This window comes from Campylobacter australis, from assembly GCF_050586305.1.
Lineage (GTDB): Bacteria > Campylobacterota > Campylobacteria > Campylobacterales > Campylobacteraceae > Campylobacter_A.
Genome location: NZ_JAXUAA010000009.1, coordinates 1 through 41,288 on the forward strand (window position 1 = coordinate 1; position 41,288 = coordinate 41,288).

38 protein-coding genes, 1 tRNA gene and 1 pseudogene are annotated in these 41,288 nt (G+C 37.7%); 28 read left to right on the forward strand and 12 right to left on the reverse strand.

What is annotated here, in order from left to right; translation table 11 throughout:
- A partial coding sequence (locus U5B17_RS08655) for a PDC sensor domain-containing protein (RefSeq protein ID WP_430804951.1) occupies window positions 1–1,230 on the reverse strand: 1,230 nt, incomplete at its 3' end.
- Window positions 1,231–1,415: 185 nt separating this feature from the next.
- Here U5B17_RS08655 and U5B17_RS08660 point away from each other — a divergent pair.
- From U5B17_RS08660 to U5B17_RS08735, 16 genes are all read left to right on the forward strand, one after another.
- Window positions 1,416–2,108, forward strand: a complete 693-nt coding sequence (locus U5B17_RS08660; protein ID WP_430804952.1) for a response regulator transcription factor — start codon at window positions 1,416–1,418, stop codon at window positions 2,106–2,108.
- Window positions 2,098–3,522, forward strand: a complete 1,425-nt coding sequence (locus tag U5B17_RS08665) for a c-type heme family protein (RefSeq protein ID WP_430804953.1) — start codon at window positions 2,098–2,100, stop codon at window positions 3,520–3,522. The genes U5B17_RS08660 and U5B17_RS08665 overlap by 11 nt, the downstream gene beginning before the upstream one ends.
- A gap of 98 nt (window positions 3,523–3,620) precedes the next feature.
- Window positions 3,621–5,699, forward strand: a complete 2,079-nt coding sequence (locus U5B17_RS08670) for a cytochrome C (protein WP_430804954.1) — start codon at window positions 3,621–3,623, stop codon at window positions 5,697–5,699.
- 53 nt (window positions 5,700–5,752) lie between these two features.
- Window positions 5,753–6,517 carry an FKBP-type peptidyl-prolyl cis-trans isomerase gene (locus U5B17_RS08675; protein WP_230057462.1) on the forward strand — a complete coding sequence of 255 codons (765 nt, stop codon included), beginning with the start codon at window positions 5,753–5,755 and terminating at the stop codon, window positions 6,515–6,517.
- Between the two features lie 32 nt (window positions 6,518–6,549).
- Window positions 6,550–7,245, forward strand: a complete 696-nt coding sequence (locus tag U5B17_RS08680) for a 4Fe-4S dicluster domain-containing protein (protein ID WP_430804955.1) — start codon at window positions 6,550–6,552, stop codon at window positions 7,243–7,245.
- A 1-nt stretch (window position 7,246) separates the two neighbouring features.
- Window positions 7,247–8,203 (forward strand): NrfD/PsrC family molybdoenzyme membrane anchor subunit, encoded by a 957-nt coding sequence (gene nrfD / locus U5B17_RS08685; protein WP_430804956.1) that lies wholly within the window; start codon window positions 7,247–7,249, stop codon window positions 8,201–8,203.
- 17 nt (window positions 8,204–8,220) lie between these two features.
- The gene (ccsA, locus tag U5B17_RS08690) at window positions 8,221–10,890 is read left to right on the forward strand and encodes a cytochrome c biogenesis protein CcsA (RefSeq protein WP_430804957.1); all 2,670 of its coding nucleotides are present in this window, start codon (window positions 8,221–8,223) and stop codon (window positions 10,888–10,890) included.
- 89 nt (window positions 10,891–10,979) lie between these two features.
- Window positions 10,980–11,777, forward strand: coding sequence for a tetratricopeptide repeat protein (locus tag U5B17_RS08695; protein ID WP_430804985.1), 798 nt, complete (start codon window positions 10,980–10,982; stop codon window positions 11,775–11,777).
- A gap of 15 nt (window positions 11,778–11,792) precedes the next feature.
- Window positions 11,793–12,434, forward strand: coding sequence for a nitrous oxide reductase accessory protein NosL (locus U5B17_RS08700; RefSeq protein WP_430804958.1), 642 nt, complete (start codon window positions 11,793–11,795; stop codon window positions 12,432–12,434).
- Window positions 12,431–12,619, forward strand: coding sequence for a hypothetical protein (locus U5B17_RS08705; protein ID WP_430804959.1), 189 nt, complete (start codon window positions 12,431–12,433; stop codon window positions 12,617–12,619). Before U5B17_RS08700 ends, U5B17_RS08705 begins: the two co-directional genes overlap by 4 nt.
- Window positions 12,609–13,718 carry an ABC transporter permease gene (locus U5B17_RS08710; RefSeq protein ID WP_430804960.1) on the forward strand — a complete coding sequence of 370 codons (1,110 nt, stop codon included), beginning with the start codon at window positions 12,609–12,611 and terminating at the stop codon, window positions 13,716–13,718. Before U5B17_RS08705 ends, U5B17_RS08710 begins: the two co-directional genes overlap by 11 nt.
- Window positions 13,715–14,383: an ABC transporter ATP-binding protein gene (locus U5B17_RS08715; RefSeq protein ID WP_430804961.1), complete on the forward strand. Its 669-nt coding sequence runs from the start codon at window positions 13,715–13,717 to the stop codon at window positions 14,381–14,383. The genes U5B17_RS08710 and U5B17_RS08715 overlap by 4 nt, the downstream gene beginning before the upstream one ends.
- Window positions 14,380–15,333: a hypothetical protein gene (locus tag U5B17_RS08720; protein ID WP_430804962.1), complete on the forward strand. Its 954-nt coding sequence runs from the start codon at window positions 14,380–14,382 to the stop codon at window positions 15,331–15,333. The genes U5B17_RS08715 and U5B17_RS08720 overlap by 4 nt, the downstream gene beginning before the upstream one ends.
- Window positions 15,330–15,839 carry a hypothetical protein gene (locus U5B17_RS08725; RefSeq protein ID WP_430804963.1) on the forward strand — a complete coding sequence of 170 codons (510 nt, stop codon included), beginning with the start codon at window positions 15,330–15,332 and terminating at the stop codon, window positions 15,837–15,839. Before U5B17_RS08720 ends, U5B17_RS08725 begins: the two co-directional genes overlap by 4 nt.
- Window positions 15,840–15,897: 58 nt before the next feature.
- Window positions 15,898–17,088 (forward strand): replication-associated recombination protein A, encoded by a 1,191-nt coding sequence (locus U5B17_RS08730; protein WP_430804964.1) that lies wholly within the window; start codon window positions 15,898–15,900, stop codon window positions 17,086–17,088.
- A 45-nt stretch (window positions 17,089–17,133) separates the two neighbouring features.
- Complete coding sequence (locus U5B17_RS08735; RefSeq protein WP_430804965.1) at window positions 17,134–17,871, forward strand: sulfite exporter TauE/SafE family protein; 738 nt, start codon at window positions 17,134–17,136, stop codon at window positions 17,869–17,871.
- A gap of 5 nt (window positions 17,872–17,876) precedes the next feature.
- On the opposite strand, the gene U5B17_RS08740 is transcribed toward U5B17_RS08735, so the two are convergent.
- The 7 genes from U5B17_RS08740 to U5B17_RS08770 form a co-directional block, all read right to left on the reverse strand.
- Window positions 17,877–19,292, reverse strand: a complete 1,416-nt coding sequence (locus U5B17_RS08740; protein WP_430804966.1) for an alanine/glycine:cation symporter family protein — start codon at window positions 19,290–19,292, stop codon at window positions 17,877–17,879.
- A gap of 261 nt (window positions 19,293–19,553) precedes the next feature.
- Window positions 19,554–20,171 carry an FAD-dependent thymidylate synthase gene (gene thyX / locus U5B17_RS08745; protein WP_430804967.1) on the reverse strand — a complete coding sequence of 206 codons (618 nt, stop codon included), beginning with the start codon at window positions 20,169–20,171 and terminating at the stop codon, window positions 19,554–19,556.
- Between the two features lie 68 nt (window positions 20,172–20,239).
- A complete protein-coding gene (locus U5B17_RS08750) occupies window positions 20,240–20,566 on the reverse strand; it encodes a hypothetical protein (protein WP_430804968.1) in 327 nt (108 codons plus the stop codon).
- Window positions 20,566–21,231: a response regulator transcription factor gene (locus U5B17_RS08755; protein ID WP_430804969.1), complete on the reverse strand. Its 666-nt coding sequence runs from the start codon at window positions 21,229–21,231 to the stop codon at window positions 20,566–20,568. The genes U5B17_RS08750 and U5B17_RS08755 overlap by 1 nt, the downstream gene beginning before the upstream one ends.
- A gap of 1 nt (window position 21,232) precedes the next feature.
- Window positions 21,233–21,913: a cytochrome c3 family protein gene (locus U5B17_RS08760; protein WP_430804970.1), complete on the reverse strand. Its 681-nt coding sequence runs from the start codon at window positions 21,911–21,913 to the stop codon at window positions 21,233–21,235.
- The gene (locus tag U5B17_RS08765; protein ID WP_430804971.1) at window positions 21,910–22,341 is read right to left on the reverse strand and encodes a cytochrome c3 family protein; all 432 of its coding nucleotides are present in this window, start codon (window positions 22,339–22,341) and stop codon (window positions 21,910–21,912) included. The genes U5B17_RS08760 and U5B17_RS08765 overlap by 4 nt, the downstream gene beginning before the upstream one ends.
- A 65-nt stretch (window positions 22,342–22,406) precedes the next feature.
- Complete coding sequence (locus U5B17_RS08770; RefSeq protein ID WP_430804972.1) at window positions 22,407–23,951, reverse strand: flavocytochrome c; 1,545 nt, start codon at window positions 23,949–23,951, stop codon at window positions 22,407–22,409.
- A 305-nt stretch (window positions 23,952–24,256) separates the two neighbouring features.
- Between U5B17_RS08770 and U5B17_RS08775 the strand changes: the two genes are divergently transcribed.
- Window positions 24,257–24,332, forward strand: a tRNA-Val gene (locus U5B17_RS08775).
- A 694-nt stretch (window positions 24,333–25,026) separates the two neighbouring features.
- Here the strand turns inward: U5B17_RS08775 and U5B17_RS08780 are convergent.
- A complete protein-coding gene (locus U5B17_RS08780) occupies window positions 25,027–26,373 on the reverse strand; it encodes an ATP-binding protein (RefSeq protein WP_430804973.1) in 1,347 nt (448 codons plus the stop codon).
- A 360-nt stretch (window positions 26,374–26,733) separates the two neighbouring features.
- Here U5B17_RS08780 and U5B17_RS08785 point away from each other — a divergent pair, with 360 nt between their 5' ends.
- The gene (locus tag U5B17_RS08785; RefSeq protein ID WP_430804974.1) at window positions 26,734–27,456 is read left to right on the forward strand and encodes a 4Fe-4S dicluster domain-containing protein; all 723 of its coding nucleotides are present in this window, start codon (window positions 26,734–26,736) and stop codon (window positions 27,454–27,456) included.
- A gap of 9 nt (window positions 27,457–27,465) precedes the next feature.
- Window positions 27,466–30,447 carry a molybdopterin-dependent oxidoreductase gene (locus U5B17_RS08790; protein WP_430804975.1) on the forward strand — a complete coding sequence of 994 codons (2,982 nt, stop codon included), beginning with the start codon at window positions 27,466–27,468 and terminating at the stop codon, window positions 30,445–30,447.
- A gap of 29 nt (window positions 30,448–30,476) precedes the next feature.
- Here the strand turns inward: U5B17_RS08790 and U5B17_RS08795 are convergent, their stop codons facing one another.
- Window positions 30,477–30,998: a type II secretion system protein gene (locus U5B17_RS08795; protein ID WP_430804976.1), complete on the reverse strand. Its 522-nt coding sequence runs from the start codon at window positions 30,996–30,998 to the stop codon at window positions 30,477–30,479.
- A 304-nt stretch (window positions 30,999–31,302) separates the two neighbouring features.
- Here U5B17_RS08795 and U5B17_RS08800 point away from each other — a divergent pair, with 304 nt between their 5' ends.
- The 9 genes and pseudogenes from U5B17_RS08800 (at window position 31,303) to U5B17_RS08840 (ending at window position 40,237) form a co-directional block, all read left to right on the forward strand.
- Window positions 31,303–32,016: a TorD/DmsD family molecular chaperone gene (locus U5B17_RS08800; protein ID WP_430804977.1), complete on the forward strand. Its 714-nt coding sequence runs from the start codon at window positions 31,303–31,305 to the stop codon at window positions 32,014–32,016.
- Window positions 32,017–32,276: 260 nt separating this feature from the next.
- Complete coding sequence (locus tag U5B17_RS08805) at window positions 32,277–32,483, forward strand: Tat pathway signal protein (protein ID WP_230057440.1); 207 nt, start codon at window positions 32,277–32,279, stop codon at window positions 32,481–32,483.
- Window positions 32,484–32,586: 103 nt separating this feature from the next.
- Window positions 32,587–32,733: pseudogene (locus tag U5B17_RS08810) on the forward strand (hypothetical protein); the annotation flags it as partial.
- A 108-nt stretch (window positions 32,734–32,841) separates the two neighbouring features.
- Window positions 32,842–35,481 carry a formate dehydrogenase subunit alpha gene (locus U5B17_RS08815; RefSeq protein WP_430804986.1) on the forward strand — a complete coding sequence of 880 codons (2,640 nt, stop codon included), beginning with the start codon at window positions 32,842–32,844 and terminating at the stop codon, window positions 35,479–35,481.
- On the forward strand, window positions 35,481–36,041 hold the full coding sequence (gene fdh3B, locus U5B17_RS08820; protein ID WP_430804978.1) for a formate dehydrogenase FDH3 subunit beta: 561 nt from the start codon (window positions 35,481–35,483) through the stop codon (window positions 36,039–36,041). Before U5B17_RS08815 ends, fdh3B begins: the two co-directional genes overlap by 1 nt.
- A gap of 176 nt (window positions 36,042–36,217) precedes the next feature.
- Window positions 36,218–38,020, forward strand: coding sequence for a translational GTPase TypA (gene typA, locus U5B17_RS08825; RefSeq protein ID WP_430804979.1), 1,803 nt, complete (start codon window positions 36,218–36,220; stop codon window positions 38,018–38,020).
- Between the two features lie 39 nt (window positions 38,021–38,059).
- On the forward strand, window positions 38,060–38,749 hold the full coding sequence (locus U5B17_RS08830) for an MOSC domain-containing protein (protein ID WP_430804980.1): 690 nt from the start codon (window positions 38,060–38,062) through the stop codon (window positions 38,747–38,749).
- Between the two features lie 55 nt (window positions 38,750–38,804).
- Window positions 38,805–39,071: a heavy-metal-associated domain-containing protein gene (locus U5B17_RS08835; protein WP_430804981.1), complete on the forward strand. Its 267-nt coding sequence runs from the start codon at window positions 38,805–38,807 to the stop codon at window positions 39,069–39,071.
- 536 nt (window positions 39,072–39,607) lie between these two features.
- On the forward strand, window positions 39,608–40,237 hold the full coding sequence (locus U5B17_RS08840) for an NAD(P)H-dependent oxidoreductase (protein WP_430804982.1): 630 nt from the start codon (window positions 39,608–39,610) through the stop codon (window positions 40,235–40,237).
- Between the two features lie 111 nt (window positions 40,238–40,348).
- Here U5B17_RS08840 and U5B17_RS08845 read toward each other — a convergent pair whose 3' ends face one another.
- Entirely contained in the window at window positions 40,349–40,627 is a 279-nt protein-coding gene (locus U5B17_RS08845; protein ID WP_430804983.1) for an alpha/beta fold hydrolase, read from the reverse strand.
- A gap of 27 nt (window positions 40,628–40,654) precedes the next feature.
- A complete protein-coding gene (locus U5B17_RS08850) occupies window positions 40,655–41,050 on the reverse strand; it encodes an alpha/beta fold hydrolase (protein ID WP_430804984.1) in 396 nt (131 codons plus the stop codon).
- Between the last annotated feature and the right edge of the window lie 238 nt (window positions 41,051–41,288).

Here is a 41,288-nt window from a genome sequence, read left to right on the forward strand (position 1 = left end):
ACCGCTAGCTTGAGCGATGAACTCATTTTGCTCGACTAAATTTTGCTGAGTGGTTTTGATGTTATCATTTATGAGCATACCCATTTTACCGATCTCATCGTTAGCTTTGATCGTTATTAGTTCAGCTTTATCGGTTTTGAAATTTAAAAATTCAAAGAAGTGCTCAAGGTTGCTAGCTACTCTTTCTATACGCTTACCAAATGTCCTAGAGTAAGCCCACATCGCTAGGAATAGTACTATGACTGAGATCAGTGAAAAGATGATCATGAAATTTTTTAACTCATTGACATCCGTTAAAGTCTCGTCTATATCAGCTACCAAAACTATACCCCAGTTTTTATCAAACTCGGGCACACTAACACCAGCATATACCATCTTTGATGCACGATTTGTAAGAACTGAAAGGGTCTCTATCTCGAGGGGCTCGTTTGTTGATAGCCTATCTATAAAAACTTTAAGACCTGGGTTAATATCTGTAGCTTTTTTGCCTATGAGTTCGGCTTTATTATGGGCTACAAATTTACCTGTATGTGAGAACAAAAAGCTATAATCTGTATCATAAAGCTTTATAGCGCCCACCGTTTCTTGCAGCTTTGCTACATTCATATCAATACCAACAACACCTACAACTTTATCATTTACGATAACTGGCGAAGTAAATGATGTCATTAAAACATTTTTACCCTCTAAAACATCAACATACGGATCTAGAATTTCAGCTTTTTTGCTATTTTTTGAAGCATTATAAAACTCTTTTTCAAGATGATCGCCCTCGCTTTGATCTTGAACTGGAGTACCAGTGGTGTTTGAAACTATCGGTATGATAAAGTCATTTGTTTTAGAGACAAACTTGCCATATACACCGTCTATCTCTTTACTATAATACTTCTTGTCATCAGGCATAAACCAAACACTTGCAAAATTTGGATTATTTTTTGCAACACCTAAAAATATATCAAGTAAAGACTCAGGCGAGAGTTTGTGTCCAGACTCAAGCGTTCCAGAGATCATCTCTGAAAGCACTCTTGAAGCTTGCAAACCATCAGATAAAAATATTGCTATGCTTTTGGCGTTTTTCTCGACCTCACTTTTTATATAGGCACTTGTATTTTCATTTGCCATTTTTAGCGACTTAAACGCAACTATACCCACGACCAGTAACAAAATCAAAACTGCCAAGCCACAGCTTGTCAGAGTGAGTTTGGTTGAAATTTTCAAGTTTTTAAACATGAAACTCCTTTGCGTGAAATTTTGTGCTCTTTATTATCTCAATTTTAATATAAAAATACAATAAAAAATAAACAAAAAGTGGAAAAAGTACTAAAATACTTAAAATTTATTTATAATTTATAAATTTTATCATCATTTTTAAGCTTTGGTATGTTATATTAAGTTGCTTACGAAAAGGAAAATTTATGTTAGATGATAGCATCTTGGATATTTTGTCAAATAAAAAGGCGCTTTGTCTGGAAGATGAGTTTGGAATTTTAAAAAATATGACTGAGGTTTTGGGTCTATTTTTTAATGAAGTAAAAGGCGTTAAAGACGGACTTGAGGCTCTTGATGAGGCGATGACAAATTTATATGATGTTTTTATATTTGACATCACTGTACCACATATAGATGGGCTTGAAGTGATAAAAAGAGTACGAGCTAAAAATCATAAAATTCCCATAATTATAGTCTCTTCGCATACCGAACAAGAATACTTGTGGCGTGCGGTTGAGCTAAAAATAACACGCTTTTTGCTAAAGCCATTTGATAAAAATACGCTGATCGGAGCTCTTAAGGATGTGGCTTTAGAGCTTGTGGATCATCAGCCGATAGTAAAGATAAAAGATGGCATGGAGTATGACTTTGCTAAAAAGATTATACATTATCAAGATGAACAAATTCAGCACCTTTCAAAGAGCGAAAGCAAGCTTTTTGAATACTTTTTAAACCATAAAAATCAAAATGTAACCTATGAAGAGCTTTTTGATTATATGTGGGAGTTTGAGCAGCCAACAAAAGAGGCTATAAAAACGATAGTAAAAGAGCTTAGAAAAAAGGTCGGCAAGGATGTTATTAAAAATTTATATGGCATAGGATATATGTTTGAAGTATAGGTTTGCGCTTATTATATCGATATTTGCACTGCTTTATATAGTCATACTTTCTATGTTTTTTGCGTTTTATAGAGAGCTTGCTTTAAAGGATGCAAAACAAGAGGCCTTGCATGTTTTAAATACTATGAATGCCGTCAGAGACTATGTCTCAAATGTTCAGCGCCCCTTGATAGACCAGCTAAAACAAAGTGGCGATCTATCGCCAGAGTTTTTTGATCCAAGACTTCTTTCATCATCTTATATAACAAGAGAAATTTATGAAATTCAGCTTCAAAAACAAAACATAAATTATAGCTACAAATTAATAGCCACTGATCCGCTAAATCCAGCCCATCAAGGCACGCCATTTGAGTATGAAATTTTAGAAAATTTCAAAGAGAAAAAATACGAAGAGTATTCGCAGATCATTTATGATTCAAACGCATCTTACATATATGTAGGGCTTCCTATTAAAAATTCACAAGCCTCATGCGTGGTTTGTCATAACATAAATAGTGCGCCCAAAAAAATGATCGAGCAGTATAAAAATATAGAAAATTTTCAAGGTCAAGTAGGCGATACTATAGCTATGATCTCGTTTAAAATACCTGTAAAACATATCTTAAGCTATCATAAAAATGAATTTATAGCCAGTGCGATTGCTTTGCTTATCATTGTTGTGGTGTTGTTGTTGTTTGTATTTAAAATTCATCAAAAAGTAGCCAAAATCAAAGAGCAAAACGAGCAGTTGATGATAAATCAAAGTCGTTTAGCTAGCATGGGTGAGATGATAGGAAATATCTCTCATCAATGGAAGCAGCCATTAGCCCAAATAAGCTCGATACTTATAAATTTAGAGCTTTTTAATGAGCGTGGAAAGTTAACAAAAGAGACATTAAATGAAAAGATAAAAGAGACAGATGAGCAGGTTAAATTTATGTCTGAGACTATTGATGATTTTAAAAACTTTTTTAACCCAAATGCTCCAAAGTCCGAATTTTCAAGCTATACAGCTATAAGTCAAGCCATAAAACTACTTCGCGCCCCACTTAAAAAACACTGCGTAAATGTACTTTTTGAGCCAGAGCAAAATTTTACTCTTTTTGGAAATGTAAATGAAATAATACAAATTTTAATAAACATTATAAACAATGCAAAAGAGGCTTTTGATGGTCAAGAAATTTCAGAAAAACAGGTAAAAATTTCATCACTCATAAACGAAAATTCCAAGATAATAACGATAGAAAATAATGCTGGAAACATCGATGATAGCGTTATAAATAAAATTTTTGAACCAAATTTTACTACTAAAAAGTCTGGTAGTGGACTTGGTCTTTATATGAGCCAAATGATCATTAAAAAATACAACGGAGAGATCTCTGTGCGCAATGTAAATAATGGTGTAATATTTACAATTAATATTTTTAATTCATAATTTATTTATTTTCCCCCTATTTCCCCCTTTTTTATTGGTAATATTCTCAATAAGAAGTCATTTTGATTTTCTATTCAAATTTTCGCGAAGGAGGACACATGAAAAATTTGGATAAAGTGTTACTCGGCTTAGCGGCAGGTCTTAGCATTTTTGCTTCTAGCGCCTGTGCTGCAGAAGCTGGCGGACACGCTCATATGCAGATGACAGAAGCTGCAAGGGGCGTTATAGCAAACCCTAAGGGTACGCTAAAAGACAGAGGTGTTGTAACATTGCAAGACTACATTGTAGAAGAGCAAGAGATGTACAACTGGCTATTTAAAAACCACCCGATTTTCACAAAATATGGTGGCAAAGTAGATGGTAAGATCAAAGTCGTAGACCGCGGTCATGAGTGGCTAGAAGAGGGTCATGGTAAAGATCTTTCTAAAGTTAGTAAGCGTGAAGCAGGCACTGGCTATAGCTCTATGATGTATAGAATTCCAGCTGGTTCATCACTAATGTTTCCTAACAAATTTGTTGGTTCTGAAAAATGCGGCGAGTGCCACCCTGCACAGTATGAAGCTTGGAGCAGATCAAGACACTCAACAACTATTCGTTTCCCTGGCGAACACCCAGAGTTAAACAATAACCTAACTGATCCAGTATTTACAGAAGATACAGCTTCAATCCTACCAAAAGGTATCACACCTGATGTAATTTATGCAACTGTTGGACACCTTAGAACAAAATTTGGATTTGTTGATGCGTGGATGCTTCGTGGTACATACCATGTTGAGGGCGGTATGCTAAAAGATGGAACAGGTACTATCACTCCAGGTTCAAACCAATGGCAAAGAACTTGGGCGCTTAACCTAACTCCTGAAACTGTTAAAAAGATCAAAAAATGGGTGCCAGAATTCCCAGAAACACTTGAAGAATACGGCAAAAACTCAGGCTATGTAAGAGGTCTTGCATCTTATGCTGCAACTTACAAAGATACTATGAACTTCCAAGCTAACGCTTCTTACTGTGAAGTTTGCCACCCGTTCAAATTTGACTTTAAAACAAAAGAAGAGTTTTATGCTGCACTTGGTAATCCAAACGAGCTTAGAAAACACACTATCTCAAAAGGTGTAAGCTGCGAGGAATGCCACGGCGCTGGCGGTCACCTTGATGGTGCCACAAACTTTAGAATTTCAAACTGCGAACGCTGTCACCAAAGATTTAACTGGAGTCCAGACCTTTATAAGGCTCATCCACTTGGCAAGATCGCTCCAGATCTAGCGCTAAGCTCTAAATTTAAATCAATGGGACCAGGATGTGGTTCTGAGGGCTCACAGTCATATTTCACTGCTCACTATGAAAAAGGCATGAGATGTGTTACTTGCCACGATCCACACGATAACACAGGTTTAGTAACTGGCGATAAAAATGTTAAAGGTCTAAACTACAACTCAGAGCAAGCTTATCTAAGTTCATTCTATACTAAGCCAAAAATTAGAAAAACTTGTGCTGATTGTCACCAAGAACAAGCTTATATAGCTCAAAGAGCAGACACACATAAAGATAACTCATGTGCATCTTGCCACATGCCATTTATGATGAGCTGCGAGAATTTCTATGCTATTCAGTTCCAAGATCAAGCAGGATTTGATACACAACGCCGCTCACACATCTGGAAAATCGATGTAAGTGCTGATAGAAAATCTATGAAAGCTGGCGATGCTTCAAAATCTCCAAGAGATGGTAAAGATTGGTACTTCCAAAGAAATGAAGATGGTAGAAACTTCGTAGATCTTATGTGGGCTTGCGCAAGAACATCTTGGGCGGATCTTGATATGGTTGAGAACAAAGGCTGCCACAGCCCAGTACTATCTGAGCTAAAAGAGACACTTCACTTTAAGTCTCAAAAACAAGCTTATGAAGAGGTTATGGGATGGCAAACTCCAATCAAAAATGGCTATACTCAAGTTAAGATCGGTATTGAGGGAATGTATAAGATCCTTGAAACAACTAAACTTGATGCAACTAAAAAGTCAAGAGTTTATGAGTTGATTGAAAAAGCTCAAGACACTGTTGATCTACTTGAAAAAGATGGCTCATGGGGTATGCACGGCTTTAAATATACTAAACAAAGACTTGATGCTGCTAAAGGTTATGTAGAAGAAGCTCAAAGAATTTTGAATAGTAAAATTTAATGACATGGGGGCTTTAATTAGCCCCCAAAATTTAACTTTAAGGTATGGACAAGATGAGAATTTTAAATAGTTTTATCGCAATATCATTTTTAGCAAGCTGTGTTTTTGGTGCTGAGCTAAGCACAAAAGAACAAAAAGAGGCTTATAGTTTAGGCGCTTCAACTGGCGGTTATCTTTTAAAGCAGATAAATAACCATAAAGCTCTTGGCGTTCAAACTGATACAGAAATCGTAGTACAAGGCTTCTTAGACGCTATAAAAAACCAGACAAAGCTTACGAATGACCAAGTTATAACGCTACTAAATGACAGAGCAGAGGCGTTAAATAAGGCAGCGCAAGATTTGCAAAAGGCAGAGCTAGCTAAAAACAAAAAAGAGTCAAAAGAATTTTTAGAAAAAAATGCAAAAAATTCAAAAGTAAAAACTACAAAAAGTGGCTTGCAGTATGAAATTTTAAAAGATGCTAAAGGCGATAAGCCAAAGCCTGAGAGTATAGTTTTAGTAAATTATAAGGCATATTTGCCAAATGGAGAGGTCTTTGAAGATACTTATAAGGCTGGTAAGGCATCGCATTTATCACTTATAAATATCATTGAGGGTCTAAGCGAAGGTTTAAGACTTATGAGCGTTGGCTCAAAGTATAAATTTGTAATACCTAGCGAACTAGCCTATGGAGATAACGGTGTTGAAGTTATACCTGGTGGTTCGGCTGTTGTATTTGAAACAGAACTTCTTAAAATTTTCAAGCCTGGTGAATTAGTTGAAGAAGCTAAAAAAATGAGTGCTGAAGAAGTTAAGAGTTTTCACGGTGTAAAATAAATCTTTCTACATGAAAGTGGAGGAGAGGTCATATGGACAATAAAAATCAACGAAGAGCGTTTATAAGATATATCGCTCTTGGCTCCGTTGGTGTTGGGGCGGCTGCAATGGCGGCGGCAACACCAAGTGAGCCAAAAAAAGGCACACAAGAGCCTAAGGTAGAGAAAAAACCGCATTTTGGTATGATATTTGATCAAAACAAATGCGTAGGTTGCACCGACTGCGAAGTTGCGTGCGTGAAAACAAACATCGTTCCAAAAGGTCAAATGAGACTTTTTGTGCAGGATAAAACAGATCCGCAAAACCGCATGGATAAGAGATTTGTTAGAATTTCTTGCCAGCAGTGCCAAGACGCACCTTGCGTAAATGTTTGTCCAACAAATGCCTGTCGCAGAGATGAAAAAACTGGTATCGTTACAATGAAAACTGATGATTGTATCGCCTGTAAATACTGCATCGTGGCTTGTCCTTACGATGTAAGGTTCATAAATCACGAAACAAAAGCCGCAGAAAGCTGTAACTTTTGTCTAGATACTAAGATAGAAAAGGGCGAGCAGCCAGCGTGCGTTGAGTCTTGTAGATACGATGCTTTAGTGTTTGGTGATGTTAATGATGAAGAGTCTCACATTAGCAAGCTGCTTCGCATAAAAGATAGTCTAAGAATGCGTCCAGAGTGTGGTACAAAGCCAAGCCTGCGCTATATACCTGCTGTAAAGATGGGGGTGTGATATGAATGGTGCTATAAATTTCACTGAAACTTTTTCACACGGAGCTGTCGTATGGCACTGGCCTATCGCCGTGTATTTACTTTTGGCTGGTATGAGTGGTGGAGCACTTATAGTTGCTATCTTGACAAGGTACTATAAAAAACAATGCGAGATGACACCGTTATTTAAAGGTGCTAGCTTGCTTTCGCTAGTTACTATTTTGCTTGGTATGGTTTGCCTTGTTGCAGATCTTGACAGACCTTTGCTGTTTTGGAAAATTTTGATAAATTATAACTTTAACTCAGTTATGTCTATCGGTGTCGCAGCACTTTGTATCTACATACCGCTAAGCTTTGTGATGTGTCTTTATGCTTTTGAAAAAGAGCTTTTGGGATTTGGAATTTTTTCTAGACTTATTAAATTTATCATGGCTATAGTAAATGCCATCCGTCCGCTAGTCTTCGTGCTTACACTTATTTTTGCGGTTGCGATTTGTGCTTATACTGGCTTTTTGATCTCTGTTTTAGTAAGATTTCCTATATTAAATACAGCTGTGCTTCCAGCACTTTTTGTTGCATCTGGTCTAAGTGCAGGAATCGCTGGCTCTAGTATAATGGCTGCGCTGTTTTTTGGCGAGGATACACACTCATCAGATATGAAAACACTTCATGCTATCGAGTGGCCAGTACTTGTAGCTGAAATTTTGCTTATAAGTATGCTATTTGTGTCACTTATTATCGGTAGCGATGTGCAAAAAGCAGCAAGTGTTGCATTTTTTGATGGATTTTATGCTAAAATGTTTTGGATAGGAGTTATGGGTGTTGGTTTTGGCTTGCCTTTAGTCTTAAATTTCTGTCTAGGCAAGACTTTTGCTCATACACGCCTTGCATTTTATGTGAGTGCATTAGCCAGTATTGTGGGCGTGCTTATGCTTCGTATGTTTATCTTATACGCAGGACAGACATATAGTATATTGTAAAAATTTTTGAGGGGAGCATGGTAAAGTTATTTTTTTCTTATAAATTTGTTCTCCTTTTACTTCTAGCTCTTGCGGTGGCGGCTGGTGTCGCTACCTTTTTAGAGAGCATCTACGACACAGCTACAGCACAAATTTTTGTCTATGAAGCGCTTTGGTATGAAACCGTAATGCTTTTGCTTGTTGTTAGTCTTTTTGGGATTATATTTCGCACAAAGATGTGGCGTCGCTTTGGTGCATTTGTAGTTCATTTTGCCTTTATCATTATAGCTATTGGGGCTTTTATGACTAGATATATGGGCGAAGAGGGCGTTTTGCATGTTAGAGAGCATGAGGCTTCAAATGAGATGATAAGTGTAAAGCCATATTTGCAGATAGAAGCAGATGGTAAAATTTACGAACACCACCTTAAGCTAGCTCAAATAGGCGATAATAGCTTTGAGATCGCTCAGCCAATAGATGGTAACACACTAAAAGTAAAATTTCACTCATATGAGCCCTCGCCAAAAGGTAAGCGTGGAGTGTTAAATCTAAAAGTTGGCTTTGATGATACAAATATGCAAGATGTAAGTATAAAGGGTGGCGTAGGCTGGGTTAGTGAGCCAAAGGTTATAGAGCAAAATGGTAAGCAAATTCTCATAGCATGGGGCTCAAAGATTATAAATTTGCCATTTTCTATCAGGCTAAATGACTTCATGCTTGAGCGCTATCCAGGCTCGCAAAGTCCGTCATCTTACGCAAGTGCCATTGAAGTTGAAAGGGATGGCTTAAAAGTTATGGATTTTGTCGTGTTTATGAACAACCCGCTAACTTTTCAAGGATATAAACTCTTTCAGTCATCTTACGATAAAGACGAGAGGGGAACGGTTTTAGAGGTTAATCGTGATCCAGGGAAAATTCCAACCTACATCGGCTACTTCTTGCTTTGTGTAGGATTTGTTGCAAACTTTTTTACACCGCATAGCCGTTTTTTAAAGTTAAGTAAATTTGTAAAAAATAGCCAGCTAGTTCTTGTCTTTGCTTTGCTAGTTTTTGCTAATTTACCTACAAATGCCTCTGAAAATGATATACAAAATTTCAAGCAAAATACAGTAAATCATGCGAATGGCGAATTTTCTACACTTTTAGTGCAAGATTATATGGGGCGCATAAAGCCCATAAGCACCGAAGCTAGTGAGATAGTTAGTAAAATGGCTGGCACAAACTCACTTTTTGGACTAAGCCCTGAGCAAGTTGTACTTGGCATGAGTATAGACCCAACGCTTTGGCAAGACTTAAAGGTTATAAAAGTAAAAAATAACCAGATAAAAAAGCTTTTAAATTTGTCCCAAGATGATCAGTTTGTTAGCTTTAACTTTATGTTTGATGAGCAGGGGCGATATAAACTAGATAAAGAGGTTGAAGAGGCAAATGAAAAGTCAGCTTCAAAGCGAGGTACGCTAGAAAATGAGCTTATAAAATTTGATGAGCGTATAAATATCGCTTATCTTACGATGAAAGGTGTATTTTTTAGATTTATCCCTATCTCAGGCGACCCTACAAACAAGTGGCTCTCTCCAAATGAAGCCTTTGCAAATCCAAATGTCAGCAAAGAGATAAAAGTCATATTAAATGACTATTTGACAGGCTTAAATTTAGGTATATCTCAAAATGAGTGGCAAAAGGCAGATGCCGCGCTAAAAGGGATAAAAAACTATCAGCAAAAAAACTCATCTCATATCTTGCCAGAGCAGGGGCGAGTAAAAGCAGAGGTGCTTTATAATAAGCTTGGAGTGTTTAAAAATTTAGTCTATTTTTACCTATTTTTAGGGCTTTTTGCACTTTTTGCAGGTTTTAGCGAAATTTTGGCTTACAAGAGATTTGTATTTATAAAAAAGAGCCTTTTTGTGCTGTTGTTATTAGGTTTTATAGTTCATACTTTAGGGCTTGCGCTTCGCTGGTATGTATCAGGGCACGCACCTTGGAGCGATAGCTATGAAAGCATGGTTTATATAGGCTGGTCAGCTATACTTGCTGGACTTGTCTTTTTTAGAAGTTCGCTACTTACCATATCAGCTTCTTGTTTGTTGGCTACTATCGTAATGCTTGTGGCTCACTTAAGTTTTGTTAATCCTCAAATTACGAATTTAGTCCCAGTCTTAAAGTCATACTGGCTAACACTACATGTTTCTATTATTACGGCAAGTTATGGATTTTTAGGGCTTGGATGTTTGCTTGGACTTATGGGGCTTACTTTAATGGTTTTAAAAAATACCAAAAATAGCGAACGCATAAATGCTCAAATCCGCTATATTGCAGCCATAAACGAGCTAAGCTTGATAGTTGGGCTTTCTATGCTTACGGTTGGTAACTTTTTTGGTGGAATTTGGGCAAATGAGAGCTGGGGTCGCTACTGGGGCTGGGATAGTAAAGAGACTTGGTCTTATGTCTCTATCCTTGTATATGCGATAGTTTTACATCTTAGATTTGTGCCAAGGCTAAACTCGGTTTATATTTTTTGTGTAGCTTCTGTTTTTGCTTATGGCTCGATAATAATGACATATTTTGGCGTAAATTTTTACCTTACAGGGCTTCACTCTTATGCAGCTGGTCAAGCCCCTCAGGTGCCAAATTTTATCTACGCAGTAGTTTTATTTATTGTGTCTATAAGTATTTTAGCACTTAAGGGCAAAGATATAAAAACGATATAAATTAAGGAGAAAATGTGAATACAAACAAAGTGAAATTTCTAGGTGCAGCAAGCAAAAAGATACTTTTAGCAACGCTATTTTTAGCCAGTATGGCAAATGCAGGATTTATTAAAGATGGTATGCAGGCTAAAGAGAGTGGCGATCATATGAAACTAATCGAGATCTACGAAAAGGCTTGCAAAGAGGAGCATAAAGCATCTGGCTGCTACAACTTAGCTGTGACTTATGATGAGGGTACTGGTGGTGTTGCAAAAGATTATACAAAAGCACTAGAATACTACAAGAAAGCTTGTGATGGCAAATTTGCGTCAGCTTGCAATAACTTAGCACATATGTATGAGAGTGGTCGTGGAGTAGATCAAAATTTCACAATGGCTGTGAAATTTTATGAAAAAGCGTGTGCAGATAACGAAGGTTGTGCATCTTTAGGGCTTTTGTATGCTAACGGCGCAGGTGTAGCAAGAGATGCTAAAAAGGCAGTTGAGCTTTACACAAAGTCTTGTAATTACGGAGATATGTGGGGTTGTAACAACCTTGGGTATATATATTTAAATGGTATAGGCGAGAGCCAAGATCTAAATAAATCTAAAAATTTCTATACCATAGCTTGTAGCGGTGGGGTTGGCATTAGTTGTGATGCTCTTGGACTTTTATATGCAAACGGTCTTGGCACGGACCGCGACTATAAAAAGGCAAAAGAGAATTTTGAAAAGTCATGCAACCTTGGCAACAACAGAGGATGTAACGACCTAGCCATACTTTATGCTGAAGGTGAGGGTGTTGCTGCTGATAACGCAAAAGCCAAAGAGTTTTTCAAAAAGGCTTGCGATATGAACTTGCTTGAAGCTTGCGAAAATGCCAAAATTTTAGATGGTATAAGTAAATAACAATGGGATTTAAATATGAAATTTGGTCTTTTTTTAGTGTTTTTTGCCAGCTTGCTTTATGCACAAGATCTACCACAAGATGTAGCAAATATGGAGCAAATTTACAAAAAAGGCGAGCAGTTTTATAAGCAAAATTGCCCTAGAGTAAGTAAAAGAGGCGTTCAAAACATTGAGGCTTTAAAAGAAAAATTAGCTAAAATTTGTAAAAACCAAGATGAGCAAAGTATAAATGCTGCCGCACTTTATATCTGGGACGCACCAAAAACCATAGCCCAAAAATTACAAAAAATAGAAGTCCCAGCAGACGCTAGGTGCCCTATATGTGGTATGCTTGTAGCTAAAAATCCAAACTGGGCGGCGATGATAGAAGATGGTAGCCAAAATTTGTACTTTGATGGCGTGAAAGATCTTATGAAGTACTATTTTAAAAATGGTAAAAAATTTGAGCGCGTGTTTGTGAGTGATTATTATAAGCTTCATAAGATAGATGCTAAGAGTGCCTTTTTTGTTATCGGATCAAACATTTATGGTCCTATGGGCGATGAGCTTGTGCCCTTTGAAAAAGAGAGTGACGCGATAAATTTTGCTAAAGATCATTTTGGTAAGGCGGTTTTAAAATTTAGCGATATAAGCGAGCAGATGCTTGCTGGGTTATGAAATTTCTAGCCATTTTAACAATATCTTTTGGTATTATCTATTTGCTTATTTTCTCTCACTATGCTAGTTTTGACAGGGCTAGTAAGCTAGCTGAAATTTCAGATCTTGCAACAAAGATAAAAGATGTTAGACCTGCATTTAGTTTTGCTGGTGATGAGTATAGGAAATTTGTCTATGATAGGTAAAAATTTTATAAACTACGCAGTGGTTTTACTAAAAAAAGAGCGAGCTGATCATGCTTTTAGCTTTTTTATATTTAGTTTTATCATATTTATTTTAAGCTCTGTGCTTTTTATCTCAAATTCTATTCAGTATGATTTAGTAAATAGCATAAATACACGCCCTGATATAGTTGTAGAGGCACTTCGTGGCGGTAAGCGAGATACAATGCATGATGGATATATCTATGACTTTAAGCAAATAAGTGGTGTTAGCGATGCTATAGGTTTTGTTGATGGCAGGTATTACTTTGCGCAAAAGAGAATTTGGTTTAACATCGTTACGGATAATGCTCTTGGTGCTGATGAGATGGTTATAGGCGAAGGTGTAAAAGCTGCGATGAATGAGCTTTATTATGAGGATGTTTTTAACTTTTTAACTGAAGAAAATTTAATCCCAATTAAAATCAACAAAACCGCACCTCACTCAACAAACATCATCTCAAACAACACTATCTATATGCACGAAGATACAGCTAGAGAAGTACTTAGCCTTGATAATGCAGAATATACTAAAATTTTTGTAAGCGTAGCAAATAAAAATGAGATCAGCGAAGTTGCCCTAAAGATAATGAACCTTTATCCAAATACATTTGCATATACGGCTGAAGATAGTGTGGCAGACCTAAAACACATCTACTACTATAAAGGCGGTGTTTTTATGGTGCTTTATGTAGTTGCGATGGTAGCATTTTTGATACTTTTAAAAAATCAAATTTCACTAGTTTATGGTGAGAAAAAGCGCGAGATAGCAGTCCTTAGAAGTATAGGATATGCTATAAAAGACATCATAGCGCTTAAGTTTATACAAAATTTCATCGTAAGTTTTAGTGCCTTTTTATTAGGTTGTGCTTTGGCGTATGGCTATGTTTTTGTATTTAATGCACCGTTACTGCGTGAGATATTTTTAGGCGGCGATATACAAAATTTCATCACTTTTACGCCTGTGATTGACTTTGATATTTTATTTTTAGTGTTTTTGTTTAGTGTTGTTCCGTTTTTGGCATTTGTCATCATCCCAGCATGGAGAGTTGCTATAAGCGATATGAGCGAGGCTATAAAATGATACAAATAAACAATCTTTTTAAAATTTACAACCAAGGCAAGATAAATGAATTTTGTGCGTTAAAAGATATAAATTTAAGCATAAATGACGGCGAGACAGTCATCTTAAAAGGTGTAAGCGGAAGTGGCAAAAGCACGCTTTTATCACTAATAGGAGGACTTAGTAAGCCAAGTAGTGGAGAAATTTTGATAAACGGGCAAAATATCTCAAAACTTCCAGACATCATGAGCTCAAATATCCGCCACAAGGAGCTTGGCTTTATATTTCAGTCATTTAACTTAATTGATGGACTTAGTGTTGAGCAAAATGTTATGGCACCACTTAGTTTACTTAGATTAAAAAAGGCGGAAATTTTAACTAAGATAGATAGTGCCCTAAACTTAGCAAATATAGCTCATAAAAAAGAGCAACTAGTCTCTAGTCTAAGTGGCGGTGAAAAGCAAAGATGTGCCGTAGCAAGAGCCCTTGTTATGGATCCAGATATCATCTTAGCCGATGAGCCAACGGCAAATTTGGATAAAGAAAACTCGCTTATGTTTATCCAAATGATGCAAAAATTCAAATCTTTAAACAAAACTCTCATTGTTGCCACGCACGACTTGCTTTTTGATGAACTTGAGTTTGTTGATAAGCGTATAAATATGCGAGATGGCGAAATTTTATGAGTATCTTTCTTTCAAATGAAGTCATAGCGTTTTTAGCTATCGAGCTTATTGTTATCGTTTTACTGGGTATTTCGCAGATAAATATCATACGCATAGTTAGGCATTGGGACTTTAATGCCACCACAAATTTACAATACAGCCTTGAAAAGCGCAACTACCTGATAAACACCATACTATTTTTTACCATAACTTGCAAGATAGTTTTATTTATCTTTTTTGCACTTACGGTAAATGAGCTTGCAAATGTAGTTCCGGGTGCGATGTGTTCGGCTGGGGTGGTGGGCTCAAACGGATATGGAAATTTATTGCTTTTGCTAAAAATTTTACTTATCTTTGGACTTGGTTTGTGGCTTATAATAAATGCACTTGACTTAAAAGAGATAAATTTCCCATTTTTAAAGCGCAAATACGCTCTTTTTAGCATACTTTTTGTCTTTATTTTACTTGAGTTTGTTGTTGAAATTTTATTTTTTACAAATATCCCACTAAAAGTACCAGTGTTTTGCTGTTCGGTTGTATTTCAGGCGCCAAAGCTGCCATTTGGCTATACGCAAGCTATGCTTGCTACATTTTTTTATGTCATCTTAGTAGCCATAATAGCACTAAATACACTAAAACAATCAATGGCTACATTTGCACTAAATTTACTATATCTTTTTGTGGCTTACTACGCTATAACATACTTTTTTGGACTTTATGTCTATGAGCAGCCAAACCATAAATGCCCTTATTGTATGCTTTTAAAGGATTATTTTTATATTGGTTATTTGATTTGGGGCTCTTTGTTTTTGGGAATTTTCTTTGGTATCGCACCTTTTTTAGTTGAGTTAGTTACAAAAAAAAGCTATACGCATCTGCTTGAACTTTCGACATTTTGGCTTGTTTTAAATGCAATGATATGTAGTTTTTATGTGGCAAAATACTACTTTAATGTTGGAGTTTTGCTGTGATAAAGCAAATTTTTGCTGGCATACTTTTGCTTGGTGTTTTGGGGTTATTGATATTTTCAGCTGATATTAGTGATACAAAAATTTTAGTTGTAAGTGGAAATAGTGAAAAAAAACCGCTTGAGATCGAGCTTGATAAGTACCTTTGTACCGAGAGCAAAACACTAATAACAGATCTTTACAACACCGCTCAAGCCGTTCTTCCTAATGGCAATACTCATTTTTTTAATGACATTGGCAATGCCTTTATTTGGTTGATGCGTCAAAAAAACCGCGATGAGATAGTACTTTTTGTCTATACGAATGATTCAAAACAATACATTGACGCAAAGGTTGCTTGGTATGCTAGAAACGAGATCACACCTATGGGATATGGCTTTGGTGCATATGAGTATCATGCTTATGGGACTTGTGATTATTACTATGATGAGGTCGTACTTTGTGCTGCACGCGGAGAAACTGTCATAAATCCACACATTTACTGGCTACTTAAAAAGGGTAAAATTTAGTTTTTACCTTGATAAAGGCGGTTTTTAGTATAATTTTACAAAAATAAAAAGGACGCCTATGTTTGCTCTAAAATTTCGCCCAAAAACTCTTGATGAAATTTGCGGTCAAAGCGAAGTGGTAGCCGTTTTTAAAAAATTCATCCAAAATGATAAGGTACCACACAGCATGTTTTATGGCATGGCTGGCTGTGGTAAAACTAGCTTTGCTAGGGCTTTAGCAAGCTCATTAAGTTATGATTTTTACGAGTTTGATGGTGGGAATTTAAAGATAGAGGAATTTCGCCGAATCCTAAAAAACTACGAAAATGCGTTAAATAGGCCACTTTTTTTCATAGATGAGGTGCATCGTCTTAGTAAAACACAGCAAGAAGCACTTTTGATACCCATGGAAAACTACCGCGCACTTATTATCGGTGCAAGTACGGAAAATCCATTTTTTACTCTAAGTTCTGGCATACGCAGTCGCTCAATGCTTTTTGAATTTAAGCCCTTAAATACGGGGGATTTTGAAAAGTTACTAGAAAGAGTAAGGCAAGGCGTAAGGTTTGAAATTTCAGACGAGGCAAAAGAGTATCTTTTTAAAAGTAGTGGTGGAGATGCAAGGGGTATGCTAAATTTACTAGAATTTGCTATCACACTTGATGAAAAGGTTACTCTTGAAAATTTGCGAGTTCTTAGGGCAAGCACCATAAATGAAGGGGTGAGCAGCGATGATACGCACTATCATTTAGCTAGCGCCCTTATAAAAAGCCTTCGCGGAAGTGATGTTGATGCTGCTATTTACTACCTTGCAAGACTGATAGCTGCTGGCGAGAGTGCAGATTTTATCGCAAGAAGGTTGGTGATATTTTCTAGTGAAGACATTGGCAATGCAAATCCAAATGCCCTAAATTTAGCTACCAGCACACTTACTGCCGTAAGCAAGATAGGCTATCCTGAAGCGCGCATTATATTGGCTCAGTGCGCTGTATATCTAGCTAGCTCGCCAAAGTCAAACTCTAGTTATATGGCAATAAATTCTGCCCTAAATTACGCTCAAAATGAACCAAAACTTGAAATCCCAAAGTATCTTATAAATATCGCACCAGAAAAAAAAGACTACCTTTATCCGCATGATTTTGGCGGATGGGTCGAGCAAAAATACCTTCAAAAACCGTTAAAATTTTATAAAAGCAAAGGCATTGGCTTTGAAAAGACGCTTGATGAGTGGCTAAAAAAGATATATGAGCTTCACAAAAGCTTAATATAACCACACTTTTACCCAAATAGTGATACAATAACATAAAGGATACATATGGATTTATTATTTATCATTTTAGGGTTATTTGTGGGATTTGCAGGTGGATTTTTTGGCATAGGTGGCGGTGCAGTGGTCGTGCCTAGTATGCTACTTTTTGGCTATGATATGAAATTTGCTGTTGGCGTTAGTATAATGCAGATGCTTTTTAGCTCAGCTTTTGGCTCATATGTAAATTTTAAATCAAAAATGCTTGATGTAAAGCCAGCTGTGATTTTGGGACTTGGCGGGTTTGTTGGTGCGATGGCAAGTGGATTTGTGGTTGAGTTTTTTTCATCTAAATTTTTGCTTGGCATGCTGATAGTTTTGCAGATATTAAATCTTTTAAAGCTTTTAACCACGCCATCAGAGCCAAAAGGTATGCCAAATGAGTCAAAATTTTTACTCTTTTTAATTGGATTAATAATCGGCACAACGGCTATAAGTACAGGTATTGGTGGATCTGCTCTTATCATACCTTTGCTTGTTGGTTTTTTAAACTATGATATAAAAAAGGCTGCGTCAGCAGGGCTATTTTTTGTTATTTTTGCTTCTGTTTCTGGGTTTGTAAGCCTTGCTTTACATGGTTTTGTAAATTACACTATCGGTGCTATGCTGGGCATAGGGGCTGTTATAGGGGTGTATTTTGGTGTAAAAACTGCTCATAAAATTTCACGAACAGCACAAAAGCGCTGGATAATCGCGCTTTTAAGTATTATGCTTCTTATAATGATAAATAAATTTCTTAACTCTTAACCAAATCACTTGATATAGTCGCGCTGATCGTACCTTTTGCCCTCGTTATGATCGCTAAGCAGCTTTACTACAACTGGACTTAGTATAAGTATCGCGATAAGATTTGGTAAAACCATCAATCCATTAAAAAGATCAGCTAGCTCCCAAACGAGATCTATCTTTGAAAGACTGCCTAAAAATACAAACAAAACTACTAAAATTTGTAAGAATTTTATGCCTTTTTTCCCAAATAAATAGCGGATATTTACTTCAGCAAAATAGTACCACCCAACAATGGTTGTAAATGCAAAAAAGAAAAGGCAAACTGCCACAAATGAGTATCCAAAACTACCCAATATATGGGTAGAAAACGCCTCTTGCACGAGTTGTATGCCTTTAAAAACTGGCTCAAATTTTCCAGCCGAAACCTCTTTAAAAGCGACTACGCCAGAGCTTAAAATAACTAAAACAGTGATATTTAAAACAATAAAAGTATCCACAAAAACGCTCATTATCCCAAGTACAGCTTGATCGACTGGGTGTTTTACTTTTGCGGCTGCATGTGCGTGTGGGGTTGAACCCATACCAGCTTCATTTGAAAAAAGACCCCTTGCTATGCCGTAGCGCATCGCCGCTGCCATTGTAGCACCAGTAGCACCTCCCCATGCTGCGGCTGGGTTAAAGGCTGCTTCGATGATAAGTGAAAATATTACCGGAATTCGCTCTAAGTTATAGCATATAATTATAAAACCTATTATCACATAAAGGATTGCCATAGTAGGGACTATCTTTTCTGCTATACGAGCGATAGACTTTATCCCACCGATAAATACAACAGCACAGATAAGTGCTAGTACGGCACCAGTTGCCCATTTTGGTATATTAAATGCTGAAAAAAAGCCGTCTGAAATGGAATTTGCTTGAACCATATTCCCCATACAGCCAAGAGCTACGATGATGGCACAAGCAAAAAATATGGCTAAAATTTTTCCTATCTTGCCACCTATGCCTTTTGAGATATAAAAGGCTGGACCGCCTATAATGTGGTTGCTATCATCTTTTGTTTTATAAATTTGAGCTAGACAGATTTCGGCAAAATTTGTTGCCATGCCAAAAAATGCCGCTATCCACATCCAAAATATAGCGCCAGGCCCACCCATGACTAAGGCTGTGCTAGCTCCAACTAAATTTCCCGTCCCAACTTGAGCTGCTATTGCTGTTGCTACAGCTTGAAACGAGCTCATACCGTGTTCGCCAGCCTTTTCGCCATGAAGTGAGAAATTTCCAAAAAGCCTATGAAGCCCCATCTTAAACTTAAAAATCTGAACAAATTTTAGTTTTATAGTGAAGTAAAGCCCAGTTCCACAAAGTAGGGCAATAAGAAAATAAGGTCCCCAAATAAACGAATTTAGCAGCCTCACAAGCTCTGTGAATTTTTCCATATAAGATCCTAATTGAAAGTTTAAGATTTTATTATACTTTGCAAAGTTTAATTTTGCATAAAAACTAATAAATTTTTATAAATTTTATGTAGTATTGCTCTAAAATACATCTTTTTTGTGTATTTTAAAAGTATTAAAAATTTATAAATTTATCTGATTTTAAAAATACCTGCTTTAAAATCAGATAAATTTTACACTTAAGTGAAATATATTTTTGTTTATTAAAATAGCGGATTAGCCATATTTGACAATCCGCTAAAACTATCCTTGCATACACTCTTTAAATATAAATTTATGCTCGCTTGGAAGTGCGTCATAAAGGGTGTTTGCTAGGTTTCGTATCTCCCAAAGGGCTGACTTGCTAGAGCGAAGTGCAAGAAAGTTTTGCAAGCTTCTAGCATTTACACTCCATGTAAGCTCTGTTTTGTAGCACTCTGGAAGGCAGTATTTAACAATGTCAAGGCTAGTTGTTGTGGCACTTAGAATTTTGCGTAAATTTTCAAGCGCTGTAATGCTTGCATTATCGACCATTTCGTTTCCTGTTAGCACAATATAAGAACTTGCTCTATCAAACTCATCATATTTAAACTCAGCTTCATTTTTTAACTCTTTTAATGTGTAGCGAGTCGATTTAACGCTTAGACTTGCGATACGGTGGCGTGCTAGCTCTTGAAGCAGGGCGCGCGAAATTCCTTGAATATAGAAGTTGTAATAAAGGTGCTCAAGTGTGCTTGCATGCTTATTTTTGTTACCAACGCGGTCAATTAGCTCAAGGTCTTTCTCGCCACCATTATCCCCTCGTTCAAAGCTTTGCCAGCATGTGCGTATCGCATGAGAGCAAACATTTAGCGGAGTGAAATTTAGTAGAGTTATATTCATTTTTAGCCTTTTAGTTTTTGCTCTATTTTAGCCTTTAAAGGCTTTGTAAGTGATAAAAACTTGCAAAATTATAAAGATGAGCGCTTAAATGCTTCCAAAATTTCCCATGCTCCACTTCGCGAGAGGTCTATCTCGAGTACTTTTTCGCCATTTTTATAAGCATGCAAATAGTAGCTTTTATTTCCATTTAGGACTCGAATTTTTGCTACCACAAGAAAGCTAGGGTCTAAATTTAGTAAGTTTGCTATAGTTTTGGTTTGTAAGTTTTTATCTGTTACTACAAATGCATAAGAGCGGACACCATTTGTATGGTCAAACTGCTTGGCTCTTATAAACTCAAAATCACTTGCAAAAAGGCTAAGTGTGATAAAAAATAGAGAAAAAAGAAATTTCATCACCTATCCCTAACTATATAATCTATGCGGTATCCAACCCCGCGCACAGTTTTTATGATGTCTATTGGCAGTTTGGCACGAAGCTCTCTTACAAGCGAACGCAAGCGGTCTTGTGAGACATTTTCGCCGTGATAGATAAAGTACTCAAGCTCGCTAAAAGTAACAACATGCGGAGAGTTTTTGCCTAGTGATTCAAGTAGCATCGCCTCTTTTTTACCAAGGTAAATTTTTTCTTGATCGTATGTGATTAAAAGTGTGCTTCTGTCAAAAACTAGACCATTTTCAAACTCAAAACGCGTTCCTAAAAGGGATTTTGTTAGTTTGAAAAAATGAAAAATGATCTCATCTGGCAAGAAAGGCTTAACTATAAAGCCATCAACCCTAGCGTAATAAATTTTCTTAAAAACCTCTGGGCGTCGCTCATCTAGGATAAGCATGATAGGGGTAAAATTTTCATTATCTCGTATGAATTTCACTAAATTTAGGTTTATGTTTTTTGACTTTAGTTCAAAAACATAAAGGTCGTATCTGCTACCAGCGTCAAAATCAGCCATAATCTCGCGCTCATTTTGAAACTCAACTATGCGAAAGTTAAAACGGTAAAGTATAGTTTTTAGACTTACTGCTAGCTCAAAATCATCGCTAAATAGCAAGATACGCTTCATCTTAGTGTCCAGACTTTTTGTTTGTGTTTTTTCCCAAATACTCCATCTCCTCCTTACTAAGCTCATAATCTTTACCAAAGAATTCCTGCTTAGCCTTTATCCTTTCACCCATCATCTTATTCTCATAGATTTTTAGAGTTGGTTTATAGTATTCAAGATAGTTTCTCATCTGGCCACCATGTCCTGTTGTTGTATGACAGCTTACACACTTTATCTCTTTATCAGTGTTTAATAGCTTTGTATAGTGAGCATGCATCTTTTTAGCCTGTTGTGATGAAGCTGTTGTTGTAAGTATATCTGTATGACAGCTCATACAACCATTATCAAAGACATAGCTCTCTTTGTTTTTGCGATTTTTATGCCAGTCAATACTATTAGGATCTCCAAAAAAGTGAATATAGCCTTCAACTATGCCATTTTTTGCCTTTGTTAAGACATACTTTGCAAGATTATCATGCGGTATATGACAATCAACACACTTTGCCTTTGTGCCAGTAGCTCCCTTACCACTATGAACATCATGTTGATAGCTCATAACCATAGGATCCATCTCATGACAAACTACACAAAATTTATCCCCACTTGTCTTATCAAGTGCATAATGAACAGGAAGCACAACTAAAAATCCTATAATGCCACTTACTAATATAATAGCAGCTAATACTTTTTTAGAAATTTTCATGGTGTTACTCCCATCCATTGTGGAATCTCATGTTCATGACACTCTGTACACATATTGGTTGATTGTTTATGTTCAAAGTGACACTCATCGCAATATAGTGTAGGACCATCATGCACTGAGTTGTGTGGATTTGCCTTTAGTGTATCCATAAATTTTAATCTTTGTGCCATAAATGCTTTTGATTTATGACAGCTTAGACAGCCTTTATCTCCTATGGCTTTAAACTTACTAGGATCATCACCTTGTCCTTCGTGACAATCTATACAATCAAATGCCAAATGCTCATGGTGTGGTTTTATCTTATGCTTTTGCCTAAGTTCATCGGATACTACTATTGTCTTAACAGTAGTGCTGTTTATATCAGCAGCAGCAAATAAATATATAGAGAAAAAGCACATAAGTATAGCTGTTAGTTTTAGCTTTTTCATTGTTTGCCCTTAAATTTGAATATATTGTTTGTAAGTGCAAGAGCAAAATGCTCTTGCAGTGTAAATTAGATATTTTCGCCAGCTATCATGCCAAATACGATACAATCAGTAATCGCAACCGTTCCTAAACGGCTTGCTCCATGTGTTCCACCTGTAACTTCACCGGCAGCGTAAAGTCCTGGGATAGCTTTGTTAGTTTTTGCCGAGATAACCTCTGCTTTTTCATTGATCTTTAGACCACCCATTGTGTGGTGAGGTTTTGGAGATAGGCGGATGACATAGAATGGTCCAGCCTCATTGATCTCGCTTAGCGCGCTTTCTTGCTTGCCAAACTCATCTTTTTTCGCTCTTACACCTTCGTTGTATTTTTTGACAGTCTCTTTTAACGCGTCAGCTGGTACGCCGTATTTTGATGCGATCTCATCGAGGCTTGCACACTCGCCTACTAACTTACCGCTTGCAAGACCTTTTTGGATGACCTCTTCACTAAGATCTTTAAATGCCATCTTTGTGTCAGCAAATGTTATAGGATACTTGCCCGGCGCTTCGCGTAAAATTTTAAACTCAGCGTCCGCGCGTGTTTTTCTATCTGCAAGCTCGTTCATAAAGCGTTTGCCTGTGCGAACATCGACTGCAATACCATACTTAAATGTGCCTTGCTGAGTTAGGATAGGACCTGTGCCAAAGCCCTTCTCATCTGGGCTAGCCCAAGGACCAAACTGGATCCAGTCTATCTGCACCGGATATGCACCTATCTCAAATGCTTTTAAAAGCGCACCAGCTGTTGCACCTGGGTGGTTTGTCGCATCGACATCATCTGGGATTCTAGGATCTTGCAGCTTTCTAAACGCCTTATCATTACTAAAGCCACCGCTTGCTAGCACGACGCCTTTTTTAGCTTTTAGTATCTTTTTTGTACCGCTTGTATTTTCAAGGTCGTCGCTGTAAAGCTTCGAGTCAAATTTATACTCTTCGCGTATGATGACACCTACAACTCTGTCGCCCTCCATTACAAAATCATCAAATTTTGCTCTTCTTCTAAGCTCGCAGCCATTGTCTTTTAACGCTTCAAATTTTTCTAACATTGGCTGGATGTAGCCAGAACCAGAGTCGTTTGTAGTTAGCATTGAGCGAGCTACGGTGTGACCGCCAAAGTGTGCGCAGTGCTCTTTAAACTGAACGCCGTTTTCAATGAGGAAATTTAGCGCGTCTATACCGCGATCAGCGATAGCGTTTAGTAGCTCTGGGTGGTTTATGCCAAGACCAGCCTTCATACAATCAGCGATGAAAAGCTCTTTGCTATCTTTAATGCCTGTTTTTGCTTGCACTGGGTTAGCGCAAACGCTCATACCGCCACCGTTGATAACAGAGTTGCCGCCGATACGACCCATCTTTTCAAGGATTAAAACCTTGTTGCCTTTTTTAGCTGATGTTAGAGCTGCTGCAAGTCCTGCAAATCCAGAGCCGATGACAATGACATCCCACTCTTCATCAAATTTTACATCCTTTGCATCAACCGCTGAAGCATTTGCATTTACAGCTGATAAAGCTAAAGCACCAGCGCCAACCATACTCATTTTAAGTATTTCGCGTCTTGACAAATTTTTCATTCTGTCTCCTTTAAAAAAGTTGTTAGTGGCATTATATAAAATTTTTTGTGAGAAAAGAATGAGAAATAAAGAAAATATTTTTTTAACATTTTTTTGATAAAATCCCTAAATTTATGGATAAACATAAAATTTACATATAAAATATGATAAAAAAATTTAATTTTTATTATTTTTGTACTATAAAAAAATATTTTTATAATGATATTATGTAGTATATTGTGATTGATTTAAAATTTTTATAAATTTTCAAAATTTTTAAGCTACTTGCAAAGAAAATTTATGTATTATTCAAGTTCTTTTTATTTGGTCCCGTAGCTCAGTTGGTAGAGCACCACCTTGACATGGTGGTGGTCGATGGTTCAAGTCCATTCGGGGCCACCATATTATCTATTTCTCACTATTCTTAAGCCACTAATCACTCAATATAATCACATTTTATGATACACCCATTAAAAAGCTTTTTAAAAAATATGGCTAAAAAGTCTTTGTATTCCAAGTACTTTTGGAGCAATTTTTAAATAGCCGTTATCACATAAACTGCTGTAATATTATTTGTTAAATAATATTAAAATTTGTGTAGATATGTAGTTTATTCTCAAGATTCTCTATAGCTTTAGGGTATAGCAAAAGATGTGAGCAGATATTTGGTAAGATATTAAAAGGCTGGTTGTTTATGAGTGTCTACTTTATTCGTTGTATAAAAACGATTGGTATATAAGAGTTTTATGAGACAGAAAAAAGGCTAGCGATAACAGCATAGATAAAAATGCCAAAAGTACTAAAGATGACGATGTATATTACAGCCATAACAAATAAATCGATAGCGCAAACAAATAAGCAAAAAAGACATCCTATAGTGCTAAATATAGAGCTTATGACTTGCATTTTTGCCCCCTTTTGGCGTGATAGTAAAATTTTAGCATTTTAAACTTTAAAAAGGATTTTAAAAATAAAACAGACTTTAACCTTTCGTGTGAGTCTAAAGAGCCTGTTTTTGCCCTGTATAACTTCTTGAAATATAGCAATTTATCCTTTGAAGTTGCCAGAGCATAAAATTTATTGGCTAAATTTGAAACTATATATTCTCTACCAAAACCACTTCATTGCTCTTAATTTTCTTAAGCTCATCAGTAAAGCCACTTTTGCTAAATAATATATAGTGTTTTACTGCTAGATTGCTATTTAGCCTAGATGCTTTTTGCTTTAGCTGCTCTAAAATATCAACGCCAACCTTTTTATTTGAGTATTTGCACTCAGCAAGTATTATGTAGTCTTTGCCAATGCCTATAGCATCGATTTCAAGATCCTTATCCCAGCATCTGCCACATTTTAGAATTTCGTAGTTTTTTAGCAGATACTCAATGCAAAGTTGCTCATACACAGGCGATATAAAGCCGTTAAAATTCTCAGCTATTTTTTTTCTTACATAATTAGTATTTCCAAGTTCTAACTGGCTTTTGTAAGGCAGGACATAACAAAACCAAAATCGAAAAAAGTTATCTTTTATAAAATAAAGCCCCTTTTTGCTCTTAGCTGGATTATCTTCTAAAATCGGCACCTCTTTATAAATAATGTCTAACTCGGTTAGTTTTGCGATAAAAGATGTGATATTTTGCACATTTTTGCCAAGCCTGCTTGCTATGTTGCCAAGCTTATGCTCGCCATTTGCAATCGCCTCAAGTATAGAAAAATAGGTCACTGGCTCATTGACCTCATTTTGTAAGATAAATTGCGGTTCATTGTAAAGATATGAGTTTGGATTTAGTATATTTGCTTCGATACTGTTTAAAATTTCACCGCTATCACTAAACATTTCAAGATATTTTGGCACGCCATAAAGCACTGCGTAAAGCTCTATAAGTTCATTTTGGCTTTTGTTTGGAAAAAATTCTTTTAAATACTCAAAATTTATCGCCTCAAGCTTGATTTGACTAGTGCGTCTGCCATAAAGCGGTGAAGAATATGAGAGCGTTTGCTCATACATCATTGAAATTATCGAGCCACAAAGGATCAAATGAATACTCTTGTTTTTTAAAATTTCATCGACAATAAGCTGAAACTGTGATGCAATACTCTCATCAAGCTTGCCAAGGTATTGAAATTCATCAATGATAATGACTAGTTTTTGTGAAAAATTTTTTTGCCCTATATACTCAAAAAGTTGCTTGAAATCTCGAAGTTGCAATTCTTTTAAAAAATTGTCATTTAAAAACTCTGCCACTAAAAGCTGAAACCTTTTTAACACAACACCAAAATTTTCAAGCGTTGCCAAAAAATAAATCGCAGGCTTGTCTTTGATAAATTCTTTTATAAGTGTAGTTTTGCCTACACGCCTCCTGCCATATAAGATGGTAAAGGCAAAATTGTTACTTATGTATTCATCGTTTAAGAGTTTTAATTCACTATATCTATTGGCAAACATCTTTTATCTCTTTTTATAGTTTTTGAATTATAATAATATCAAAAATATCTAAAAGAAAGCTTTTATGAAAATTTTCTATAATTAAAATGTATAAAAAATGGTTTTATTAGCTTAAGCTTAATTAATTTGATAGCATGCTATATGCAAATTTCTTGCTTTATTACAAATTTTTAGTTTTTTATTACAAAAAATAGTTCTATTTTTTATCTTTAATATCGATATTTAGGAGCTTTTTAAAAATTTACATTTATTTTACTCTAAATTTATATAATTTCACAAAATAAAATTTTTATATTAGTTTTTATATATAAGAATTAATTTAAAAATGAAAGTAAATATCAAATTTTAAAAGGAGAAAAAATGAACTCAACCTGTAGTTCGCGCCGCTCATTTTTAGCGGTGGCTGGGGCATTTGTCGCTGCGACTGCTTTAAAAGCAGCTCCAAGCAAATTTGCCAAAACCGATGGCGAACGCTACGCAATGGTGATCGATCTCACACGCTGTGTGGGCTGTCAGAGCTGTACGCTAAACTGCTCTATGGAAAACAGCACGCCAGCTGGTGGATTTCGCACGATAGTTAGCGAGTATGAAGCAAGCACAAAGGACGGCAAAAGAGGCTTTATAGCGTCACTTCCACGCCTTTGCAACCACTGCGCAAAACCCGCCTGTATTGATGTTTGCCCAACTGGTGCAAGTCATCAGAGAAGTAATGGCATCGTAAAAATTTTCACCGATGATTGTATCGGCTGTATGCAGTGTGCCGAGGCCTGTCCGTATGGCGCTAGGTATTTAAACGAAGAAATTTTAAAAGTCGATAAATGTACATTTTGCGATCATAGACTTCGCGTGGGACTTCTGCCAAGCTGCGTTGAAACCTGCGTGGGTGGCAGTCGCATTATCGGCGATTTAAATGATGAAAACTCTGCGATTAGAAAATTTTTAGCTACGCACGAAACTATGGTTCTTGATAGTCCGAAAAATACCGAACCACAGGTATTTTGCTACGGCGTTAGTGAAATTTTGGCGATGAACGATGAGGCAAAAGCCGCTCAAAACGGCTATAAAAAAGTAATAAGCTGGTAAGGAGAAAATATGCAAAGACGAAAATTTTTAACCAGTATGGCGGCGGTTTCGGCTCTGCCGTTTGCTTTAAATGCTGATGAGAAAAAAGATGACTATAAAATACAAACTGGTGCAAGGCAGACTGAGTTTAATGTAATAGATGGCAAGGTTGTACTAAACGAAAATCACTCGATAATCTTTTCAATGTGCCACGGTTGCACTACAAAGTGCGGACTAAGACTGCATGTCGATGATGAGAGCGGCAAGGTTTTACGCTGTGTTGGAAACCCATATCATCCGCTTACGACTACGCACTGGACAGACTTTAATACATCTATAAACGACGCACTCATAGCCACAACTAAGCTTGGAGCTGATGAAATTCGCTCTACCGTTTGTGCCAGAGGCGCTGCTCTGCCACAGATGATAGATAGCCCAGCAAGAATTTTAAGTCCTTTAAAAAGAGTTGGCAAAAGAGGCGAGGGTAAGTGGCAAACTATAAGCTTTGAACAGCTAATAGATGAAGTGGTAAATGGTGGAGATCTCTTTGGCGAAGGGCATGTAGATGGTCTAAAAGCTTTAAATTCAGACGATCTGATCGATCCAGAAAATCCAGAATACGGCACAAAACGCAACCAGCTTTTGAGCTTTTATCTTTATGATGGACGCTCTGACATCGTCGATCGCTTCATCAAAAAGTCATTTGGTACGATAAATCACTACTCACATGGTGGAATTTGTGGTGGTGGATTTAGAGCTGGTAGTAAGATCGCTCACAATGCCAAGGGCTTTATGCATACTAAGCCAGATTATGAGCATTCAAAATTTAGCGTATTTTGGGGAACTGCACCAGCAAATGGCGGAAATCCTTTCCAAAAACAAGCAAAAATGGTCGCAACAAACCGCGCTGATAATGATGATTTCGCTTATGCCGTGATCGATCCAACAGCTACAAATGCGGTAAAATTTGCCTCCAAAAACGCACGCTGGATACCGATAAAACCGGGCACAGACACGGCGTTAGCGATGGCAATGATACGATGGATTATAGAGCATAAAAAATACACTGAAAATTATCTAATCCAACCAAATTTAGACCAAGCAAAATTAGCAGGAGAGATCCACTGGTCTAACGCAACTCATCTTGTCATCACCGATAAAACTAATCCAAACTACCGCAAATTCGCCCTTGTTAATGACGAATGGCAAGTCATAAGCCAAAACGGCAAACAACAAAGTTACAAGGTAAATGAACCAGCCAAACTATTTTATAGCGGTAAAATCTCACTTGATGGTAAAAAAGTCTCTGTCAAAAGCTCAATGCAACTTTTAAAAGATGAGGCGTTTAAACATAGTATCGACGAGTATCTAAAAATTTGTGGCGTTAGAAAGGATGACTTTGAGTGGCTATGTGAAAATTTCACCAAAAACGGACGCCAAGTCGTTACAAATGTACATGGCGGTATGATGCACACACAAGCGGCATTTTCGACATTTGCGATACTTAGCTTAAATACATTAATGGGTAACTACGGCTTTAAAGGTGGCACGGCGTTAGCAAGTGCTGGAACGCATGGTTTTTTAAAGGGTAGGTACGACTTAGAAAAATTTGATGGAGCCGCAAAAGTTGGTGGTCTAAATTTATCACGCTCAGGCAAATACTACGAAACAAGCTCAGAGTACAAACGAAAATTAGAAGCTACTGGAAGTGGCTATCCAGCGACTCAGCCGTGGTATCCGATATCAATGCCACTCATCAATGAGACACTAACAAGCCACGCTGTGGGCTATCCGTATAAGGTTAAGGTTTTCATAAACTATATGACAAATGTGCTTTATGGACAGGCTGGGCTTGAAACAGCAGTTTTAGATGTCTTAAAAGATAGTAAAAATTTACCACTTTTTATAGGTATTGATGCCTTTATCAACGAAACCAACGCTTATGCTGACTATCTCGTACCAGATGGCGTAAATCTAGAAAACTGGGGCTTGCCACAAGATTTATGGGGCACGATAGCTAAAACTTCAACGATCCGCTACCCAGCCGTCACCGCAAAACAAGCCAAAACCGCAAACGGTGAGAGCGTTGATGTGGAGAGCTTTTACATCGCAGTTGCTAAGAAAATGGGGCTAAAAGGCTTTGGTAAAGGAGCTTTTAAGGACAAAGATGGAAATTTAATGGATCTTGACACCAAAGAGCAGTATTACGCTGCGGCATTGGCAAATTTAGCCTTTGATGGCGAGCCAGTTTCTGATATTAGTAAAGACGATGCTAGTATCAGCAAGATAGACCGAGTCATGAAAATTTTAAACCCATACTTAAAAGATGATGAAAAACCAAAAGTAGCGCATATCCTAGCAAAGGGCGGTCGCTTTGATACTTACGCAAGTGCTTACAAGGGCGATAAACTTACAAAAGCCGTTCCAGCTCCGACTCCTGCGGCGATTTACTACGAACCACTTGGCGGACATAGACATAGCATTACAGGTGAGTTTATGCCAGGAACGCCAACGCTAATGTTGCCAGTAGCTAGCGACTCTACACCACTTGAAAATTTCTATAAAAAGAGCGAGTGGAGGTACACTCTAAGTACAAGAAAATCAAATTTGCAACATTATTATAGTATAGTTAGCCCGAAACTAAAGGCTATACATCCTCAAAATTTTATCAGAATCGCCCTTGATGTTGCTAAACAAAATGGCATAAAAACTGGCGATAAAGTTAAAGTCACAACTCCGCAAAATGAGCAAACTGGTATCGCTTTTGTAACAGACGCCATAATGAGTGGTAACATAAGCATTGAGCACGGTTTTGGTCATGATGAGTTTGGCGCAAGAGCTCATTATATAGATGGAGTTGAGGTGTTTCGTGTGGCAGGTGCAGAGGATGGCGTCAATCACAACAAACTTGGGCTTATAGATCCGAAGCGAAAGGGCAAATTTAGCCTAAATGACTGGCTCGTAGGCACCTGTGCTAGACAGGCATTGCCAGCAAAAATTTCTAAAGCTTAAAAACAAAGGGCTCGCAGTTTTGCCAGCCCTTAATACTTCACTCCGATACCACTTATGGCTATACCATTAACCTCTTGTGGTGCTGTTTGACCTGCTGGAGTGTACTTAAAATTTGCCTGTGTGAAAGCTTTTACAGTTTCCATTTGTAAAATTTTAGAGCATATTGGCTCACTTGCATTTAAGCCAGGCTGTATTAAAAGAGTGGCAGGCTGACCACCAGCTACTGCACCACTAAGAAAAATTTTAATACACTCTTTGTCCGCTGTTTTTAAAGTTGCTGTCTTTGTATCCAAAGATGTTGCGCTTCTTAAGGCGCTTGTCGTCTCGTTGGTAACTTGGACATTTGTCATCTCTTTAAATGTCGCTGCAAATGTTCCTTGTGATGTATAGTACGCACTAATATCTGCAACCAAAGTAGAAAGATTAGTTGCTGCTTTTGCTACCTCTGCATCATCTCTTGTTATTGTTAGTCTTGGTATCGCAACAGCTGCTAAAATTCCAAGTATAACGATGACAAATATAAGCTCTATCATCGTAAAACCGTGTCTCATATCTATCTTCCTTATTTAATATAATTACATACACTTATGAAAAAAGGTAGTGATTTTATCAAAGATATTCTTAAATTTTGAATAAAAACTGACATCTATGTTATTTTCATATGATTTTAGTGAGATAAAATTTTTACAAATTAAATACACTAGCAAAGTTTGTTTTTAAAAATATATAAAAAGCAGACTTGACACCTGTGTAATTAAGAAAAAATATAGTATTTTAGGATTAAAATTTTATTTTATGATTTATATAAGATAAAATATGCTATTTTTGCATAAAAACTTATTAAGAGGCAAATTTATGAATAAAAATGTAGAAATTTTAAAAGCAAGGTCGTATTATTACGAATTTTTTGCCACACCGCTATTTTTTTATGAAAATGACGAGCGGTTTAAAATTTGGCAAACACAGCTTGAACAGCTCTCACAAAATCCACTAAATGAAGCAAGCCAGCACGCATTTGAGGCACTAAAAAAATTTGATTTTACCACTTTTGCTGATGAGCAAAACTCAGTTTTGTTTGATCTAAGCTATATAAATGTTCCGCTAACTGCGAGCTTTTATGAAGAGGGGCGTGATGAGGGTGCTGCAAGGCTTAGAGTGATTGAAATTTTAAAAAAGAGTTCTTATAGAAGAGATGCTAACAAGTGCTTAAATAGCGAGGACTTTGTTGGTTTTATATTTCTTTTGATGGCTACATTTTTAGCCGATGAGTGCGAGCCAAGTCATGAGCTTGATTTAAGTAGCGAGCTTTTTGAAAGACTTATAAATGGCTTTGTGGATGAGTTTGCATACATGTTAAAAACGCATAAATGTGCGAAATTTTTTGAGTCGTTTGCTACTATATTGCAAAGCTTCATATCGCTTGAGCGTTCGATACTTGCAGTACAAGCTCCTGAAAAAAATACAAGTGAAAAAAGTGTTGCAGAAGTTGCGATGGAGCGAAAACCTTATCAAACCAAGATGCCTACTGTTAAAAGTAAGATGAATTGGGATGAGTTTAGTGCGTTATAAATTCTTATTTTAAGGCCGATTTTAATGATTAGCCTTAAACGCTTTTTAAAATAAAATTTTAATTATTTAATATTAATTTACTTTTCTAAATATTATGCTAAATTTGCATATTGTTAAGATGGCATATCAAGATGCTAAATAAGTTGCCTATTTTAGGGCTTTTTGTTAATTTGAAATTTCAGCGATGCTTATCATACTTGCGCTGATTTGATAAGAAATATGCAAAAATTTCATATTATTTTACAAGAAAGGTTGTTGGGATGAAACAAGACAGACGAGAATTTCTCAAAAAATCCCTCAAAGTTGGAGCCGTAGCTGGTGTAGTAGCCACACCTTTGGCTGCAAAAGTCACTAGCGAGGAGCTAACAGCTGATGGAAATGGCGTTGTAGTCGGAACATCAAACAAAAAAGAGGTGCTCTACCATAAGAGCCTAGCCTGGGAAAAATTCTACAAAGTCGCCTACTAGGTATTTGTAGTAGCTAAATCTCTTATAGGAGAAAATCATGAGTGATGTAAGAGTGGGAAGGCGTTCGTTTCTCAAGCTTGCCGCTGTTGGAGCTGGTAGCACCATGGCGTTTGGCTCAAACGACACCATCAGAAAAGCCACAAATGCGGAGCTAAAAGCCCCATTTGAAGGCTCAAAAAAGGTTCGCACGATATGCTCGATCTGCTCAGCAGGTTGTGGTATCGAAGCAGAGGTAAAAGACGGCGTGTGGATACGCCAAGATATGGCTGTAGATCACCCTATATCTCAGGGCAGTCACTGCTGTAAGGGTATAGATCAGATCGATCTAACCAAGTCAAAGCAGCGTATCAAATACCCGATGAAAATCGTAAATGGTAAATGGCAACGCATTAGCTGGGAGACTGCGGTAAACGAGATCGGCGATAAGATGCTTGAGCTTCGTGCAAAGCATGGTCCTGATTGCGTTGAGTTTTTGGGTTCTGCTAAATTTAGCGATGAGCAAGCATGGTATTTTAGAAAATTTGCGGCATTTTGGGGCACGAATAATATAGACCATGTTGCCCGTATTTGACATAGCGCATCAGTCGCCGGAGCGGCGAATACTTGGGGTTATGGCGCGATGACAAACCACTTTGGAGATATAGCGGCAAATTCAAAAGCCATCATGGTTGTAGGTGCAAACTCAGCAGTTGCAAATCCAGTTGGTGGAATGAAGCACTTTTTACAAGCAAAAGATAGAAATAATGCAAAGCTTATCGTTGTTGATCCTATCTTTACAAAAACAGCAGCAAAGGCTGATCACTTCGTGCGCGTTAGACCGGGCACAGACATAGCGTTTGCTTATGGTATGCTTCATCTTATATTTAAAAATGGCTGGGAAGATAAAGAATTTATCAAAGACCGCACTTATGGCATAGATGAAATTCGCAAAGAGGCTGAAAAATGGACACCGCAAGAGGTTGAAAATGTCACAGGTGTGCCAGCAGATCAGCTTATACAAATAACTAGACTTTTTGCAACAACAAAACCAGCAGCTATCGCATGGTCTTTAGGTCTTACACAGCACTCAATAGGCAGTTCAAATACGAGAATTTTCCCTATCATTCAGCTTGTTCTTGGTAATGCAGGCAAATCAGGCGGCGGCTGTCAAATCATCCGCGGTCACGACAATGTCCAGGGTGCTACTGATATGGGCAACCTTGCTGATAGTTTGCCGACTTACTACGGTCTTAGCGATGCGGCTTGGAAACATTTTTGTAAAGGCTGGGGACAGGATTTTGATGAGTTTGTCAAACGCTTTGCAGTATCAACAAAAGAGCCAAAGCAGGGCAGTGAGCCAGTTAAAGGGACAAAATTTACAGAGTATTTCTACCACGACCCACAAAATCCAGAGGATAGAAACTGGAGAAACGAAAAGGGCTGGAGCTTGTCAAAATGGTGGCAAGGCGTGCTAAAAGAGGAAAAAACTTTTTCAAGTGGTGATTTAAGAGCTGTTTGGGTTCAAGGAACGGGTATAACTTCTATGGCGCACCTAACAAAAATTCAAGAAGCAGTGGCAAAGCTTGATTTGCTTGTTGTGGCTGAGCCATTTGTAAATGAGATAGCCATCCTTGCAGATAGAAAAGAAAATACATACATACTACCTGTGGCGACGCAGTTTGAAAACGAAGGTATCGTAGTGGCTACAAACCGTGCGGCTCAGTGGAGAACAAAGGTTGTTGATCCGCTTTTTGAAAGCAAACCAGACCATGAAGTTATGTTTGAATTTGCTAAAAAATGGGGCTTTTACGAGGAATATACAAAGTCACTTCTGATGGATGATACACTTAAGGTTGTTAAAGATAAATTTGTATGGCCAGATGATGCGACTCGTGAACTAGCTCGTATGGGTCAGTCTATCGGATTGCAAGGCTGGCAGCCAGAGCGCTTAAGAAAGCACCAAGAAAACTGGGCAAATTTTGACCCTGATACGCTTATTGGTATCGGTGGCGATGTTAAGGGTGAGTATTACAGCTTGCCATGGCCTTGCTGGGATAAACAACACCCTGGAACTCCGATACTTTATGATCTAAGCAAGCCTTATACCGAGGGTGGTTGTGGCTTTAGAAATCGCTTTGGGCTTGAGCATAATGGTGTTAGTCAGATAGCTGATGAGAGCATTCAGCTAAAAGGCGCAAAGGTTAAAGGCGGCTACCCACAAATCACAAAGGTAAATATCGAGCAAGTGCTTGGTATCACGCTAACCGAAGAGGAAAAGGCACAAATGGGCGAAAACTGGATGATGGACTATAGTGGTATCATCAACAAAAAGTGTCGCGAGGCCGGAGTTGCGCCGTTTGGTAACGCAAGAGCAAGAGCGCTTGTTTGGGAATTTATCGATCAAATTCCAAAACATAGAGAGCCGCTTCACTCACCACGCTGGGATCTAGTTCAAAAGTACCCAGCTATCGATGATCAGGCTAGAAATTTCCGTGTTGAGAGCAAATTTAAGAGCGAACAGCAAAAGCAAGACTGGAGCAAAGACTTCCCAACTATCATGAGCTCACTTCGTCTTGTAAATTTAAGTGGTGCTGGTATGCTTGAGCGAACAAGCAAATATTTAGCGGCGATCACTCCTGAGATGTTTGCCTATGTTCATCCAGAACTAGCGATGAAATATGGCATCGGCGATAAAGAGATGATGTGGATACACAGCCCACAAGGCACAAAGATAAAAGTAAAGTGCTATCACAACCAAACGGTTACGCCAGATCGCATCTGCTTGCCGTATAACTTCGCTGGCATTATGCAAGGCGTGGATCTTTCAGCCCGCTATCCAGAAGGCACAAAGCCTTATACGATCGGCGAAAGCTCAAACACTATCACAAACTATGGTTTTGACCCTGTGACGCAAATTTCAGAATATAATGCCGGTCTTTGCCGCTTAGAAAAAGCTGATGATATGGGCTTTAAAACTCAGTTCTTTGATGAAATTTTAGGAAGTAAGGAGCTTGCATAATGGCACGGATGAAATTTTATGTTGATAATGACAGATGTATCAGTTGCTTTGGTTGTCAAGTTGCTTGCTCTGGCGCTCATGAAGTTCCAGTAGGAATTTACCGCCGCAAGGTCATCACCCTAAATGACGGCGTTCATGGTAAAGAAATTTCAACAACCATAGCTTGTCAGCACTGCACCGACGCACCTTGTGAGCAAGTTTGCCCAGTGGATTGCTTTTATATCCGCGCTGATGGTATCGTGCTTCATGATAAGAAAAAGTGCATCGGCTGTGGATATTGCCTTTATGCGTGTCCGTTTGGTGCACCGCAGTTCCCAAGAGATGGAGCATTTGGCATAAAAGGCGAGATGGATAAATGCACGATGTGTGCAGGTGGTCCAGAAGAGACTTTCTCAAACGAAGAGCTTCATCTATATGGACAAAACCGTATTGCAGAGGGCAAAGTTCCGATGTGTGCGGCTATTTGTTCTACAAACGCACTTCTTGTTGGCGATGCTACTGAGGTAGCAAATGTCTATCGCAAACGCGTAATGACAAGAAATGCGGCTACGAAACTGTAGTTATTTTAGGGGTGTAAATTCTTTAAAATTTACACCCATTTTTTAAATTTACAATACTTTAAATTCTCATTATAACAAGCATTTTGATTAAAAATTTTTTACTAAGAAAAAATTTAAATAAAAATTTTAGCTTTTTTCGCTATAATCTAGCCCTTAATAAATTTGAGGATAAAATTTTGGAAAATATACGAAATATCGCCGTCATCGCGCATGTCGATCATGGCAAAACGACAATGGTAGATGAGCTTTTAAAACAATCGGGTACTTTTAACGAGCATCAAAGCGTGGGCGAGCGCGTCATGGACAGCAACGACATTGAGCGTGAGCGTGGCATCACAATCCTTTCAAAAAATACAGCGATCCGCTACAAAAATACAAAAATAAACATCATCGACACCCCAGGACACGCCGACTTTGGTGGCGAGGTTGAGCGTGTACTTAAGATGGTCGATGGCGTTTTACTGCTAGTTGATGCACAAGAGGGCGTTATGCCGCAGACAAAATTTGTTGTTAAAAAGGCTCTCTCACTTGGTCTTCGCCCAATTGTAGTTGTCAATAAAATTGACAAGCCAGCAGGCGATCCAGAGCGCGTTATAAACGAAATTTTCGACCTTTTTGTTGCCCTTGATGCAAATGACGAGCAGCTTGAATTTCCAGTGGTTTATGCGGCTGCTAAAAATGGCTATGCTAAGCTAAATTTAGACGATGAAAATGTAAATATGGAGCCGCTTTTTGAAACGATTTTAGCACATGTTCCAGCTCCAAGCGGAAGTAACGAAAACCCACTTCAGCTTCAAGTTTTCACGCTTGACTATGACAACTATGTTGGCAAGATAGGCATAGCTAGAATTTTTAACGGTAAAGTTGCTAAAAATCAAAATGTAATGCTTGCAAAGGCTGACGGCTCAAAAACAACTGGTAGAATTTCAAAGCTCATTGGCTTTATGGGGCTTGAGCGTGCGGATATCAACGAAGCTGGCACTGGCGATATCGTGGCGATCGCTGGCTTTGAAGCACTTGATGTAGGCGATAGTGTGGTTGATCCAGCAAACCCTATGCCACTTGATCCACTTCATATCGAAGAGCCAACTCTAAGCGTAGTTTTTGCCGTAAATGATGGTCCGCTAGCAGGCACTGAAGGCAAGCATGTCACATCAAATAAGATTGATGAGCGCTTGCAAAATGAGATGAAGACAAACATCGCCATGAAGTATGAAAATGTCGGCGAGGGCAAATTTAAGGTAAGCGGTCGTGGGGAGCTTCAAATCACGATACTAGCTGAAAATATGCGCCGCGAGGGATATGAGTTTTTACTCGGTCGTCCAGAGGTTATCGTAAAAGAGATAGATGGTGTAAAATGTGAGCCATACGAGCATCTAGTCATTGACGCGCCAGATGACTGCACGGGAACTGTTATAGAAAAACTTGGAAAAAGAAAGGCAGAGATGACCTCGATGAGTCCTACTGGTGATGGTCAAACTCGTATCGAGTTTGAAATTCCAGCGCGCGGACTTATTGGCTTTAGAAGCCAGTTTCTAACGGACACAAAAGGCGAGGGCGTGATGAATCATAGCTTTTTGGAATTCCGCCCACTTTCAGGTACGGTTGAGCACCGCACAAACGGTGCGCTAGTCTCGATGGAAAACGGTGTGACGCTTGCATATTCGCTTTATAACTTGCAAGATCGTGGCGTACTTTTCCTTGATCCGCAAGCAAAAGTATATGTCGGTATGATCATTGGCGAACACAGCCGCCCAAATGATCTTGATGTAAATCCTATAAAAGGTAAAAACCTAACCAATGTCCGTGCAAGCGGTTCAGATGATGCGATCAAGCTCGTTCCACCACGCAAGCTAAGCCTAGAGCGCGCATTAGAGTGGATAGAAGATGACGAGCTTGTTGAAGTAACCCCTATAAATATCCGTGTTCGTAAGCGTTATCTTGATCCAACTGAGCGAAAAAGAAAGTCAAAAGCATAGTCTAAAAGCTAATTTTAGGCTTTTATGTAAAGGATTAGTGTGGCTAGACTAAAAGCACTTTTGCTCGGAGAGGTAAAAAATTACGGAGATGAAAACTCCAAAAACCCACTAAATAAACCGTGGGTTTCAGCCATTTTTAAAGTCGCACAAGAGGGTGAAATTTTTGCCAACACTCTTGGTTTCGTAGGAGATAATGTGGCTGATACCCTTCATCACGGTGGTGCTGAAAAGGCGATATTTGCAAATTCTTTACAAAATTATAGCGAGTGGGAGAAATTTTTAGGACTTAAAAATTTAGCTTATGGTGCCATGGGTGAAAATTTAACCATTGATGGTTTATGTGAAGATAGCGTTTGCGTAGGCGATATTCACGAGATAGGATCGCTTGTTTTGCAAGTTAGCCAGCCACGAAAACCTTGCTCAAAGCTTTCAAAACGCTGGGACAATCCTGATATGACAGCTTATATCGCTAAAAGTGGCTTGAGCGGTTGGTATTACAGAGTGCTAAACGAGGGCTCATGCAAGGCTGGAGATGAGGTAAAAGTAGTGCAAAAAGACAGTGTGGGGATGAGCATTGCTGAGATAAACAGACTATTTCATCAAACTGATCAAAATTTACACCTATTAAATAAATTTAATCTACTTACTGCTCTTACGCCATCTTTTATAGATGCAATGAAAACAAAACTTAATGGCAGCTATAATGCTGATTTTATGAAAGTTTTATAAGTTAGTAAGCTCTTTTTGTGTATCATTACAACCAAGTTGCGTAAAAGGAGGAAAAATGAAAAAATTCGCACTTTTAGCGATCATGTCTAGCTTTCTTTTTGCTGAACAAATTCATCAGCTAAATATCCCAAATATGGGCTGTGAGCACTGCGTAAAACAGATAGAAAATGCTGTTATTAATATGCCAGGGTATAAGTCGATGAGCTTTGACCTACAGACAAAAGATGTAAATATCACAACCGACAAAAACACGAGCCTATCGCAGGTTATAAAGGCGATAAAAAGCTCAAAAGAGAAGAAATTTAAGGTTGGGATAAAGTAAGTTATTTTATTCCATGGCTAGCATGGGTCGGCAGATCGCTGGCCTTTTAAATTTGTAGTCTAGATAAAGACTGTGATTTTTGTATCTTTAATATTAAGTTTTGTTGATTTTGCGTAGTTGGTTTGACTAAGTTTATGGCTAAACTCTGTTTTGCTACTTTTATTTGGCCTATAAATTCAATCTATTTTTGCAAATTCTTCTTAGTTGCTATCAGTGTTGCTATGCTTGGATTTTTTACCTTTTATAAAAAGACCAGTGTATGTATCCACTATAGATTTTTATTGCCTAAGTGTTTTAAACAAAAAATAATCTACCTAAGTACCTATAAAAGCGCTATCTTAAAAGCAGTGCTTATGCAAATACCAGCAGCCAAGACTAAAAATTTTTTATATTTTCTTTTTTTGATTTTAAAGTATGTATACGCACAAGTATTTGCTTCCTTTTAAAAATTACTTAAAGTTTGTAAATATTTTAGACTAGTTTAACTCTTATACAAAAATAATGAGTATAATGTGTAAAATTTTAAGGAGAGAAAAATGAATTATTTAGAGATTTTAAAATTTCGCCACGCGTGCAAGATGTTTGACGAGAGTAAAAAGATAGGTGCTGGCGAGTTTAACTTCATCCTAGAGGCGGGCAGACTAAGCCCTAGCTCGACAGGGCTTGAGCAGTGGGACTTTTTAGTCGTGCAAAACAAAGAGCTACGCGAGAAGATCCGCGCCCTATCGTGGAACCAAGTACAAATCACATCTTGCTCGCACCTAGTTATAGTTTTAGCTAAAATTTCTGACATAAAAACACATAGCCATTATGTTGCCGATATGATAGCACGCAGACCTGATAAGACGCCTGAAGAAAGAGCTGGCAGAGTGGCTTTTTATCAGGGTTTTTTAAGCTCAAATTTTAAAGATAATGAAGAGCTGATATTTCAGTGGTCGCATGAGCAGTGTATGATAGCAGCGACAAATATGATGAACGCAGCTGCTAGCTTAGGCATTGATAGCTGCCCGATCGAGGGCTTTGATAGAGCGGGGCTAAATGAGCTTTTGGGGTTAAACCCAAGTGATAAGCGCGTCGCCATCGTCGTACCATTTGGCTACAGACTAAACGCTCAGCCACAAAAATATCGCCGCGAGCTTAGCGATGTGGTGAAGTGGATAAACTAAATTTTGGGGCAAGCGCCCCTTGTTTTTACAAAATTTAGCCCTAGATTTTTTTCTAAATATTTAAATGCAAAAATATCTTAGCAGTTTTGCACTTATCTAGTTTATTGAGTCTTAATTATATTGCTTTCGCAAGAGCAAATTTTTAATTAATTTATTTGCAAAAAATGACTTCACTATCGCCCAAACCGCATCAAAATTTTCCAAAAAACACGCGTGTGATGTGTCTGCGATGATAGTGACACTTGCGTTTGGTATGCTCTGATAGGCGTTTATCGCGGTTAAAAGGTGTGAGTTTGGATCGTTTTGCCCGTTGATGATGAGTGTTTTGGCTTGAATGCGAGTAAAAATTTCCTTGCTAATGACAAGCCCATTCCACATATCTTCATACATTTTTAAAAACTCATCATATCGATGTGGCTAAGACATTAGCGATTTTTGTTGAGCGAGAAATTTTGCGTCATAGCTTTGCCACTCGTTTTGGTTAAAAACGAAGCGTTTATTTGTCGCAAGTACCTCTCCAGCACCGATGGTAACGAGCTTTTTGGCGTAGTCTTTAAAATGCACCGCAAAGCTATACGCCGCGTATCCACCATCGCTAAATCCAAGCAAACTAACAGGCTCACTCACATTTTCAGCATTTAAAACTGCCATTATATCATCGGCTCTTTGCCTTAGACTAAATGGCTTGACCCCAATGTCTGAGCGAGCGTGTCCGCGAGTTGAGATGGCGATAACTTTGTGCGTTTTTCTAAGCTCGTATATAAAGCCACCCATCTCTTGCATACTGCCTAGTCCGCCACCGTGCAAAACCACGATGACATCGCCATTGCCGTATGTTTCATAATAAATTTTTACGCCATCGCTTAGAGCAAATTTACCGCCATTGTTTCCGTAGTTTTGACTAAATTTTGGTGAATTTTCATCTTACATGAAGTAACGAAGCTCTGCTAAGAAAGTAAGGCTTAAAAAGAGTGATAAAAAGGCTAAAATTTTCATTGTTTGTCTTTAGATTTTATTATTTAAATTTTAGCATCTATATTGAAAGTTATTG

What these genes read in the sequence shown, in the direction of transcription:
- U5B17_RS08660 (WP_430804952.1), top strand. Translation starts at nt 1,416, where the DNA reads ATGTTAGATGATAGCATCTTGGATATTTTGTCAAATAAAAAGGCGCTT.
- U5B17_RS08670 (WP_430804954.1), top strand. Translation starts at nt 3,621, where the DNA reads ATGAAAAATTTGGATAAAGTGTTACTCGGCTTAGCGGCAGGTCTTAGC.
- U5B17_RS08675 (WP_230057462.1), top strand. Translation starts at nt 5,753, where the DNA reads ATGAGAATTTTAAATAGTTTTATCGCAATATCATTTTTAGCAAGCTGT.
- U5B17_RS08680 (WP_430804955.1), top strand. Translation starts at nt 6,550, where the DNA reads ATGGACAATAAAAATCAACGAAGAGCGTTTATAAGATATATCGCTCTT.
- nrfD (WP_430804956.1), top strand. Translation starts at nt 7,247, where the DNA reads ATGAATGGTGCTATAAATTTCACTGAAACTTTTTCACACGGAGCTGTC.
- ccsA (WP_430804957.1), top strand. Translation starts at nt 8,221, where the DNA reads ATGGTAAAGTTATTTTTTTCTTATAAATTTGTTCTCCTTTTACTTCTA.
- U5B17_RS08695 (WP_430804985.1), top strand. Translation starts at nt 10,980, where the DNA reads ATGGCAAATGCAGGATTTATTAAAGATGGTATGCAGGCTAAAGAGAGT.
- U5B17_RS08700 (WP_430804958.1), top strand. Translation starts at nt 11,793, where the DNA reads ATGAAATTTGGTCTTTTTTTAGTGTTTTTTGCCAGCTTGCTTTATGCA.
- U5B17_RS08705 (WP_430804959.1), top strand. Translation starts at nt 12,431, where the DNA reads ATGAAATTTCTAGCCATTTTAACAATATCTTTTGGTATTATCTATTTG.
- U5B17_RS08710 (WP_430804960.1), top strand. Translation starts at nt 12,609, where the DNA reads ATGATAGGTAAAAATTTTATAAACTACGCAGTGGTTTTACTAAAAAAA.
- U5B17_RS08715 (WP_430804961.1), top strand. Translation starts at nt 13,715, where the DNA reads ATGATACAAATAAACAATCTTTTTAAAATTTACAACCAAGGCAAGATA.
- U5B17_RS08720 (WP_430804962.1), top strand. Translation starts at nt 14,380, where the DNA reads ATGAGTATCTTTCTTTCAAATGAAGTCATAGCGTTTTTAGCTATCGAG.
- U5B17_RS08730 (WP_430804964.1), top strand. Translation starts at nt 15,898, where the DNA reads ATGTTTGCTCTAAAATTTCGCCCAAAAACTCTTGATGAAATTTGCGGT.
- U5B17_RS08735 (WP_430804965.1), top strand. Translation starts at nt 17,134, where the DNA reads ATGGATTTATTATTTATCATTTTAGGGTTATTTGTGGGATTTGCAGGT.
- U5B17_RS08740 (WP_430804966.1), bottom strand. Translation starts at nt 19,292, where the DNA reads ATGGAAAAATTCACAGAGCTTGTGAGGCTGCTAAATTCGTTTATTTGG.
- thyX (WP_430804967.1), bottom strand. Translation starts at nt 20,171, where the DNA reads ATGAATATAACTCTACTAAATTTCACTCCGCTAAATGTTTGCTCTCAT.
- U5B17_RS08750 (WP_430804968.1), bottom strand. Translation starts at nt 20,566, where the DNA reads ATGAAATTTCTTTTTTCTCTATTTTTTATCACACTTAGCCTTTTTGCA.
- U5B17_RS08755 (WP_430804969.1), bottom strand. Translation starts at nt 21,231, where the DNA reads ATGAAGCGTATCTTGCTATTTAGCGATGATTTTGAGCTAGCAGTAAGT.
- U5B17_RS08760 (WP_430804970.1), bottom strand. Translation starts at nt 21,913, where the DNA reads ATGAAAATTTCTAAAAAAGTATTAGCTGCTATTATATTAGTAAGTGGC.
- U5B17_RS08765 (WP_430804971.1), bottom strand. Translation starts at nt 22,341, where the DNA reads ATGAAAAAGCTAAAACTAACAGCTATACTTATGTGCTTTTTCTCTATA.
- U5B17_RS08770 (WP_430804972.1), bottom strand. Translation starts at nt 23,951, where the DNA reads ATGAAAAATTTGTCAAGACGCGAAATACTTAAAATGAGTATGGTTGGC.
- U5B17_RS08780 (WP_430804973.1), bottom strand. Translation starts at nt 26,373, where the DNA reads ATGTTTGCCAATAGATATAGTGAATTAAAACTCTTAAACGATGAATAC.
- U5B17_RS08785 (WP_430804974.1), top strand. Translation starts at nt 26,734, where the DNA reads ATGAACTCAACCTGTAGTTCGCGCCGCTCATTTTTAGCGGTGGCTGGG.
- U5B17_RS08790 (WP_430804975.1), top strand. Translation starts at nt 27,466, where the DNA reads ATGCAAAGACGAAAATTTTTAACCAGTATGGCGGCGGTTTCGGCTCTG.
- U5B17_RS08795 (WP_430804976.1), bottom strand. Translation starts at nt 30,998, where the DNA reads ATGAGACACGGTTTTACGATGATAGAGCTTATATTTGTCATCGTTATA.
- U5B17_RS08800 (WP_430804977.1), top strand. Translation starts at nt 31,303, where the DNA reads ATGAATAAAAATGTAGAAATTTTAAAAGCAAGGTCGTATTATTACGAA.
- U5B17_RS08805 (WP_230057440.1), top strand. Translation starts at nt 32,277, where the DNA reads ATGAAACAAGACAGACGAGAATTTCTCAAAAAATCCCTCAAAGTTGGA.
- fdh3B (WP_430804978.1), top strand. Translation starts at nt 35,481, where the DNA reads ATGGCACGGATGAAATTTTATGTTGATAATGACAGATGTATCAGTTGC.
- U5B17_RS08835 (WP_430804981.1), top strand. Translation starts at nt 38,805, where the DNA reads ATGAAAAAATTCGCACTTTTAGCGATCATGTCTAGCTTTCTTTTTGCT.
- U5B17_RS08840 (WP_430804982.1), top strand. Translation starts at nt 39,608, where the DNA reads ATGAATTATTTAGAGATTTTAAAATTTCGCCACGCGTGCAAGATGTTT.
- U5B17_RS08845 (WP_430804983.1), bottom strand. Translation starts at nt 40,627, where the DNA reads ATGTATGAAGATATGTGGAATGGGCTTGTCATTAGCAAGGAAATTTTT.